Origin of the sequence: Stenotrophomonas sp. TWI700 (assembly GCF_039673645.1) — a bacterium.
In the GTDB taxonomy this organism is placed as follows: domain Bacteria; phylum Pseudomonadota; class Gammaproteobacteria; order Xanthomonadales; family Xanthomonadaceae; genus Stenotrophomonas; species Stenotrophomonas maltophilia_AA.
Map to the genome: position 1 here is coordinate 57,672 of NZ_JBDJMB010000011.1, position 55,062 is coordinate 112,733.

Annotated in this window: 58 protein-coding genes and 1 other RNA gene (2 of these 59 running past the window's edge); 26 read left to right on the forward strand and 33 right to left on the reverse strand. The window is 67.7% G+C overall.

Going from position 1 to position 55,062, the window contains the following annotated elements; genetic code table 11:
- The 9 genes from ABE473_RS10330 to ABE473_RS10370 all read right to left on the reverse strand — a co-directional run.
- Positions 1-981 carry the 5' portion of a citrate synthase gene (locus ABE473_RS10330; RefSeq protein WP_121039442.1) on the reverse strand. Its footprint begins 297 nt before the window's first position, so the window shows 981 of its 1,278 coding nt (coding positions 1-981); the start codon lies at positions 979-981; its stop codon lies beyond the left edge, outside the window.
- Between the two features lie 316 nt (positions 982-1,297).
- On the reverse strand, positions 1,298-1,558 hold the full coding sequence (locus ABE473_RS10335) for a type B 50S ribosomal protein L31 (protein WP_019183873.1): 261 nt from the start codon (positions 1,556-1,558) through the stop codon (positions 1,298-1,300).
- A 112-nt stretch (positions 1,559-1,670) separates the two neighbouring features.
- Complete coding sequence (locus ABE473_RS10340; protein ID WP_176988329.1) at positions 1,671-2,606, reverse strand: nucleoside hydrolase; 936 nt, start codon at positions 2,604-2,606, stop codon at positions 1,671-1,673.
- A gap of 88 nt (positions 2,607-2,694) precedes the next feature.
- On the reverse strand, positions 2,695-4,806 hold the full coding sequence (gene recG / locus ABE473_RS10345; RefSeq protein ID WP_346489406.1) for an ATP-dependent DNA helicase RecG: 2,112 nt from the start codon (positions 4,804-4,806) through the stop codon (positions 2,695-2,697).
- A 1-nt stretch (position 4,807) separates the two neighbouring features.
- Positions 4,808-5,200, reverse strand: a complete 393-nt coding sequence (locus tag ABE473_RS10350; RefSeq protein WP_176988327.1) for a RidA family protein — start codon at positions 5,198-5,200, stop codon at positions 4,808-4,810.
- Positions 5,201-5,350: 150 nt separating this feature from the next.
- Complete coding sequence (locus ABE473_RS10355; protein ID WP_179460178.1) at positions 5,351-7,510, reverse strand: bifunctional (p)ppGpp synthetase/guanosine-3',5'-bis(diphosphate) 3'-pyrophosphohydrolase; 2,160 nt, start codon at positions 7,508-7,510, stop codon at positions 5,351-5,353.
- A 157-nt stretch (positions 7,511-7,667) separates the two neighbouring features.
- On the reverse strand, positions 7,668-7,967 hold the full coding sequence (gene rpoZ, locus ABE473_RS10360) for a DNA-directed RNA polymerase subunit omega (RefSeq protein WP_176988325.1): 300 nt from the start codon (positions 7,965-7,967) through the stop codon (positions 7,668-7,670).
- Positions 7,968-8,079: 112 nt separating this feature from the next.
- Entirely contained in the window at positions 8,080-8,745 is a 666-nt protein-coding gene (gmk, locus tag ABE473_RS10365) for a guanylate kinase (protein WP_176988324.1), read from the reverse strand.
- Positions 8,742-9,602 (reverse strand): YicC/YloC family endoribonuclease, encoded by an 861-nt coding sequence (locus ABE473_RS10370; RefSeq protein WP_179460177.1) that lies wholly within the window; start codon positions 9,600-9,602, stop codon positions 8,742-8,744. The genes gmk and ABE473_RS10370 overlap by 4 nt, the downstream gene beginning before the upstream one ends.
- Positions 9,603-9,722: 120 nt before the next feature.
- Between ABE473_RS10370 and rph the strand changes: the two genes are divergently transcribed.
- From rph to pepQ, 7 genes are all read left to right on the forward strand, one after another.
- On the forward strand, positions 9,723-10,451 hold the full coding sequence (rph, locus tag ABE473_RS10375; RefSeq protein ID WP_176988322.1) for a ribonuclease PH: 729 nt from the start codon (positions 9,723-9,725) through the stop codon (positions 10,449-10,451).
- The gene (locus ABE473_RS10380) at positions 10,448-10,837 is read left to right on the forward strand and encodes a VOC family protein (RefSeq protein ID WP_346489407.1); all 390 of its coding nucleotides are present in this window, start codon (positions 10,448-10,450) and stop codon (positions 10,835-10,837) included. Before rph ends, ABE473_RS10380 begins: the two co-directional genes overlap by 4 nt.
- Positions 10,834-11,427: an RdgB/HAM1 family non-canonical purine NTP pyrophosphatase gene (gene rdgB / locus ABE473_RS10385; RefSeq protein WP_176988320.1), complete on the forward strand. Its 594-nt coding sequence runs from the start codon at positions 10,834-10,836 to the stop codon at positions 11,425-11,427. The genes ABE473_RS10380 and rdgB overlap by 4 nt, the downstream gene beginning before the upstream one ends.
- Positions 11,427-12,644, forward strand: coding sequence for a radical SAM family heme chaperone HemW (gene hemW / locus ABE473_RS10390; protein ID WP_346479246.1), 1,218 nt, complete (start codon positions 11,427-11,429; stop codon positions 12,642-12,644). The genes rdgB and hemW overlap by 1 nt, the downstream gene beginning before the upstream one ends.
- 203 nt (positions 12,645-12,847) lie before the next feature.
- Positions 12,848-15,346, forward strand: coding sequence for a DUF1631 domain-containing protein (locus tag ABE473_RS10395; protein WP_346489408.1), 2,499 nt, complete (start codon positions 12,848-12,850; stop codon positions 15,344-15,346).
- Positions 15,343-15,693: a PilZ domain-containing protein gene (locus ABE473_RS10400; RefSeq protein WP_346479248.1), complete on the forward strand. Its 351-nt coding sequence runs from the start codon at positions 15,343-15,345 to the stop codon at positions 15,691-15,693. The genes ABE473_RS10395 and ABE473_RS10400 overlap by 4 nt, the downstream gene beginning before the upstream one ends.
- 82 nt (positions 15,694-15,775) lie before the next feature.
- Positions 15,776-17,104: a Xaa-Pro dipeptidase gene (gene pepQ, locus ABE473_RS10405; RefSeq protein ID WP_346479249.1), complete on the forward strand. Its 1,329-nt coding sequence runs from the start codon at positions 15,776-15,778 to the stop codon at positions 17,102-17,104.
- 131 nt (positions 17,105-17,235) lie between these two features.
- Here pepQ and ABE473_RS10410 read toward each other — a convergent pair whose 3' ends face one another.
- The gene (locus tag ABE473_RS10410; protein ID WP_346489439.1) at positions 17,236-18,561 is read right to left on the reverse strand and encodes an aminopeptidase P N-terminal domain-containing protein; all 1,326 of its coding nucleotides are present in this window, start codon (positions 18,559-18,561) and stop codon (positions 17,236-17,238) included.
- A gap of 7 nt (positions 18,562-18,568) precedes the next feature.
- Complete coding sequence (locus ABE473_RS10415) at positions 18,569-19,117, reverse strand: UPF0149 family protein (protein WP_346489409.1); 549 nt, start codon at positions 19,115-19,117, stop codon at positions 18,569-18,571.
- Between the two features lie 165 nt (positions 19,118-19,282).
- Between ABE473_RS10415 and ABE473_RS10420 the strand changes: the two genes are divergently transcribed.
- From ABE473_RS10420 to ABE473_RS10455, 8 genes are all read left to right on the forward strand, one after another.
- Complete coding sequence (locus ABE473_RS10420; RefSeq protein ID WP_019183857.1) at positions 19,283-19,504, forward strand: TIGR02449 family protein; 222 nt, start codon at positions 19,283-19,285, stop codon at positions 19,502-19,504.
- On the forward strand, positions 19,501-19,800 hold the full coding sequence (locus tag ABE473_RS10425; RefSeq protein ID WP_176988315.1) for a cell division protein ZapA: 300 nt from the start codon (positions 19,501-19,503) through the stop codon (positions 19,798-19,800). The genes ABE473_RS10420 and ABE473_RS10425 overlap by 4 nt, the downstream gene beginning before the upstream one ends.
- 130 nt (positions 19,801-19,930) lie before the next feature.
- Positions 19,931-20,115: non-coding RNA, 6S RNA (gene ssrS / locus ABE473_RS10430), on the forward strand.
- A gap of 79 nt (positions 20,116-20,194) precedes the next feature.
- A complete protein-coding gene (locus ABE473_RS10435) occupies positions 20,195-20,794 on the forward strand; it encodes a 5-formyltetrahydrofolate cyclo-ligase (RefSeq protein WP_346478936.1) in 600 nt (199 codons plus the stop codon).
- 13 nt (positions 20,795-20,807) lie between these two features.
- Positions 20,808-21,284, forward strand: coding sequence for an EVE domain-containing protein (locus ABE473_RS10440; protein ID WP_346478935.1), 477 nt, complete (start codon positions 20,808-20,810; stop codon positions 21,282-21,284).
- A 28-nt stretch (positions 21,285-21,312) separates the two neighbouring features.
- A complete protein-coding gene (rpiA, locus tag ABE473_RS10445; RefSeq protein WP_346478934.1) occupies positions 21,313-21,960 on the forward strand; it encodes a ribose-5-phosphate isomerase RpiA in 648 nt (215 codons plus the stop codon).
- A gap of 45 nt (positions 21,961-22,005) precedes the next feature.
- Positions 22,006-22,458: a DUF192 domain-containing protein gene (locus ABE473_RS10450; RefSeq protein ID WP_346489410.1), complete on the forward strand. Its 453-nt coding sequence runs from the start codon at positions 22,006-22,008 to the stop codon at positions 22,456-22,458.
- A 62-nt stretch (positions 22,459-22,520) separates the two neighbouring features.
- Positions 22,521-23,366 carry a tetratricopeptide repeat protein gene (locus ABE473_RS10455; protein ID WP_176988310.1) on the forward strand — a complete coding sequence of 282 codons (846 nt, stop codon included), beginning with the start codon at positions 22,521-22,523 and terminating at the stop codon, positions 23,364-23,366.
- 42 nt (positions 23,367-23,408) lie between these two features.
- On the opposite strand, the gene ABE473_RS10460 is transcribed toward ABE473_RS10455, so the two are convergent.
- Positions 23,409-23,600, reverse strand: coding sequence for a rubredoxin (locus ABE473_RS10460; RefSeq protein WP_037553342.1), 192 nt, complete (start codon positions 23,598-23,600; stop codon positions 23,409-23,411).
- A gap of 72 nt (positions 23,601-23,672) precedes the next feature.
- Here ABE473_RS10460 and thiE point away from each other — a divergent pair, with 72 nt between their 5' ends.
- Together thiE and hemL are read left to right on the forward strand one after the other, a co-directional pair.
- On the forward strand, positions 23,673-24,305 hold the full coding sequence (gene thiE / locus ABE473_RS10465; RefSeq protein WP_319208488.1) for a thiamine phosphate synthase: 633 nt from the start codon (positions 23,673-23,675) through the stop codon (positions 24,303-24,305).
- A gap of 15 nt (positions 24,306-24,320) precedes the next feature.
- The gene (gene hemL, locus ABE473_RS10470) at positions 24,321-25,610 is read left to right on the forward strand and encodes a glutamate-1-semialdehyde 2,1-aminomutase (protein ID WP_346489411.1); all 1,290 of its coding nucleotides are present in this window, start codon (positions 24,321-24,323) and stop codon (positions 25,608-25,610) included.
- Positions 25,611-25,667: 57 nt separating this feature from the next.
- Here the strand turns inward: hemL and azu are convergent, their stop codons facing one another.
- Entirely contained in the window at positions 25,668-26,126 is a 459-nt protein-coding gene (gene azu, locus ABE473_RS10475; RefSeq protein ID WP_179460163.1) for an azurin, read from the reverse strand.
- 114 nt (positions 26,127-26,240) lie between these two features.
- On the opposite strand from azu, the gene ABE473_RS10480 reads away from it, so the two are divergent.
- Positions 26,241-26,852 (forward strand): HAD-IA family hydrolase, encoded by a 612-nt coding sequence (locus ABE473_RS10480; protein WP_346489412.1) that lies wholly within the window; start codon positions 26,241-26,243, stop codon positions 26,850-26,852.
- 48 nt (positions 26,853-26,900) lie between these two features.
- Here the strand turns inward: ABE473_RS10480 and ABE473_RS10485 are convergent, their stop codons facing one another.
- A complete protein-coding gene (locus ABE473_RS10485; protein WP_319208477.1) occupies positions 26,901-28,130 on the reverse strand; it encodes an acetylornithine transaminase in 1,230 nt (409 codons plus the stop codon).
- A 65-nt stretch (positions 28,131-28,195) separates the two neighbouring features.
- On the opposite strand from ABE473_RS10485, the gene ABE473_RS10490 reads away from it, so the two are divergent.
- Positions 28,196-29,068: an ion transporter gene (locus ABE473_RS10490; RefSeq protein ID WP_346489413.1), complete on the forward strand. Its 873-nt coding sequence runs from the start codon at positions 28,196-28,198 to the stop codon at positions 29,066-29,068.
- 42 nt (positions 29,069-29,110) lie between these two features.
- On the opposite strand, the gene ABE473_RS10495 is transcribed toward ABE473_RS10490, so the two are convergent.
- Positions 29,111-30,076: a YiiG family protein gene (locus tag ABE473_RS10495; RefSeq protein WP_346489414.1), complete on the reverse strand. Its 966-nt coding sequence runs from the start codon at positions 30,074-30,076 to the stop codon at positions 29,111-29,113.
- A gap of 88 nt (positions 30,077-30,164) precedes the next feature.
- Complete coding sequence (locus ABE473_RS10500) at positions 30,165-30,983, reverse strand: NAD(P)-dependent oxidoreductase (protein WP_346489415.1); 819 nt, start codon at positions 30,981-30,983, stop codon at positions 30,165-30,167.
- A gap of 116 nt (positions 30,984-31,099) precedes the next feature.
- On the opposite strand from ABE473_RS10500, the gene ABE473_RS10505 reads away from it, so the two are divergent.
- A complete protein-coding gene (locus ABE473_RS10505; protein WP_346489416.1) occupies positions 31,100-31,771 on the forward strand; it encodes a hypothetical protein in 672 nt (223 codons plus the stop codon).
- 69 nt (positions 31,772-31,840) lie between these two features.
- Here ABE473_RS10505 and ABE473_RS10510 read toward each other — a convergent pair whose 3' ends face one another.
- Positions 31,841-32,503: a phosphotransferase gene (locus tag ABE473_RS10510; RefSeq protein WP_346478924.1), complete on the reverse strand. Its 663-nt coding sequence runs from the start codon at positions 32,501-32,503 to the stop codon at positions 31,841-31,843.
- A 102-nt stretch (positions 32,504-32,605) separates the two neighbouring features.
- Between ABE473_RS10510 and ABE473_RS10515 the strand changes: the two genes are divergently transcribed.
- The gene (locus tag ABE473_RS10515) at positions 32,606-34,609 is read left to right on the forward strand and encodes a VTT domain-containing protein (protein ID WP_346489417.1); all 2,004 of its coding nucleotides are present in this window, start codon (positions 32,606-32,608) and stop codon (positions 34,607-34,609) included.
- Between the two features lie 51 nt (positions 34,610-34,660).
- Here ABE473_RS10515 and ABE473_RS10520 read toward each other — a convergent pair whose 3' ends face one another.
- The 3 genes from ABE473_RS10520 to ABE473_RS10530 form a co-directional block, all read right to left on the reverse strand.
- On the reverse strand, positions 34,661-35,239 hold the full coding sequence (locus tag ABE473_RS10520) for an LON peptidase substrate-binding domain-containing protein (RefSeq protein WP_346489418.1): 579 nt from the start codon (positions 35,237-35,239) through the stop codon (positions 34,661-34,663).
- A gap of 12 nt (positions 35,240-35,251) precedes the next feature.
- Positions 35,252-36,616, reverse strand: a complete 1,365-nt coding sequence (gene mpl, locus ABE473_RS10525) for a UDP-N-acetylmuramate:L-alanyl-gamma-D-glutamyl-meso-diaminopimelate ligase (protein ID WP_346489419.1) — start codon at positions 36,614-36,616, stop codon at positions 35,252-35,254.
- 334 nt (positions 36,617-36,950) lie between these two features.
- Positions 36,951-37,514, reverse strand: a complete 564-nt coding sequence (locus tag ABE473_RS10530) for an adenylate kinase (RefSeq protein WP_176988293.1) — start codon at positions 37,512-37,514, stop codon at positions 36,951-36,953.
- Between the two features lie 141 nt (positions 37,515-37,655).
- Here ABE473_RS10530 and ABE473_RS10535 point away from each other — a divergent pair, with 141 nt between their 5' ends.
- On the forward strand, positions 37,656-38,912 hold the full coding sequence (locus tag ABE473_RS10535; protein ID WP_346489420.1) for a 6-phosphofructokinase: 1,257 nt from the start codon (positions 37,656-37,658) through the stop codon (positions 38,910-38,912).
- 234 nt (positions 38,913-39,146) lie between these two features.
- Here the strand turns inward: ABE473_RS10535 and ABE473_RS10540 are convergent, their stop codons facing one another.
- Positions 39,147-39,650: a hypothetical protein gene (locus ABE473_RS10540; RefSeq protein ID WP_346489421.1), complete on the reverse strand. Its 504-nt coding sequence runs from the start codon at positions 39,648-39,650 to the stop codon at positions 39,147-39,149.
- Positions 39,651-40,010: 360 nt separating this feature from the next.
- Here ABE473_RS10540 and ABE473_RS10545 point away from each other — a divergent pair, with 360 nt between their 5' ends.
- Positions 40,011-42,038: a sodium-translocating pyrophosphatase gene (locus tag ABE473_RS10545; protein WP_346489422.1), complete on the forward strand. Its 2,028-nt coding sequence runs from the start codon at positions 40,011-40,013 to the stop codon at positions 42,036-42,038.
- Between the two features lie 63 nt (positions 42,039-42,101).
- Here the strand turns inward: ABE473_RS10545 and ABE473_RS10550 are convergent, their stop codons facing one another.
- From ABE473_RS10550 to ABE473_RS10570, 5 genes are all read right to left on the reverse strand, one after another.
- The gene (locus tag ABE473_RS10550) at positions 42,102-42,830 is read right to left on the reverse strand and encodes an energy transducer TonB (protein ID WP_346489423.1); all 729 of its coding nucleotides are present in this window, start codon (positions 42,828-42,830) and stop codon (positions 42,102-42,104) included.
- Positions 42,827-43,252, reverse strand: coding sequence for a TonB system transport protein ExbD (gene exbD / locus ABE473_RS10555; protein ID WP_346489424.1), 426 nt, complete (start codon positions 43,250-43,252; stop codon positions 42,827-42,829). The genes ABE473_RS10550 and exbD overlap by 4 nt, the downstream gene beginning before the upstream one ends.
- 9 nt (positions 43,253-43,261) lie before the next feature.
- Positions 43,262-43,993: a tonB-system energizer ExbB gene (gene exbB, locus ABE473_RS10560; protein ID WP_346489425.1), complete on the reverse strand. Its 732-nt coding sequence runs from the start codon at positions 43,991-43,993 to the stop codon at positions 43,262-43,264.
- Positions 43,994-44,117: 124 nt separating this feature from the next.
- Positions 44,118-44,510, reverse strand: a complete 393-nt coding sequence (locus ABE473_RS10565; RefSeq protein ID WP_346489426.1) for a YbaN family protein — start codon at positions 44,508-44,510, stop codon at positions 44,118-44,120.
- A gap of 49 nt (positions 44,511-44,559) precedes the next feature.
- Complete coding sequence (locus ABE473_RS10570; RefSeq protein WP_346489427.1) at positions 44,560-45,147, reverse strand: biliverdin-producing heme oxygenase; 588 nt, start codon at positions 45,145-45,147, stop codon at positions 44,560-44,562.
- A 163-nt stretch (positions 45,148-45,310) separates the two neighbouring features.
- Here ABE473_RS10570 and ABE473_RS10575 point away from each other — a divergent pair, with 163 nt between their 5' ends.
- Complete coding sequence (locus ABE473_RS10575) at positions 45,311-45,568, forward strand: DUF2789 domain-containing protein (RefSeq protein ID WP_176988283.1); 258 nt, start codon at positions 45,311-45,313, stop codon at positions 45,566-45,568.
- A 93-nt stretch (positions 45,569-45,661) separates the two neighbouring features.
- Here ABE473_RS10575 and ABE473_RS10580 read toward each other — a convergent pair whose 3' ends face one another.
- From ABE473_RS10580 to ABE473_RS10600, 5 genes are all read right to left on the reverse strand, one after another.
- A complete protein-coding gene (locus ABE473_RS10580; RefSeq protein WP_346489428.1) occupies positions 45,662-48,577 on the reverse strand; it encodes a TonB-dependent receptor in 2,916 nt (971 codons plus the stop codon).
- A gap of 190 nt (positions 48,578-48,767) precedes the next feature.
- Positions 48,768-49,724, reverse strand: a complete 957-nt coding sequence (locus tag ABE473_RS10585) for a FecR domain-containing protein (protein WP_346489429.1) — start codon at positions 49,722-49,724, stop codon at positions 48,768-48,770.
- Positions 49,725-49,858: 134 nt separating this feature from the next.
- Entirely contained in the window at positions 49,859-50,359 is a 501-nt protein-coding gene (locus ABE473_RS10590; RefSeq protein ID WP_346489430.1) for a sigma-70 family RNA polymerase sigma factor, read from the reverse strand.
- Between the two features lie 99 nt (positions 50,360-50,458).
- Positions 50,459-50,935 (reverse strand): hypothetical protein, encoded by a 477-nt coding sequence (locus ABE473_RS10595; protein WP_346489431.1) that lies wholly within the window; start codon positions 50,933-50,935, stop codon positions 50,459-50,461.
- A gap of 41 nt (positions 50,936-50,976) precedes the next feature.
- Positions 50,977-51,528, reverse strand: coding sequence for a hypothetical protein (locus ABE473_RS10600; RefSeq protein ID WP_346489432.1), 552 nt, complete (start codon positions 51,526-51,528; stop codon positions 50,977-50,979).
- Between the two features lie 168 nt (positions 51,529-51,696).
- Here ABE473_RS10600 and ppa point away from each other — a divergent pair, with 168 nt between their 5' ends.
- Together ppa and ABE473_RS10610 are read left to right on the forward strand one after the other, a co-directional pair.
- Positions 51,697-52,233 (forward strand): inorganic diphosphatase, encoded by a 537-nt coding sequence (gene ppa / locus ABE473_RS10605; protein ID WP_019183821.1) that lies wholly within the window; start codon positions 51,697-51,699, stop codon positions 52,231-52,233.
- 153 nt (positions 52,234-52,386) lie between these two features.
- Positions 52,387-53,505, forward strand: coding sequence for an HDOD domain-containing protein (locus tag ABE473_RS10610; RefSeq protein WP_346478910.1), 1,119 nt, complete (start codon positions 52,387-52,389; stop codon positions 53,503-53,505).
- Positions 53,506-53,884: 379 nt separating this feature from the next.
- On the opposite strand, the gene ABE473_RS10615 is transcribed toward ABE473_RS10610, so the two are convergent.
- Together ABE473_RS10615 and ABE473_RS10620 are read right to left on the reverse strand one after the other, a co-directional pair.
- Positions 53,885-54,190 (reverse strand): hypothetical protein, encoded by a 306-nt coding sequence (locus tag ABE473_RS10615; RefSeq protein ID WP_346489433.1) that lies wholly within the window; start codon positions 54,188-54,190, stop codon positions 53,885-53,887.
- Positions 54,191-54,269: 79 nt separating this feature from the next.
- Positions 54,270-55,062, reverse strand: partial view of an RHS repeat-associated core domain-containing protein gene (locus tag ABE473_RS10620; protein ID WP_346489440.1) — the 3' portion only. It continues 134 nt past the right edge of the window; 793 of the gene's 927 nt are visible here — the last part of the coding sequence; its start codon lies off the right edge, out of view — the gene reads right to left on this strand; the stop codon is at positions 54,270-54,272.

The window sequence follows — 55,062 nt, forward strand, 5'->3', positions numbered from 1 at the left end:
CACCTTGCCGGTCATCTCACCGATGACCTTGGCGCGCGGGTCGAAGTTCTTGTACACGCGGTGGCCGAAGCCCATCAGGCGGAAGCCGGAGGTCTTGTCCTTGGCCTTGAGCACGGCGGACTCGACGTTGTCGGCCGAACCGATCTCTTCCAGCATCTTCAGCACGGCTTCGTTGGCACCGCCGTGGGCCGGACCCCACAGCGCGGTGACGCCAGCGGCGACCGACGCATACGGGTTGGCACCGGTCGAACCGACCAGGCGCACGGTCGAGGTCGAGGCGTTCTGCTCGTGATCGGCGTGCAGGATGAACAGCAGATCCAGCGCCTTGACCACGTCCTGGTTCAGCTCGTACTGGCCATCGGCGGACTCGAAGGTCTGCTTCAGGAAGCGGCTGACGTAATCCAGCGAGGTGTCCGGCTTGTTGGCCGGCAGGCCCTTGCCGTGGCGGTAGATCAGGGCCGACAGGGTCGGCACCTTGGCGATCAGACGCACCGCGGCGTGGCGACGCTGTTCGGCGTCGGACAGGTCCAGCGAGGCGTGGTAGATACCCGACAGCTGCGCGATGGCGGCGGTCAGGATGGCCATCGGATGGGCATCCTTGGCGAAGCTGCCGATCAGCGTGTTGATCGACGGATCCACATCGGCTTCGGCCGCCAGCTCGTCGGTGAAGGCCTTCAGCTGCTCGGCGCTCGGACGCTCGCCGTTGATCAGCAGGTAGGCCACTTCGACGTAGCTCGACTTTTCCGAGAGCTGCTCGATGGGATAGCCGCGATACAGCAGCACGCCCTTGTCACCGTCGATGTAGGTGATGGCGGACTTGCAGCTGGCGGTGGCGGTGAAGCCGGAGTCGTACGTGAAGAGACCGGTTTCCTTGGTCAGCTTCGAGATATCGACGCAATCGTTGCCGAGCGTGGGTTTGATGACTGGCAGAACAACCGACGTGTCGCCGGCGTTGAGCGTGACCTGATCAAGATCGGACACTGTGTGCGCTCCTCGAGGGAAGGCGCCCGCCCAAGCGCATGGGTCAGGCACGTGAAGGAAGTCCACGATCGTTATCGTGGATCCCGCCATTATCGCACAGCAACATTTTCGACGCCCTAGGACGGAAGTCGTAGACGCAGGTTCCGGATCGCGCGGAAGGCGTCATCCCAGCGCGCACAAGGGCTGGCGCGGCGTCACGGACACAGCGTTCCGTCGGCGGGGCATGTGGGCCTCACCTGGCGTTCAGTAATCCGGAAACAACAAAAAACAACGGCCGCCAAAGCGACCGTTGTTTTCAAGCAGCTGCGTCGACAGATCAGGCTGCGGTCGGCGCCGGCTTGCCGAAACGCTTCTGGAACTTGTCGATACGGCCGCTGGTGTCGATCACCTTGTGCTTGCCCGTGTAGAACGGATGCGAAGCCGAGGAGATTTCAACCTTGACGAGCGGGTACTCGTTGCCGTCTTCCCACTTGATCGTGTCCTTGGTGGACATGGTCGAACGGGTCAGGATCTTGAAATCAGAGGTAACGTCGTGGAAAACCACGTCGCGGTAAGCAGGATGAATATCGGCCTTCATGGGCGCGCACCGTAATAAGGGCTGGTGGTCAAGAGCGGCATTATAGTCCCGGCCGCCGCAAAGGGCAAGCCGGGTCCATCAACCGTGCGAAAGGTCCGCCGCAGCGGCGTCATCAGACGCCGAGTGCCGCCCTCACCTGGGTCTCGAAGCGACCCTGGTCGTAGGCCATCAGCAGCTGGGTGTTGTCCGGCTGCCCGGTCTGGCGGTTCCAGTCGACAATGGTAGCACCCCGGCTGTGCACACCGGCCAGTTCCACGTTCAGGGGACGCGATTCGACCCGCAGCGCGCCTTCCGGCTGCAGCGCCCAGGCCATCGCCAGGGCATCGGCGGCGTACCAGCGCTCGCCCCGGCTGTCTTCGGACCACAGGCGGGTCTGGCGCGAGATCAGCTCGTAGAAACGGGCCTTGTCACTGTCCGCGGCCAGCCACTGCTCCACATCGGCATGCAGCAGGCCATGGGCCACGGTGGCTTCCCAATCCGCCACTTCGATGTGCGGGAAGCCGGTGAACACGATGTGCGCCGCCTCCGGATCGAAGGCAATGTTGAACTCGGCGGCCGGGGTGATGTTGCCGTGGCAGGTCACCGCCCCGCCCATCACCAGGAAGCGCTTCACGCGCTGCGGCAGGGTCGGGTCGAGCTTCAGGGCCAGGGCCAGGTTGGTCAGCGGACCGAGTGCGACCAGGAACAGTTCGCCGGCATATTCGTGCGACAGGCGCAGGATCGCCAGCGCGGCGTGTTCGGCCTCGGCCTGGCGCTTGGCGGCCGGCAGGTTGACGTCGCCAAAGCCATCAGCGCCGTGCACATGGGCGGCATCGACCGAGGGGTGCAGCAGCGGATCGGCGGTACCGGCGTAGACCGGCACGTCTTCGCGGCCAGCCACTTCGCACAGTTTCAGGGCATTGCGGACCGTGTGGTCCAGGCCAACGTTGCCGGCGGCGATGGTCAGGCCAACGATATCGTGGCGCTCATCGGCGAAGGCCATCAACAGGGCCAGGGCATCATCGACACCCGGGTCGGTGTCGATCAACAGCGGAATCTTCTTGCTCATCGTTGCCGTCTTGATAATCGGCAAGGGACTTTCGCACCCTGCCATCACAAATACAAGGCGGTGCCCGCCCACTCCGCTTGGCGGCGCGCTATGCCGACGCGTACCGCACGGCCGTGCCGATCCAGCGCCGCACCACCTGATCGGCCACCTCAGGCGCCTCCACCAGCAACCGCTCGGCAAGCGCGTGCACGCCCGGCAGCAGATCCGCATCGCGGGCCAGGTCGGCAATGCGGAACCCGGCCAGGCCGGTCTGCCGCGTGCCCAGCAGCTCGCCGGGGCCCCGCAGCTCCAGATCCTTCTCGGCGATCAGGAAGCCATCGTTGGTCTGCCGCATCGTTTCCAGCCGCTCACGCGCCATGTTCGACAACGGCGCCTGGTACAGCAGCACGCACCGCGACACCGCCGAGCCGCGCCCTACCCGGCCGCGCAGCTGGTGCAGCTGGGCCAGGCCGAGGCGCTCGGCGTTCTCGATGATCATCAACGACGCATTCGGCACGTCCACGCCGACCTCGATGACCGTGGTGGCCACCAGCAGATCGATCTCGCCGGCCTTGAAGGCGACCATCGTGGCCAGCTTCTCGCTCGCCTTCAGCCGCCCATGTACCAGCCCCACCCGCACGTCCGGCAACAACGCCTGCAACGACTCGAACGTGGCCTGCGCCGGGGTGGCGTCCAGCTCTTCGCTTTCCTCGATCAGCGTGCAGACCCAGTACACCTGCTGGCCTTCGCGGCAGGCCACCGCGATGCGCTCGATCAGCTCCGGACGGCGATCATTGTTGAGTGCCACGGTCTGCACCGGCGTACGCCCGGGCGGCAGCTCGTCGATCGCCGAGACATCCAGATCGGCATACTCGGACATCGCCAGCGTGCGCGGAATCGGGGTCGCGGTCATCACCAGTTGGTGCGGCACGCTGCGCCCGTCCGCGCCCTTGTCGCGCAGTGCCAGCCGCTGGTGCACGCCGAAACGGTGCTGCTCATCGACGATGGCCAGTGCCAGGTCCTTGAACACCACGCTGTCCTGCATCAGCGCATGCGTCCCGACCACCACCTGGGCCTCGCCCGAGGCGACCTCGGCCAGGACCTTGGTGCGCGCCTTGCCGGTGACCTTGCCGGCCAGCCACGCCGTGCGCACGCCCAGCGGCTCCAGCCAGGCGCGCAGATTGTTCATGTGCTGCTCGGCCAGCAGTTCGGTGGGTGCGGCCAATGCGACCTGCTTGCCCCGCTCCACCGCCAGCATCGCCGCCAACGCGGCGACCACGGTCTTGCCCGAGCCGACATCGCCCTGCACCAGCCGCAGCATCGGGTGCGCCTTGGCCAGGTCCTTGCGGATCTGCTCGAACACGCGCTGCTGCGCACCGGTCAACTGGAACGGCAGGCTGTCGCGCAGCTGCGCCACCAGCACGCCCTGCCCACGCAGCGACGGCGCGTGGTGTGCCTGCAACGCCATGCGCTGGCGGCGCAGGCTCAGGTGGTGGGCCAGTAATTCCTCGATGGCCAGCCGGCGTTGCGCCGGATGCCGGCCCGCGGCCAGCGCGGCGAGATCGGCGTCCGGCGGTGGCCGGTGCACGGTCAACAGCGCACTGCGCAGCGATGGCAGGCCCAGGCCGGACAACCAGCCGGCGGGCAACAATTCCAGCGTCGATTCTTCGGGCAACCTGTCCAGCGCCAGCCCGATGAACTTCCGCATCGTCGCCGGGCCCACGCCTTCGACCGCCGGATAGACCGGATCGAGGCTGTCGCCGAGCGCATCCTCTTCATTGCCGCCCATCACCCGGTAACTGGGATGGACGATCTCCAGCCCGTGATGGCCGGGCTTGGCGGTGCCGTAGCAGCGGATCCGCGTGCCCACGGCAAACTGCGACACCTGCTGGGCGCGGAAATGGAAGAACCGCAGCACCAGCGTGCCGTACGAATCATCCTCGATCGCCACCTTGAGCACCGGCCGATAGCGGAAGCCGCGCTCGACCGCGCTCACCCGCCCCTCCACCTGGGCCGCCACCCCCGGCTGCAGCGCCGCGATGGTGGTCAGCCGGGTACGGTCCTCATAGCGCAGCGGCAGATGCAGCCACAGGTCCTGCAGCGAAGACAGGCCACGGGCGGCCAGCTTGATCGCCACCGCCGGCCCGATACCGGAGAGCATCGACAACGATGCCTCCCCGGCCGCGGCCAGCGCCGGTGCAGGAGCCCGTGACCGCGCCACGTCAGGCCTGGTCGAGCACCATCACCGCATCGACTTCGAAGTTGGCGGCCTTCGGCAGACCCGCGACTTCGATGGTGGAGCGGGCCGGGAACGGCGCCTTGAAGTAGTCCTGCATGACCGCATTGACCTTGGCGAACTCGCCCAGATCGGTCAGGTACAGGCCCAGACGGACGATCTGATCCAGCGAACCACCGGCTTCTTCGGCCACTGCCTTCAGGTTGTCGAACGCACGGCGCGCCTGCGCCTCGATATCGCCCACACCGACGATCTCACCGGTGGCCGGATCCAGCGGAATCTGGCCCGAGAAATACACGGTATTGCCCGCACGCACGGCCTGCGAATACGGACCGATGGCGGCCGGGGCCTTGGCACTGGTGATGATCTGACGGGACATGGGAGCTCCACGGTTCAAAAGGGGGAACGCGATTGTACCGCCGGAACGGGTAGCGCCACGCCATGCGTGGCTTGGCGGTGCCGGAACGGAGCGCATCCACGCATGGCGTGATCTACCGGGATGCCGTCATCCGGCCGGTCGCCGGGGCAATTATTGCCGCCGTACCGACTGCACCACCGAAAGACGCCGCAGCCTGCGCATCACTTCCGCCAGATGGTTCCGATCACGCACCTGCACGTTGAAGCACAGCACCGCCGCATTGAAATCGCGATCCAGATAATCCACGCGCTCGATGTTCGAATGGCTCTGCGCGATCGCCGCCGCCAACTGTGCCAGCACGCCGGTCCCGTTCTCGACCTCCACGATCAGCGAGGTATCGTAATCGCCCGACACCGTCGTATCCCACCCGATCGGCACCCAGCGCTCCGGCGACTTGCGCAGCTCCGCCAGGTTCGGGCAATCCAGCCGGTGCACCACGATGCCCTTGCCGGCCGTGTGGTACCCCATGATGTCGTCGCCCGGGATCGGCTGGCAGCAGTTGGCGAAGCTCACCACCCCGCGCTCGCTGCCGTTGATCAGGATCTTTTCCTGCGAATGCTTGGAATGCGCCCCGCCCCGCAGCTCCGCATACGCCATCAGTGCCTGCGCGGCCTGGTTCGGCATCCAGTTGCCCAGTGCCACCTCGGCCAGCAGCGCCTCCAGGCGCGGGTACCGGTGTTCGGCCAGGAAGGCATCCAGGCGCCCCTTCGGCAGGCGCTCCAGCGAGCTGTCCATCGCCTCCAGCGCGCGGTCCAGCATCCGGTGGCCCAGCTGCACGGCGTCCTCGTGTTCCAGCTGCTTGAGCTGGTGACGGATCGCGGTACGCGCCTTCGAACTGACCACGAACTCCAGCCACTGCGGCTTCGGCGTGGCCGAACGGGCGGTGATCACTTCCACCGTCTGCCCGCTGACCAGTTTCGTGCGCAGCGGGACCAGCTTCTTGTCGACCCGCGAGGCCACCGCCATGTTGCCCACGTCGGTATGCACCGCATACGCGAAATCGAGCGCGGTGGAATTGCGCGGCAAGGCCAGGATCTTGCCCTTGGGCGTGAACAGATAGACCTCGTCCGGGAACAGGTCCACCTTGACGTTGTCCAGGAACTCCAGCGACGAGCCCGCGGCCCGCTGCGAATCGATCAATTCCACGATCCACGCATGTGCGCGGCTCTGCGCGCTGTTGGGCGAATCGCCACCGAACTTGTACGTCCAGTGCGCCGCCACGCCGCGCTCGGCGATCAGGTCCATCTCTTCGGTGCGGATCTGCACCTCGATCGGCGAACCGTACGGCCCGAACAACACCGTATGCAGCGACTGGTAGCCGTTGGCCTTGGGGATCGCGATGAAATCGCGGAAGCGCCCATCCAGCGGTTTGAACGTGGCGTGCACCGAACCCAGCGCGTGATAGCAGTTGGGCACGTTGCGCACCACCAACCGGAACCCGAACACATCCATCACCTGATCGAAGGATTTGTTCTCGTCGCACATCTTGTTGTAGATGCTCCACGGGGTCTTGATGCGGCTGACCAGGCGGTGTTCCAGCCCTTCCTTGGCCAGGCGCTGGCTCAGCTGCACCTCCACCTGCGCCATCGCCTCGCGGCGGACCACCGGCTGGCTGCGGATGTGTTTTTCCAGGATCGCGTGGCGCCACGGGTACAGCGCCTTGAAGCCCAGGTTCTGCAGCTCGCTCTTGACCAGGCTCATGCCCAGCCGCTGCGCGATCGGGGCATAGATCTCCAGCGTCTCGCGCGCGATCCGGCCGCGGGCCTCGCGGCTCTGCGCGCCCAGCGTGCGCATGTTGTGCAGGCGGTCGGCGAGCTTGATCATGATCACGCGCAGGTCGCGCGACATCGCCAGCAGCATCTTGCGGAAGCTCTCCGCCGCCGCTTCCTGGCGATCGCGGAACTTCAGCTTGTCCAGCTTGGTGACGCCATCGACCAGCTCGGCCACGGCTTCGCCGAACTCGGCGGCCAGCTCCTCGCGGGTCAGCGGCGTGTCTTCGATGGTGTCGTGCAGGATCGCGGCGATCAACGCCTCCACGTCCAGGCCGAGCTCGGCCAGCACCTGGGCCACGGCGACCGGGTGGGTGATGTAGGGCTCGCCCGACTTGCGGGTCTGGCCGGCATGCGCGGCAGCGCCTACTTCCCAGGCGCGGCGCAGCAGCGGCAGTTGATCGGGCGGCAGATAGTGCGCTGCGCGCTCAAGCTGGAGGACATAGTCGGGTACGGCCGCGCCGGCGGGCGTGGCGACCTTGGCAGTGGGGCCTGGGTTCATGCTCAAAGACTATGCCAGCGGCGTGATATCGGCAAATCCCTGAACAGGGAGTTTCACCTGCAACAACACGCCCCGACCGCAGCCACTGGCGGCACAAACGAAACAGCCCGCCAAAAGGCGGGCTGTTCGCAGCAACAACAACGTACGCGCGAGGCGATCAGTCGTCGTTCTTGGACATGTCTTCGTCGGCGACGACTTCGGCAGCGGCCCACTCCAGTGCTTCACGCTCGGCACGCTCGCGCTCGGACTTCTCGACTTCGTCGATCAGGGCGTTGTCGATCTTGCGGGCGGCAATTTCGCGCAGCGCCAGCACGGTCGGCTTGTCTTCGGTTTCGCTGTTGTCCAGGGTGGCCTGGACGCCATTGGCCAGCTGACGGGCGCGCTTGGACGCCATCATGACCAGTTCGAAACGGTTGTTCACGACTTCCAGACAATCTTCTACGGTGATGCGGGCCATGCGGGCTCCCGGCAGCCGGTGAGGGCTGCTCAATCGAATGAGGGAAAGGGGACGGAGTGTACCCGCCAGGGCTGGACAAAATCAAGCCAACCGGCTAGCACCCCGTTTGGAATCAGTCGTTTGTGGGCGGGTCCTGGGTCAGCAGGGCCTGGATGAGGCCCGCGTGGCGGACCTTCTGGGCCTCCCGGCGCAGGCGGCTGGCCGTGAAGATGGCGCACAGTTCATCCACCGCGGTCTCGAAGACTTCGTTGACGATCACGTAGTCGAAGTCGTTGAAGTGCAGCATTTCTTCACGCGCGGCGGCCAGGCGCTGGGCGATCACCGCCTCGCTGTCCTGCCCGCGCTTGCGCATCCGGTCCTGCAGCGCCTGCTTGGACGGCGGCAGGATGAACACGGTGACCGTGCCCGGCACCAGCTGGCGGACCTGCTGGGCGCCCTGCCAGTCGATCTCCAGCAGTACGTCCTGGCCGGCCGACAGCTGCGGCTCGACCGACTGCCGCGCGGTGCCCTTCCAGTCGCCGTGCACCCAGGCATGCTCGAAGAAGTCGCCGGCGGCGATCATCGATTCGAATTCCTCGGCGCTGACAAAGTGGTAGTGCTCGCCGTTGATTTCACCCGGGCGGGTGGCGCGCGAGGTGAACGAGATCGACAGGGCGATCTGCGGGTCGCGGGCCAGGGTGGCGTTGACGATGCTGCTCTTGCCGGCGCCGGAGGGCGCGGCCACGATGTACAGGGTGCCGCGTGCAGGCGCACCGACGGGCGGGGTCTGGCTGCTCATTCGATGTTCTGCACCTGTTCGCGGATCTGGTCGATCAGCACCTTCAGCTCGACGGCGGCATTGGAGGTACGGCTGTCCACCGACTTGGAGCCCAGCGTGTTGGCCTCGCGGTTGAACTCCTGCAGCAGGAAGTCCAGGCGGCGGCCGACCGGCTCGCGCTGCGTGAAGACGCGGCGGATCTCGGCGATGTGGCTGCCCAAGCGGTCCAGCTCTTCATCCACGTCCAGCTTCTGCAGCCACATCACCAACTCCTGCTCGGCACGGCCGGGATCGACCGGGTGCGGCAGGTCGGCCAGGCGGGCGGCCAGCTTGGTGCGCTGGCCTTCGCGGATCAGCGGGATCAGGGTGGTGACCTCGGCGGCGATGCGCTCGATGCTGTCCACGCGCTCCTGGATCGCGGTGGCGAGTTTGTCGCCTTCACGCTCACGCGCGGCGACAAAGCCGTCCAGCGCGGTATCCAGCAGGGCCAAGGCTTCGGCATGCAGCGCGGCGGCATCGACCGCCTCACCCTGCATCACGCCCGGCATCTGCAGCAGCTCGGTGAAACTCACCTGCAGGCTCGGGAATCCCGAGGACAACCGGGTCGCCAGCTCGCCGAGCTGGCCGAGCAGCGCATCGTTGACCACCAGGGCACCGGTGACCTCCGGCGCGCGCAGGCGCATGACCAGATCGATCTTGCCGCGGCTGCAGCGCGAAGCGACGCGCTCGCGCAGGTGCGGCTCCAACGCACGCAGTTCTTCGGGCAGGCGCACGCCGACCTCCAGGAACCGGTGGTTGACCGAGCGCAGCTCGCAGGCCAGCGTGCCCCAGCGGGTGGCGCGCTCGCCGTTGGCATAGGCGGTCATGCTTCGAATCATGCGGGTTTCCGGTGCTCTCAAAGTGCAAATGGTACCCTAGCGGTCTCCTCAGAGCCTCCTCGCCCGCCGGTCCCCGGCCCGGGCGTGGCCCCGCATCCCCCGTCTTACCGGAACTTGAGCATGACTGATTCCCGTCCCAGCGGCCGCCAGGCCGACCAGCTGCGCGAAGTGCGCATCGAGCGCGCCTTCACCCGTCACGCCGAGGGCTCGGTCCTGGTCAGCTTCGGTGAGACCCGCGTGCTGTGCACGGCCAGCGTGGAAAACCGCGTGCCGGGCTTCCTGCGTGGCAAGGGCGAAGGCTGGGTGACCGCCGAGTACGGCATGCTGCCGCGTTCGACCCACACCCGTAACGATCGCGAAGCCGCCCGCGGCAAGCAGGGGGGCCGCACGCTGGAGATCCAGCGCCTGATCGGCCGCACCCTGCGCGCCTGCATCGATCGCGGCGCGCTCGGCGAGCGCACCATCACGCTCGACTGCGATGTGCTGCAGGCCGATGGCGGCACGCGTACCGCCGCGATCACCGGCGCTTACGTGGCGCTGGTCGACGCGGTGAACTTCCTGATCAAGCGCGGCGACATCAAGCGCAACCCGATCTTCGGTGCGGTTGCCGCCGTCTCGGTCGGTATCTACCGCGGCACCCCGGTGCTGGATCTGGATTACGCCGAAGACAGCGATTGCGATACCGACATGAATGTCGTGATGAACGACGGCGGCGGCTTCATCGAGCTGCAGGGCACCGCCGAAGGCCATGCCTTCCGCCGCGACGAGCTGGATGCGCTGCTGGCACTGGCCGAGAAGGGCATCAAGGATCTGTTCGCCGCGCAGCAGGCGGCCCTGGCCCAGGCATGAACCGTCGCATCGCCCTGACCACCCTGGTGGTGGCCGACTACGACGAAGCGATCGCCTGGTACACCGGCGCGCTGGGCTTCAGCCTGATCGATGACATCGACCAGGGCGACAAGCGCTGGGTGGTGGTCGGGCCGACCGACGGCAGCGCGGCCGCCTTGTTGCTGGCGCGCGCCCGCACCGACGAACAGCGCGCGCGGATCGGCAACCAGACCGGCGGCCGGGTCGGCTTCTTCCTGAACACCGATGATTTCTGGCGCGACCACGCGGCGATGACCGCGCGTGGCGTGACCTTCCTCGAAACCCCACGCGAGGAGGTCTACGCAACGGTCGCGGTGTTCCGCGACCTGTACGGCAATACGTGGGATCTGTTGGAGCCCAAGCAATGAAACTGGTCCTGGCCAGCGGCAACGCCGGCAAACTGAAGGAACTGCAGGCCATGCTCAGCGGCCTGCCGCTGGAGATCGTGGCGCAGGGCGAACTCGGCGTCAGCGACGTGCCGGAAACCGGCCTGACCTTCGTCGAAAATGCGCTGATCAAGGCACGCCATGCCTGCCAGAGCACCGGCCTGCCCGCGCTGGCCGACGATTCGGGCCTGATCGTGGATGCGCTCGACGGCGCGCCCGGCCTGTACAGCGCGCGCTATGCCGGCAGCCCCACCAACGATGCGGCCAACAACGCCAAGCTGCTCGAGGCGATGCGCGACGTACCGGCCGAGCGCCGCAGCGCCCGCTTCTACGCGGTGATCGTGCTGCTGCGCCATGCCAATGACCCGCAGCCGCTGATCTGCGAAGGCAGCTGGGAAGGCGTGATCGTCGATGAACTGCGCGGCAGCCACGGCTTCGGTTACAACCCGCTGTTCCTGGACCCGGTGCTGGCACAGACCGCCGCGGAAATGGCGCCGGACCTGAAGAACGCGATGAGCCACCGCGCCAAGGCGCTGCAGCTGCTCAAGCAGAAGCTGCCCGAGCTGCTGTGATGCCCCACGCCTCCTGCGCCCACCTGCCCGGCGAAGCCTGTTCGGGGGACCACGACCACGCCCCGCGGCTGGTGCCACCGCCGCTGGCGCTGTACGTGCACCTGCCCTGGTGCGTGCGCAAATGCCCGTACTGCGATTTCAACTCGCATGCGGCCAAGGGCGAGCTGCCGTTCGAGGCCTACATCGACGCGCTGATCCGCGACCTCGACCAGGACCTGCCGCTGGTCTGGGGCCGGGTGGTGAGCAGCGTGTTCTTCGGTGGCGGCACGCCCAGCCTGTTCCCGCCGGAGGCGATCGACCGCTTCCTGCAGGCCGCCTCGGCCCGGCTGCGCTTCGCGCCGAACCTGGAAGTGACCCTGGAGACCAACCCGGGCACCGCCGAGCACGGGCGTTTCGACCGTTACCGCGCGGCCGGGGTGAACCGGATCAGCTTCGGCATCCAGACCTTCAACGACGAGGCGCTCAAGCGCCTGGGCCGCATCCACGACAGCAACGAGGCCGAGCGTGCGGTGAAACTGGCGCAGGACGCCGGCTACGACAACTTCAACATCGACCTGATGTACGCGCTGCCGCAGCAGACGCTGGCGCAGGCCGAGCATGACCTGGAGCGCGCCTTCGCGCTGCAGCCCACGCACATGTCGCACTACCAGCTCACGCTGGAACCGAACACCGTGTTCTTCGCGCGGCCGCCGCAGGGCATCCCCGACGAGGATTCGGCGTGGGACATCCAGGAGCACTGCCAGCAGATGCTGGCCGACGCCGGCTACGCGCAGTACGAGGTCAGTGCCTACGCCAGGCCCGGCCGGCAGAGCCAGCACAACCTCAATTACTGGCGCTTCGGCGACTACCTGGGCATCGGCGCCGGCGCGCACGGCAAGATCAGCAGCGGTGCCGAACAGCACGTGCTGCGCCGCTGGAAGCACAAGCACCCGCAGACCTTCATGGACACCGCCGGAACCGCGGCCTCGATCGGCGGTGACGATGTGATCAGTGCCGATCGCCTGCCGTTCGAGTACATGCTCAACCTGCTGCGCCTGCATGAGGGGTTCGGCCTGAAGGATTTCGAATCGCGCACCGGACTGGACCGGGCGCAGATCGCCGCGCCGCTGGGCGTGGCCGTGGCCAACGGCTGGATGACCGTCAGCGGCGACCGCGCCACGCCGACCGAACTGGGCCGCCGCTTCACCAACGACGTGGTCGAGCTGTTCCTGCCCTGAAGGCACGGCGCCTGCCTCAACGGTAGTGCCGGCCGCTGGCCGGCTCCCAGCCTATGCGCTGGCCGGCTCCCCGCCCATGCGCCGGCCGGCTCCCCGCCCATGCGCCGGCCGGCTCCCCACAGGCCCCGGTAGTGCCGGCCGCTGGCCGGCTCCCCGCGAAACCGTTAGATTCCGTGTTCTCAGGGGAGCTGGAAGAACATCGGATGTCTGCGCCCGCACCTTCGTCGTCCCAGCCCGACATGACCCGCTTCGCGGACGTGGCCGCACCGCCGCGCGTGCGCCGCCTGCTGGCCGCGCTGCACGGGCTGGCGGTGCAGACCCTCACCGCCCCGCTCAAGCTGACCATCGTGGAGCTCGAACGCGAACTGTTCCGCGACGCCGAACGCGCGCGCAACAGCCAGATCCAGGCCGACATTTTTGCCCAGGCCCGCCAGCTGCACGAGGTCAACGCGCAGTTCGGCCCGCGCTTCCTGGACGCGCTGGCCGACAGCCTGGCCACGCTGCGCGGTCCGCGCCATACCCAGCGCGTCGTGCCAACTGACGTCTCGGTCCCGGCGACCGCGCTGACCCTGGTCAACGACACCGACGTGGACCGCGACATCGTGCTGGTGGACATCATCCGCCGCGAAGCCCAGCGTTCGGCCAGTGCCCTGCAGCTGCTTGGCCAGCGCTTCGGCGTGCTCGCCGCCGGGCCCGCCTTCGATGCCGATGACCTGCCGTTCGGCCCGCAGGCGCTGTGCCGGATCGTGCGCGAGCTGGGCCAACAGTTCGCGCTGGGGCTGGAAACGCAGCTGGCGCTGTACCGCGTATTCGACCGGCAACTGCTGGAGCGGCTCGGCGAACTGCTGGAACGCGCCAACATCCTGCTCGCGCACGAGGGCGTGCTGCCCGGGCTGGTGTACACCCCGTACCTGGCGCGCTCGGCGACCACGCGCCGGATCATCACCGGGCCCGAGCGCGGCCTGCCCGGCGCACGCGGAGGTGCCGCCGCGCGGCCGCTGACCGGCTGGAACGGCGGCGCGCCCAGCGCCGGCTGGGCGGCGATGACCCAGGAGGCCATGGCGATGACGGCGCCGGCCACCGGCCCGGGCTGGAGCGCGCCCAGCGGAGACGCTGGCGCTGCACCTTCACCTGCACCTGCACCGTCGTCCGCCTCTGCGCCGGCCAGCAACGCGCCTGCGCCGGCGGACCTCGGTGCCCCGGCGATGTCGGCCCTGCACCAGTTGCTCGGCGCCGCCCGCCAGGCGCATGCCGCCGGCACGGTGCCGGGCGGAGACGCGATGGCCGCGCAGGCTGTCGCGGCGACCAACGAGCTGCCCGGACCGTCCGGGCAGTCCTGGCACCCCACCGACAGTGCGTTTCTCGCCCCCGAATCCCCCGCCGCACTGGCCGTGCCCGCCGAAGCCGTGCACGCCACGCTGGCCCGGCTGCAGAGCCAGGCCGTCGCTCCGGGGGGTGCCCGCCGCAGCATGGCCGACCTGCACAACGCCCTGCTCGCCCAGGTCCGCGCCGACCATGGCGCGCACGCGGCCCTGACGGTCAAGGACAGCGACACCTTCGACCTGCTCGACATGCTGTACGGGCAGATCCAGCGCGAGGTCCGGCCCGAGGCCGTGGCCGCCGACCTGCTGACCCGTCTGCAGGTCCCCGTGGCCCGCGCGGCCCTGTCCGACCCGGCCTTCTTCGTGCGCGACCAGCACCCTGCGCGCGAACTGCTCAATGCGGTGGCCGAGGCCGGCGCCAACTGGCTGGGCGAGGAGGACGTGGATCCGCAGCTGGTGCAGAAGCTGGGACATGCCGTGGATCAGGTGGTCAACGAATACGACGGCGACGTGGCCGTGTTCGACACCGCCAACGAAGAGATCCAGCAGCACTTCCGCGCCCTCGCCCACAAGGCCGAACTGGCCGAGCGCCGTCATGTCGAAGCGGCCCGCGGCAAGGAGCGGCTGGAAGCGGCCAAGCAGCAGGCCAGCGCCAGCATCGAGCAGCTCTGCACGCAGGCCGCGCCGCCCCGCTTCGTACAGGCGCTGCTGAAACAGGCGTGGTCGGACGTACTCACGCTCACCCTGCTGCGCAACGGCGAGACCTCGCCACAGTGGCAGCAGCGCCAGCAGGAAACCACCCGGATCGCCGAGGTCACCTGCCTGGCGCCGGGAACGGCCGAACGCGACGAGCCGCTGGGCACCCAGGTCGAGTCCGCGTTGCTGCAGGTCGGCTACCACCAGGACGAAGCGGCCGCGATCGCGCGCCGGCTGTCCACGCCCGGCGGTGCGGACGACAGCAGCTCGCGCACCGAACTCACCGCCCGCCTGCGCGCACGCACACGCCTGGGCGAACAGGCCGAGGCCAGCGATCCACGCAGGGTCGCCCCCCTGGCCCGCAGCACGGCCGAGGACGACTGCTATCGCCAGCTGCGCACGCTGCCGTTCGGCACCTGGTTCGAGTTCACCACCAACCAACAGGGGGATATCCGCCGGCAGCGGCTGTCCTGGTACAGCCTGATCACCGACAACGCCCTGTTCGTCAATCAGCGCGGACAGAAAGTCGGCGAACACTCCCTGGACGCACTGGCACGGCTGATGGCGCACGGCCAGGTGCGGATCGTCACTGAAGACAAGGGTCGGCTGATCGACCGCGCCTGGCAGGCCACGCTGCGCACGCTGCGTTCGCTGGCCGGCACCCCTGCGGAGAACGCCGAATGACCTCGCCCGATACCCGACGCGCACCCCGCCGCCAGGTGGCCGAGCTGGTGCCGGTGACCGACCGGATGGCCGAGACCGTGATCGGTCGGCTGGGCAATGTCTCCGAAACCGGCATGCTGATGCTGGCCTCGGTGCCGATGCAGGACGACGCGCTGTACCAGCTGCAGTTCACCATCACCGGCCCGCAGGGGCAGCCCCTGCTGATCGATGTCGGCGTGCACCTGCTGTGGAGCGAGCAGACCCATGCACCCGGCCAGGCCTGGGTGGGCTTCCGCTTCCTGACCCTGGCGCGCGAATCACGCGAGCAGCTGCGGCAGTGGATCGCCGAGGAAACTTCGGCAGTCTGAGCGCCGGTTCCGGCACAGCGCCGAAGGCCCGATTGCGGCAGAATCTAGGGCTGCATTCCGCACTGTCAGCGAGCCTCATGCCATGAACCAGCCAGACCTCGGCGCCCTGTATTCCCACCATGCCAGCGTGATGCGCCAACGCGCCGACGAAGCGCTGGCCCGTGGCGGCTTCGATCATCTGGTGATTCCCAGCGGCACCCAGCATTACCAGGCATTCGATGATCGCGATTACCCGTATGCGGTGAACCCGAACTTCAAGGCCTGGCTGCCGCTGACCAAGCTGCCCAACAGCTGGCTGGTGTACACCCCGGGCCAGCGGCCCACGCTGATCTTCTACCAGCCCTTCGATTACTGGCACGTGGTGCCGGATGCGCCGAACGGCTGGTGGGTCGAGCATGTCGACATCGAGATCATCCGCACGCCGGACGCTGCGCTGGCACTGCTGCCCAAGGATCCCGCCCGCTGCGCCATCCTCGGCGAACCGCAGAGCGCGCTGGGCGCGTTCGTGCCGAACAATCCGGCACCGGTCATCGACTACCTGGACTGGCAGCGCGGCTACAAGACCCCGTATGAAATCGCCTTGATGCGCGAAGCGCAGCGGCTGGGCGTGCGCGGCCACCGCGCTGCCGAAGCCGCGTTCCGCGCCGGTGCCAGCGAATTCGAGATCCACATGGCGTATTGCCGCGCGGTCGGCCAGGACGCCAATGAACTGCCGTACGGCAACATCATCGGCCTCAACGAACATGCCGCCGTGCTGCACTACACCGACCTGGGCCGCAGCGCGCCGACCCCGCTGCGCAGTTTCCTGATCGACGCCGGCGCCAGCGCCCATGGCTATGCCAGCGACATCACCCGCACCTATGCCGCCAGCGGCCATGACGAATTCCAGGCGTTGATCGACGCGGTCGACGCGGCGCAGCAGCAGATGGGCGCCGGCGTGCGCGCCGGGGTGGACTACAAGCAGCTGCACATCGACGCGCACCTGTCGCTGATGGGCATCCTCAAGGACTTCGGCGTGCTCACCGTCTCGCCGGAGGCCGCGCTGGCCACCGGCGTGAGCGCGGCGTTCTTCCCGCACGGCCTCGGCCATCTGATCGGGCTGCAGGTGCACGATGTGGCCGGCTTTGCCGCCAGCGACCGCGGTGGCCGCATCGAGCGTCCGCAGGGGCACCCGTACCTGCGCATGACCCGCGCGCTGGAGCCGGGCATGGTGGTCACCATCGAGCCGGGCGTGTACTTCATCGACATGCTGCTGGACGAAGTGAAGCAGGCCGGCAACGGCACCAGCATCAACTGGGACCGCGTGGACTTCTTCCGTCCGTATGGCGGCGTGCGCATCGAGGATGAAGTGCTGTGCACCGAAGGCGATGCCGACAACCTGACCCGGCCGGTGTTCGCGGCCGCCAGCTGAGGGGCCACCTCAAGGTAGTGCCGGCCGCTGGCCGGCTCCCCGGGGTGCTGGTAGGGCCACCCCATGGGTGGCTGCAGACGACCTCGACGTGGAGCGCAGCCACCCATGGGGTGGCTCTACCGTGAAGCGGATCAGCGCTTCGCCATGTCTTCTTCGATCTCATCGGCACTGCGTGCCAACGCAGCGGTCAGCACCTGATGGCCGTCCTCGGTGATCAGCACGTCGTCTTCGGTGCGGATGCCGATGCCACGCCAGCGCGCTTCCACGCTGCGGTCGTCCGGTGAGACATAGAGGCCCGGCTCGATGGTGAACACCATGCCGGGCTCCAGCATCCGCGAATCCCCGGCCAGCCGGTAATCGCCGACGTCGTGCACGTCCAGGCCGAGCCAGTGCCCGGTCTTGTGCCGGTAGAACCGCTGGTAATGCGCTTCGGCGATGTTCTCTTCCAGCGTGCCCTTGAGCAGGCCCAGCCGCAGCAGGCCTTCGGTCAGGGTCTCCACCGCGGCCAGGTGGCCGGCTTCATAGGCGTTGCCCGGGCGGGCCTGGGCCAGCGCCGCCGCCTGCGCCGCACCGACCAGGTCATGCAGCGCGCGTTGCTCGGCGGTGAAGCGGCCGTTGACCGGGAAGGTACGGGTAATGTCACTGGCGTAGCCGCGGTACTCGGCACCGGCATCGATCAGGACCAGATCGCCATCGTGCGAGCGCGCATTGTTGTCGCGGTAATGCAGGATGCAGCCGTTGGCACCGGCACCGACGATGCTGCTGTAGGCCGCGCACGCATCATTGGCACGGAACACACGCTCCAGATCGGCCTGCAGTTCGTACTCGTGGATGCCCGGCCGCGCCACGTGCATCGCGGCACGGTGGGCCTGCACGCTGATGTCGGCGGCGCGCTGCATCACCGCGATTTCCGCGGTCGATTTGAACAGCCGCTGCTCGTGCAGCAGGTGGCCCAGCTCGAGGAATTCATGCGGCGGCTGCGCGCCATGGCGCACCTGCGAGCGCACCCGGTTGACCCAGCCGATCAGCTTGAGATCGAACTCGGCATCGCGACCGAAGTGGTAGTACACCCGCGAGCGCCCTTCCAGCAGGCCGGGCAGGATGTCGTCCAGGTCGTCGATCGGGTAGGCGTCGTCCATGCCGTACTGCGACACCGCACCTTCCTGGCCGGCGCGCGCGCCATCCCAGGCTTCGCGGTCGGCGTCGCGCTCGCGGCAGAACAGGATCACCTCGCCATGGCGGCGGCCCGGAATCAGGACCAGCACGGCCTCCGGTTCCGGGAAGCCGCTCAGGTACCAGAAGTCCGAGTCCTGGCGGAACGGATAATGCGTATCCAGGCTGCGCACCCGCTCGGACGCGGCCGGCAGCACCAGGATCGCGTCATCGCCGGCCATTTCCATCAACTGCTGGCGACGACGCGTGTATTCGGCGGCGGAGATGCCGGTCAGCTGCCGGATATCCATCTCAGTTCAGGCGCTGCCGATGGCGCGCGGCCATGACGCAGTCACCGTGCAGCAGCAGCACCGCCACGCGGATGAACTCCTCGATCTCGGCCAGTGCGTCTTCGTCATCGTCGTTGCCGCTTTCGAAGTCTTCGCTGGAGGCCTGGGCCAGCTTGGCCAGATCGGTCAGGGCCTCGTCGCCCTCTTCCGACAGCGCCGGGCGGTTCTGGCCCGAGCCGAGCCCGAAGCCCCCGAGGAACGCGCGCGCCCAGGTGAACAGCGCATCGGCCTGCTGAGCGGTGTCGCTGGCATCGCTCAGCAGCAGCTCGAACGCGAAGTCACGGTCTTCCAGCTGCGCCACGCTGGCATCGAGCAGCCGCGCCAGCGCGTCGCCTTCGGCCGGGGTCGGCAGGTTGTCATCGGCCAGCACGCGGGCCGGCCATTCACGCACCGGCGCACCGCCGGCGGACAGCCAGCCGCACAGGCCGCCGTGCAGTTCAGCGGCGCTGGCGCCCAGGCCCAGGGCCTGGCTGGCCTGGTTTACGTCGTCGACACTCGGGAGTTCGGTCATCTTGGGGCTACGGTTTGTGAGCGCCACAGTGTAGCAATCCACCCGTGTCGACCGGGTTGCGATGGCTGCCACCGGGCCCCGCCCCGGTGCCCCGGGGTCGACCGCCCGCAGGCCCCGTCAATATTCGCTTGACCGCCCCATCCGCCCTTGCCTATCGTGCCGGACATGGAACCCGCCGATGCCATCGCCCAATTGCAGGCCTTCGCCGCCCGGGTGGAGGCGTTGCTGGAGCGCAACCAGCGCCTGGCCGACGAGAACCGCAGCCTGCGCCACCAGCAGGAACAGCTGGTCGCCGAACGCTCCCAGCTGCTGGCCAAGAACGAGCAGGCCCGCTCCCGGGTCGAAGCGATGATCACCCGCCTCAAATCCCTGGAGCAGCACACATGAGCCAGACCGAACCGGTCAGTGTCCGCATCCTGGATCGTGAATACACGGTGGGCGTGGGCGCGGAGGAACGCGAGAGCCTGACCGCCGCCGCCCGGCTGCTGGACGCCAAGATGCGCGAGATCCGCGGCAGCAACCGGATGGCCGCGGTCGACCGGGTCGCGGTGCTGGCCGCGCTGAACCTGGCCCACGAACTTCAGCAGCTGCGCGATGAGCACGCCCGCCAGGCGATCGCGCTGCAGCAGACCCTGGGCGATCTGAACCGCCGCCTGGATCGCGCCTTCGACGGCGCAGGGTGATCCACGACGGGTTCCACGCGATGGCCGATTGCACAAGTACATCGCATGGCCTTCATCGATCTGAATTGACGTGCAATCCGACCGACGAACGGACTGGTCGAATCGCACAAGAGGGCTATAATCCTCGTCGCGTTCTCTGCTGTGAACGACGGCGTGTGCAAACATTCGCCTTGTCCCTTAATTACGACCACGGGTGCGCGACGGCGCCGGGAGTGCAAGTCCGCCTTGTAGCGGGAAGCCCGATGGAACCCCAGCGTACCCACTTGAACCCCGGGTTCAAGGTCGTTTCGCATGCATCGTCACGGCGGAGAATGCAATATTCCAGCAAGAGCGGCGTTCCCTTGGGACGTCGCTCTTGTTTTATCCGCTTCCTCCGCACGCTCCGGACCCAGGCATGACCGACCCGCGCTCCGCACTGCGCCAGCAGCTGCGCCAACGCCGCCGTGATCTCCCCGCCGCCGTGCGCCTGGCCGCCGCCGAACACTTGGCTGATGGCCTGCTCTCCCTTCCTTTCGCGCCCACGCAGGGCCACGTCGCCGGCTACTGGGCGATGGATGGCGAGATCGCGCTGCACCGTTGGCAGATGCAGTTGCCCGCCGGGCTCACCTACTGCCTGCCGGTGCTGCATGAGAAAACGCTGCGCTTCGCGCCGTGGCGCCCGGGGCAGGCGCTGACCGCCAACCGCTTCGGCATCCCCGAACCCGAGGTTGCGCTGGAGGACACGCTCGCGCCGGAACAGATGGCCCTGGTCGTGGCGCCGCTGGTCGGTTTCGATGCACAGGGCCGCCGGCTCGGCATGGGAGGCGGCTGGTATGATCGCAGCTTCGCATTCCGCCACCAGCGCCCGGCGCCGCCGTGGCTGGTCGGGGTCGGCTTCTCGGTCCAGCAGGTCGATGACCTGCCGGTGCAACCGTGGGACGTCGCGGTGGATGCGATCTGCACCGACGTCTCCACCCTTGTCTGCGTACCGACCAATGGTCGGCACCTACAGTAATCAAAGACTCCGCATGACCGCACGCAAGCGCTACTGGCTGATGAAGTCCGAACCGGACGCCTTTTCCATCGATGATCTGCAGCGCGTAGGCCGCGAGCCCTGGAACGGCGTGCGCAACTACCAGGCGCGCAACTTCATGCGCGACGGCATGAAGGTCGGCGACGGGGTGATGTTCTACCACTCCAACACCAAGGTGCCGGGCATCGTCGGGCTGGCCACGGTGGCCAGCGAGGCCTACCCGGACGACACCCAGTTCGATCCCAAATCCGATTACTACGATCCCAAGGCGACCCGCGAAGAACCGCGCTGGATGCTGGTGGACGTCGCCTTCGAGCGCAAACTGCGCGACACCATTTCGCTGGACGAGATCAAGCTGCACGCCGATGCGCTGGGCGAAGGGTTCCCGTTGACCGCGCGCGGCAACCGCCTCTCCATCCTCCCGGTGACCGCCGCGCAGTGGAAGCTGCTGCTGTCGCTGGAAAAGCACTGACCCCCCTTTCCTCCAAGAGTTGCCCGCCATGTCCGAAGCCAAGCGCCTGGCCGCTGAAAAAGCCATTGAATACGTCGAAGACGGCATGATCGTCGGGGTCGGTACCGGCTCCACCGTCGCCTACTTCATCGACGCCCTGGCCAGGATCCAGCACCGCATCAAGGGCGCCGTGTCCAGCTCGGACCAGAGCACCGCACGCCTGAAGCAGCACGGCATCGAGGTGTTCGAGCTCAACCACACCGGCACCCTGTCGCTGTACGTGGATGGCGCCGACGAGTGTGACGGCAACAAGAACCTGATCAAGGGCGGCGGCGCCGCGCTGACTCGCGAGAAGATCATCGCCGAGGCCAGCGAGCGCTTCGTGTGCATCATCGACCCGAGCAAGCAGGTGAAGGTGCTGGGCAGATTCCCGCTGCCGGTGGAAGTGATCCCGATGGCACGCAGCCTGGTCGCCCGCCGCATCATGGACATGACCGGCGGCCAGCCGGCGTGGCGTGAGGGCGTGGTCACCGACAACGGCAACGTGATCCTGGACATCCACCATCTGGAAATCACCGATCCGGTGAAGCTGGAGCGCGAGCTCAACCAGCTGCCGGGCGTGGTCAGCGTCGGCCTGTTCGCACGCCGTCCGGCCGATGTGGTGATCGTGGGCGGTGAACCGCCGATCGTGATCTGATCCCGTGGCCGTCGCCCGCGACGGCCGCCCCAACGAGGCACTCCCATGTCCCTGCTGCGCCTGCTGCCCCTGTTCCTGTTGCTGACCCTCGCCGGCTGCGCCAGCACCAACGCCCGTCACTGGGTGGAACTGGACGGCAACCGTTACCACGTTGAACTGGCCACCAACGATGACACCCGCGCCCGCGGCCTGATGTTCCGCGACCAGATGCCGGACGACCACGGCATGCTGTTCATCCACGAACGCGAAGAGCTGCAGGCGTACTGGATGAAGAACACCAAGATCGCCCTGGACATCCTGTACTTCGACGCGCAGCGCCGCCTGGTCAGCCAGCAGCGCGACGTGCCGCCGTGCTCGGCCGGCGATCGTTGCCCGCCCTACCCCAGCAGCGAACCGGCCCGTTATGTGCTGGAACTCAACGCCGGGCAGGCCGAGAAGATGGCGCTGAAAGACGGTACCGAACTGAAGTTCGGCCCCGGCATCGCCGACGACAAGTAAAACGGCCCCGATAAACGCGCCGCGCCCTTGAATCGCGGCGCGTTTGTCGCCAGTCTTGTCCCATGCAGGGGCAGATCACATTGCCGACGTGGGAATCACTGGCCGAGCTGGACGACGAGGCGCTGCCTCTGTTGCCGACCGCCCTGCTGATCGCCCGGGACGAATACCCGGACCTGGATCCTGCCGTCTACGACGCGGTCCTGCAGAGCCACGCCGACCACCTGCGCACCGAGATCGCCACGATCGACATGTGGCCGCTGAAAATCGCCGCGGTCAATCGCCACCTGTTCGACGAGCTGGGCTACAGCGGCGACCACGGTGAGTACTACGACCCGCGCAACAGCTATCTGAACCAGGTCTTCGAACGCCGCCTGGGCAACCCGATCTCGCTGGCACTGGTGCAGATGGAAGTCTCGCGCCGGCTCGGCATCCCGCTGGACGGGGTGTCCTTCCCCGGCCACTTCCTGGTGCGCCTGCCGCTCAACGACGGCGTGCTGGTGATGGACCCGTTCAACGGGGGCCGCCCGCTGGGGGTGGAGGAACTGCGCGAACGCGCGCGCTCGCACCTGGGCGGTGAAGTGCCCGACGACGACGTGCTGGCGCAGATCCTGGACCCGGCCCCGGCGCGCGCGATCCTGATGCGGATGCTGCGCAACCTGCATGGCGTGTACGTCGAACGGGGGGAATGGGACCGCGCCGCGCGCAGTGCCGACCGCCTGCTGAAGCTGGCGCCCGAGCAGGACGACGCCCTGCGCGATCGCGGCATGGCCTACCTGCAGCTGGACTACGAGGCCGGCGCGCGCAGCGACCTGGGGCTGTACCTCAAGCGCAATGCCAAGGCCAGCGACGCCCAGTTCGTGCGCGAGAAGCTGGTCGGGCTCGGTGGCGCGGTGCCGCGCCTGCACTGAGGGCGCCGTGATGCTCGCCAGGCGCTGACGCCCGGTCGTGCCTCAGTCGACTTCGACCATCTCGAAATCATCCTTGGTCACGCCGCAGTCCGGACAGGTCCAGGTATCGGGAATGTCCTCCCAGCGCGTGCCGGGGGCGATGCCCTCTTCCGGCAGCCCGTCTTCTTCCCGGTACAGGAAGCCGCAGACAACGCACATCCAGGTGCGGAAGGTGGTGGCGGTAGCGTCGGTCATCGGATAATCATGGCGGGACAGGAGCTGACAGTGGTCATTGTCCCACTCCCGTTGCGCTACCGGTAGCCATTGATGAATCACGCTTCAGCCCCCACGCCGCCCCGCGGCGTCTACCTCATCACCCCCGACGAGCCCGATACCGCGCGGCTGCTGGCGCGCACCGCGCCGCTGCTGGCGGCCGGCGCGACCTGGCTGCAGTACCGCAACAAGACTGCCGATGCCGCCCTGCGCCTGCAGCAGGCGACCGCGCTGCAGGCGCTGTGCGGGCAGCACGGCGTGCCATTGATCATCAATGACGACCCGGCGCTGGCCCATGCCGTGGGCGCCGCTGGCGTGCACCTGGGCGGCACCGACGGCGACATCGGCGCGGCGCGTGCCCTGCTGGGGTCCGACGCCATCATCGGCGCGTCCTGCTACGACCAGCTGGCCAATGCCGCGCGTGCCGTGGCCGAAGGCGCCAGTTATGTGGCCTTCGGCGCGTTCTTCCCCACCACCACCAAGGTCACCGCCAGCCGTGCCACGCCGGACCTGCTGCGGCAAAGCGCCGCACTGGGCGTGCCGCGGGTGGCGATCGGCGGGCTCAGCCCGGACAATGTGGGTCCCATCATCGCGGCCGGTGCCGACCTGGTGGCCGTGGTCAGCGGCATTTTCGCCGCCCCCGACCCGGTTGCCGCCCAGCGCGCCTTCCTCGCCCAGTTTCCGTAAGACCCAGGACACTCCATGAACCACGACCAGTCCCACGCCCTGTTCACCCGCGCCCAGAAGCTGCTGCCGGGTGGCGTCAACTCGCCGGTGCGCGCGTTCAAGTCGGTCGGGGGCGAGCCGTTCTTCGTGCAGCGCGCCGATGGCCCGTACCTGTATGACGTGGACGGCAACCGCTACATCGATTACGTCGGCTCCTGGGGCCCGATGATCGTCGGCCACAACCACACGGCCGTGCGCCAGGCGGTCAAGCAGGCGATCGGCAACGGTCTGTCGTTCGGCGCACCCTGCGAAGCCGAAGTGACCATGGCCGAGACCCTGACCCGGCTGGTGCCGTCCTGCGAGATGGTGCGCATGGTCAACTCCGGCACCGAGGCCACGCTGTCGGCGATCCGGCTGGCACGCGGTGCCACCGGCCGCAGCCGCATCGTCAAGTTCGAAGGCTGCTACCACGGCCACGGCGACTCGTTCCTGGTCAAGGCCGGCAGCGGCATGCTGACCCTGGGCGTACCCACCTCGCCGGGCGTTCCCGCGGGCCTGAGCGAACTCACCCTGACCCTGCCCTACAACGATTTCGATGCGGCCACGGCGCTGTTCGCCGAACAGGGCGAGCACATCGCCGGCCTGATCATCGAACCGGTGGTCGGCAACGCCAACTGCATTCCGCCGCGCGAGGGCTACCTGCAGCACCTGCGCGCGCTGTGCACGCAGTACCGCACGGTGCTGATCTTCGATGAAGTGATGACCGGCTTCCGCGTGGCCCTCGGTGGCGCGCAGGCGCATTACGGCGTGACCCCGGACCTGACCACCTTCGGCAAGATCATCGGCGGCGGCATGCCGGTGGGCGCGTACGGCGGTCGCCGCGAGCTGATGTCGCAGATTTCCCCGGCGGGCCCGATCTATCAGGCCGGCACCCTGAGTGGCAATCCGGTGGCGATGGCCGCCGGCCTGGCGATGCTGGAGCTGGTGCAGGAACCGGGCTTCCATGATCGCCTGAGCGCCGCGGCGGCACGCCTGTGCACCGGGCTGGAAGCCGCCGCCGCCGAGGCCGGGGTTGCGGTGACCACGACCCAGGTCGGCGCGATGTTCGGCCTGTTCTTCACCGATCAGAAGGTGGAGACCTACGCCCAGGCGACCGCCTGCGACATCGCCGCGTTCAACACCTTCTTCCACGCGATGCTGGAGCGCGGCGTGTTCCTGGCGCCGTCGGCCTATGAGGCCGGCTTCCTGTCCAGCGCCCACGACGACGCCATCATCGATGCGACGCTGGAGGCAGCGCGCGAGGCCTTCAAGGTCGTCAAAGGCTGACAAAAACGGGGACGGAGGTAATTAATAACCACCTCCGTCCCTGTTATTCACTGTTATTCAACCGAACACGAAGCGGCCCTTCATCATCGCGAAGTGGCCCGGGAACGAGCAGAAGAACGTGTAGTCGCCGCCCTTGGTCAGCTTGGCGGTGGAGAAGGTGACGCTGGTGGTCTGCCCACCGCCGATCACCGGCGTATGCGCCAGCACGCGTGCATCGCCCTTGGGCAGGTAGCTGTCGGCCAACGTCGCGCGCATGCCGGCCATCGCCACCGGCTGGTAATCGGCCGTGCGGGTCAGCACCCAGTTGTGGCCCATCGCGGTCGCGGCGAGCTTGCCGGTGTGGCGCAGCGTCAGCTTCACCTGGGTGCAGTCCGCCGCAACCTTGAGCTCCTTCTGGCTGAAGCTCATCTGGTCGGTGCTGTCGAGGGCGATCGCGCAGACACGCGCATGGGCGGCCGGGGCCAGCATCAGGCCGGCGAGCAACACGGGGGCAAGCAGTTTCAAGGCGATCTCCATCGAACAGTCCCCGCGATTCTAGTGACCGCCCGTGCAGGCGACGTGCGACGCGATGTCGCAGCGCAGCCCCCGGCTGGGTTACGGTCAGCCTTGGACCTGGACGAGACTTCTCCGATGCCCCCTGCGATCGAGTGCCTGCTGCTGGATTTCGATGGCGTGCTGGTGCGCTATGCCCGGCATCTGCGCGTGCGCCATCTCGCCGCGGGCATCGGCTGCAGTGCGGCGCAGGTGCAGGCGGCGCTGTTCGACAGTGGACTGGAGCGCGCCTACGACAGCGGCATGGCGACGGACGCGTACCTTGAGCAACTGGGTGAAGCGCTGCGGACCACGATCAGCATCGTGCAGTGGCAGGCGGCGCGCATCGCGGCGTGCGCACCGGAAGCAGGGGTCATCGAACGCGTGGCACGGATCGCCCGGACGTTGCCGATCGCGATCCTGACCAACAACGGCGAACTGATGGCACGGACGATTCCGCTGCTGCTGCCGACCCTGGCCGATGCCCTGCACGGCCGCATCCTGTGCAGCGGTGCACTGGGCGGGCGCAAGCCGGACCCGGCGATATTCACCCAGGCAGTGGAACGGCTGGGCGCGCGCGCCGAGCGCACGCTGTTCGTCGATGACCTGTTCGTCAACGTGCGCGGTGCGCGGCAGGCAGGCCTGCAGGCCGAGACCGCGACGGACAGCCGCGCGTTCGGCAAGGTCATGAAACGGTACCGATTGGAATGAGCGTGCCGCAGGTACCCACCAACGGTGGGCACCTGCCGGCTACCTCGATCAGCGCGATGCGATGAACGAAGCGACCGCTGCGCGAAGCCGCTTCAGGCCTTCGGCGATTTCTTCATCGGTGATGTTCAGCGACGGCACGAAGCGCAGCACGTCCGGGCCGGCCTGCAGGGTCAGCAGGCCGTGGTCGGCGGCGTGGTCGAGGATGGGCCCGGCCTGGCCGGCGAAGTCCTTGTCCAGCACCGCGCCCAGCATCAGGCCGCGGCCGCGGACCTGGCTGAACACCTTGAACTCGTCGTTGATCCTGCCCAGGCCATCGCGCAGCGCCTGCGACTGGCGGCTGACGTTGTGCGCGATCTCGGGCGAGGACAGCTTGCGCAGCGCCACGCGGGCCACCGCAGCCGCCAGCGGGTTGCCACCGAAGGTGGTGCCGTGCGCGCCGAACTGCATCACCTCGGCGACCTTCGGGCCGGCCAGCATCGCGCCGATCGGGAAGCCGCCGCCCAGCGCCTTGGCCAGGGTGACGATGTCGGGGGTGATGTTGTCCTGCCAGTGCGCGAACAGGGTGCCGGTGCGGCCCATGCCGACCTGGATCTCATCGAGCACGACCAGGGCATTGTGCTGGTCGCACAGCTCGCGCACGCGCTTCAGGAAGCCCGGCTTGGCCGGCATCACGCCGCCCTCGCCCTGGATCGGCTCGAGCATCACCGCGGCGACATCGCCGGCCGCCATCGCGGTTTCCAGCTGCACCTCATCGTTGAAATCGACATAGCGGAAGCCACCGGGCAGCGGCTCGTAGCCTTCCTGGTACTTCGGCTGGGCGGTGGCGGTGACCGCGGCCAGGGTGCGCCCGTGGAAGCTGCCGCGGAAGGTCACGATCACGCGCTGGTGCGCCGGGCGGCCCAGCGAGGAGGCCCACTTGCGGACCAGCTTGATCGCCACTTCGTTCGCTTCGGCGCCGGAATTGCACAGGAACACGCGCTCGGCGAAGCGCGAGGCGGTGACCAGCTCTTCGGCCAGGCGCAGCGGCGGTTCGCTGTAGAACACGTTGCTGGTGTGCCACAGCTTGCCGGCCTGCTCGATCAGCGCCGCGGTCAGGTCCGGATCGTGGTGGCCCAGGCCGCACACGGCGATGCCGGCGGCCAGGTCGATGAACTCGCGGCCCTGGGTGTCCCAGACGCGGGCGCCCTGGCCGCGCTCGAGCACCACCTGGCGCGGTTTGTAGACCGGCAGGTAGTAATGCGACAGGGACAACAGCGGATCGGTGGCAGCGGCGGTCATGGCGGTCAGGGGCTCGGGAAAGATCCCATTCTCGCGCCTTGGGCCGGTGGGGCACAATGCGGGCCATGCGACCGTTCACCGCCCCCCAGCTCAACCCCGCCACCGAGTCCGGCTGGCGCCGCCAGTGGTTCGACATCATCTACCGCCACGACACCCGGCCCTCGCGCAATTTCGACCTGCTGCTGGTCTACGCGATCATCGCCAGCGTGGTGGTGGTCATGTTCGACAGCGTGCAGCGCTTCCACGCGGCCTATGCCGACTGGCTGTACGTGCTCGAATGGGGCTTCACGCTCCTGTTCACCGCCGAATACCTGCTGCGGCTGGTGGTGGTCAAGCGCCCGCTGCGCTACGCATTCAGCATCTGGGGCATCATCGATCTGGCCTCGATCCTGCCGACCTACCTGTCGCTGTTCATCCCCGGCGCGCAGAGCCTGCTGGTGGTGCGCGCGCTGCGCATCCTGCGGGTGTTCCGCATCCTCAAGCTGACCCGCTACATCGAAGAAAGCGGCGTGCTGATGGAGTCGCTGTGGCGCAGCCGCCGCAAAGTGCTGCTGTTCCTGTTCACGGTGATCACCATCACCATCATCGCCGGCACGATGATGTACGTGATCGAAGGCCCCAACCACGGCTTCACCAGCATCCCCAGCAGCATGTACTGGGCGGTGGTGACCATGGCCACGGTGGGCTTCGGCGACATCGTGCCGCAGACCGTGCTCGGCCGCTTCGTCACCTCGGTGCTGATCCTGATCGGCTACAGCATCATCGCGGTGCCGACCGGCATCTACACCGCCGAACTGGCCAACACCATGCGCGATGCCGAGCATGCCGCGCGCCGGGATGCACGCGGCTGCCCGCACTGTGGCCTGGAAGGCCACGAACCGGATGCCGTGCACTGCCGCCATTGCGGCGACAAACTGCCCCCGGTGTTCAACGTCTGATCAGCGCGCGGCGGGCCGCCAGGCAGCCCGCCGCGTGACCGCTCAGCGTGCGCCGCTGGTCTGGGCCAGGCGGTTGCTCATGTCGACCAGGTCGTTGTAGCTGGCCAGCAAGGCTTCGGCCGAGCCCTGCGGATTGCTGATCCGCCCACTGCTCTCCATCAGCATCTGCTCGCTGCGGGTGTACGGCTTCCTGGATTCCACGCGCTCGATGCGGCGACCGGCATCGCGGGCCAGCGCATCGGCCGCACGCTCCACGTGCCCCCACATCGCATCGCCCTTGCCGACCTTGTCATCCTGCGCCTGCTGCAACAGGGCCTGGAACGCAGCGAGCTGGGTGCGCGCGACCGCCAGATCCGGGGTCTCGCTGTTGAGCAGCTGGGTCAGCTGCTTGCCATCGCCGAGGATCTTGATCTGGTAGTACGCCAGCGAGCGGCCTTCGGAGGCTTCAATCTCCTTGAGCTGTTCCGCGCGACGTTCGTCTTCGCGCTTTTCCAGCGCGGCATCCAGTGCAGTGCCTGCGTCGAAGAAGGCCATATAGGCTTTCATCAGCGGCGCATGCTGGCTGCGCATCCCGGCATGATCGTCGCGCAGATAGTCTTCACGGCTGTAGTAACGGTCGGCCTGCTCGATCAACGCATACAGGTCGACGAAGGTCTTCTGGTAGTTGCGCGCCGCCGGATCCAGTGCCGGTTCCGCCGGCGTCATCGCGAGCGCAGCGACCATCGGTGCGTTGCACGCGTCCACACGATGCGACAGCACCGTACCCGGCCCACGCACCTTCTTCTCGTTGCCGGTCGGGCCGGCTTCCGGATCCTGCATCCAGCCGATGTACTGCTGGAAGCCTTCATGGATCGGCTGTTCGACGGCGTTGAAGCAGGCGATGTAGGCATTCACCTTTTCCACGCCCTGGGTATCGGCGACGCTGCCCGGGCCCTTGCTGCAGGCGCCGAGCAGGCTGATCAAGGCGATGGCGGCGGCAAGCGGCGCGGTCCGTGTGCGGAATGACATGCGAGTGTCCATACAAAATGGGGCACGCACCATAGCAGCCTGCCGTGTGCAGCGCATGTCATCGCACCCGCGCAGTGCACGCCGCGCGTCAATCCAGGAACAGATCAGGCAGCAGCGGCTGCGATGGATCGACGGCGTAGCCGCTCAGATCGGTGATGCCCGCCTGGGCCAGCACCTCGTCATCAAGCAGGAACTGGCCACTGAAACCGGCGGCCTCCCGGGTCAGCACCGCGTGCGCGGCATCGGCCAGGATCTGCGGCGTGCGGCAGCCGGCGGGATCGACGCCGGGAATCATGTTTATCGCGTCGGTAGCGATGATGGTGCGCGGCCACAGCGCATTGACCGCGACGCCCTGCGGACCGAACTCGGCGGCCAGCCCGAGGGTGACGAAGCTCATGCCCATCTTCGCCAGCGTGTAACCGGTGTGCGGGCCCCACCACTTCGGGTCCAGGCAGGGCGGCGGCGCGAGGGTCAGGATGTGCGGGTTGGGCGCCTGCAGCAGGTGCGGCAGGCACGCCTGCGCGCACAGGAAGCTGCCGCGCGCGTTGACCTGCTGCATCAGGTCGAAGCGTTTCATCGGGGTATCCAGCGTGCCGCGCAGCCAGATCGCACTGGCGTTGTTGACCAGGATGTCGATGCCGCCAAACGTATCCACCGTGGCGGCCACCGCCGCGCGCACCTGGTCCTCTTCGCGGATGTCGCACTTCAGCGCCAGCCCCTGCCCGCCCGCGGCGGTCACCGCTTCTGCAGCGCTGTGGATGGTGCCCGGCAGCTTGGGATTGGGCACCGAGGACTTGGCCGCGATCGCGACGTTGGCGCCGTCGCGCGCCGCACGCAGCGCGATGGCCAGGCCGATCCCGCGCGAGCCGCCGGTGATGAACAGGGTTTTGCCTTGCAGACTGGCCATGTGCGGATTCCTTCAGTGCGATTGCAATGGACCCGCATTATGCCGCCCCGGCGCATACGCCGGATTCATGCGCGGCGTCGATACTGGGCGTCCACGTTCTGCATGGAATGAGCGACATGACGGCGATCCGCCTTCCCCTGACTGCGCTGGCCCTGGTGCTCGGCGTTGCCGCCTGCCAGCCGGCGGGCGCTCCGACAAGCGCCGAGGCGCAAGCGGCCGCCACCGTTCCCGGCACCGCGGGCGGCGCGTCCCCCTTCAGCGAAGCCGCGATCTGGGACGGCGAGGTCGATGCCTGCCGTGGCCAGGCACCGGTCGCCGATGATTGCCTGGCCCGCGCGATGCAGGCCGCCAAGGCCAGCCCGCAGGCGATCGCCGCCGCCCATCAACTGGGCGCGCAGGGCAATCCCGGCTATGTGAGTGCATGGCGCGAACAGGAGGGCGTGGGCGTCGCCACCATCGAGTACCCGTTCCGCGCCAATACCAATGAAGGCACGCTGCTGGTCGACAGCGCCGGTCACACGGTGGATGTGGATGCGGACGTGCTGCCGGAAATGTCGCGTGCCGATGCCACGGTCAAGCCGTTCCTGGATGCACACCCGGAGGCCACGCCCTTCGCACCGGCCGAGGCCAGCGGCAGTGAAGCGCGGCCCGACGGGGGCGTGCGCCTGATCTACAGCACGCCGATGCGTACCTGTCATGCCTGCGCGGATGTCGGGAAGCTGCGGGTCGCCTACGATTTCGATGGGCAGCGCCGGTTCGCCGGCAAGCAGATTCTCGATCTGCGCTGACCACCATCGCCTGGTCCCGGTCAGCCGGGCACGCGCCCGGTCATTGCGGCGCGTGCGTGCTGCGCGCGCTCAGGGCTTCGGCCCCTGCCCTTCGTTGTCTTCCCAGTGCAGGATCCTGCGGGTGACGAAGCGGTAGACCGGCTTGCCGGTGCGGAACCAGAGATCGCGCACCCACGAGGTGCGCTTGAGCAGCCGCTTCTCCACCGGCGTCAGGTACTGCCGGCAGTACATGCGCTTGTGCTTGAGCAGATGGCGCAGGTCTTCGCGGGCCAGCAAGCGCATCCAGCGCGAGCGCGGGTTGCCGATCACCGCCAGCTGGAAATCGATCAGCGCCGGCGAGCCGTCGTCGCGTACCAGCCAGTTGGCTTCCTTGGCCAGGTCGTTGTGCGCGATGCCATGGCGATGCACCTGCTGCAGCAATCGGCGGGCGGCACGGAAGTACGCCAGGTCGCCCTGCGGCGGACGCTGGTACATGGCATCACCGGCCATGAAGCTGCGGTCCAGCCAGCGCCCGTTCCAGTCCAGCAGGCGCGGGGTGTCGGGCATGCCATCCAGATGCGCCAGCGCGCGTGCCTCGCGCCGGGCCAGCCACCATGCCGGCAGCCGCAGCCACCACGGGGTGGCTTCCAGATCACGGCGCACGAAGCGCTGGCCGTCCTGCTCCATCAGCAGGATGCGGCCGAAGCTGTCGGCTTTGAGGGCGGTCGGGGCGGCGTCGGCGGGGCGTGTCATGCCGCCATTCTAGGCGGGTGATCGCGTTCATTCACTGCAGATGCCGCATATTCCCGGCGCCTGGCGGGCAGTCAGTCACTTTGCCGCCTCTATAATCCCCCGATGGACTCGTCATGGATCGATGCCACGCTTGCGTGGATCTCAGCTCACCCCGTGCTTGCCGGCGCGGTCATCTTCCTCATCGCGTTCTGCGATGCGGTCATCGTGCTGGGCGCGATCGTGCCCGCGTTGCCGCTGTTGTTCGCCGTCGGTGTGTTCATCGGCCTGGGCCAGATCTCCGGACCCTATGCGGTGGCCTGTGCAGCCCTCGGCGCATTTGCGGGGGATGGCATCAGCTACTGGATCGGTCGGCGCTGGGGCGATCGCCTGCGGGGTTTCTGGCCCTTCAGCAAATACCCGCAGCTGCTCGACCGTGGCGAGACGATGTTCCGCCGCAATGCGTTCAAGAGCATCCTGGTGGCGCGCTATGTCGGCGCGATCCGCCCGTTCGTGCCCGCCATCGCCGGCATGATGAAGATGCCGCTGTCGCGCTACATCCAGGCCAGCGGCATCGCCAGTCTGTCCTGGGCGGTACTGTTCCTTGCGCCCGGCTGGGTGCTCGGCGAGGCGTATGACGCAGTGGCTGCGGTCGCCGGCCGGCTGGTGATGGTGCTGGCCCTGCTCGGCGTGATCATGGGCCTGGTCTGGGCGATCGTGCTGTATGGCTACCGCTGGTCGGCCTCGCGCATGGACAGCTGGCTCGCCAGCCTGCTGGCCTGGTCGCAGCGGCACCCGACCCTGGGCCGCTATTCGGTGGCGGTGTTCGATCCGCAACGGCGGGAGTCGGTGCCGTTGGCGATGCTGGCGGTGATGCTGCTGCTGCTCGGCTGGGGTTGGTTCGCGTTGTTGATGGCCGTGGTCGCCCACGGCGAGCCGCTGATGGTCGATCTGGCCGTGCACCACGCGATGCTGGCGCTGCGCAATCCGCTGGCCGATTACCCGATGGCCGCCCTGGCCTCGCTGGGCGCGTGGCAGGTCCTGCTGCCGGCCACCGCCGCCGGCATGGGCTACCTGGTCTGGCGCCGGCGCTGGATGGCGGCGGCCCACTGGCTGGCCGCGCTCGCCTTCGGCCTTGCACTGTGCAAGCTGCTCGGCGCGACGGTGGACGTCGTCCGCCCGCCGGATGCAAGCAGCGGCTTTGGTTTCCCGTCGGTCTCGGTGACGATGGCCACGATCACGTTCGGCTTCTTCGCCGTGCTGATCGCGCGCGAGCTGCCGGGCCGCACGCGCGTCTGGCCTTACCTGCTCTCGGGCATCATCGTCAGCCTGATCGGCTTCGCGCGCATCTACCTCGGCGCGCATTGGCTGAGCGATGTGATCGGCGGCATGCTGTTCGGTCTGTTCTGGCTGCTGGTGCTGGGCATCGCCTACCGTCGCCGCTTCAACCGCTCGTTCTGGGTCAAGCCGGTGGCGTGGCTGTTCTACGGCACCTTCGCCATCGCCGCGCTCTGGTATGCCCCGCGCAACATCCCGGTCAAGCTGGCGCGTTTCGAACCGGCCCAGCCGATCCCCGCGCCGCTGGATGCCCAGGCCTGGTGGACAACCGGATGGCAGCACCTGCCCTCACGCCGCAATGAGTTCGACGACGATCAGCGCTGGCCGCTGGATGTGCAGGTGGCCGGTCCGCTGGACCCGCTGCAGCGTCGGCTGGAAAGCCAGGGTTGGCGCGTGCAGCCGCAGGCCGGTTGGGAACAGGCGCTGTTGATGCTCGACACGTCCGGCGACAAGGACACCGTGCCGGTACTGCCGGCCACTCTGGACACCCAGGTCGAGTCGCTGCTGATGCTGCGCGCGGGCAATGCGCCCAACGAGATCTTCGCGCTGCGCCTGTGGCCGGCACCGGCACGTCTGGCGGCGCCGGACAACGAACCGCTGTGGCTGGGCAGTGCGCAGACGCTGCATTACCAGCAGCACTTCAAGCTGATCGGGATGTGGCGGCCGATGCGTGGCATCGACCCGTCGCTCAATGCGGTCCGCCAGGCCCTGGAGGGCCTGCCGCAGCAGGTCGATACCCATCCGGACACGGAGATGCCGGTACTGCGCGTGCGCATGCCCCCGGCGGAATGAGGCCGCGCCGGGGCATCCCCGGCCGATCGTGCAGCGGGGCCACGCCCCGCGTTACGGCATCCAGTCCAGCAGCGCCTGCAGGCGCTGGTGCGGATCATCGCGCTGCAGCAACTGCAGGCGCTGAGCATCCTGGAGCGGCAGCAGTTCGGCCAGGCGCCAGCCGACCCAGCTGGCCTGCTCCATCTGCGCCGGGCTGACCGGGGCGAACGCGGCGCCCGCCTGCTCGATGATGTGCTCGAGCACGGTCGCCATCAGCGCGTGCTCGGGCTGCAGCTCGTCGTCGCTGTCGGGCGCGCACCAGGTCACCTCGGCGATGATCAGGCCGTTGTCGCGCACCCGGGTCCGTTCGACATGGAAGCGGCGCTGGCCGCGCAGGCGCAGCACCAGCACGCCATCGGCACCGACGTCGAAATCCTCGATCCGCGCCTCGACCCCGTAGGCGGCGGGCAACGCCGGCGCGCCGACCTCCGCGCCCTCCAGGATCAGGCAGACACCGAACGCGGTGCCCGCCCGGCTGCATTCGCGCAGCATGTCCAGATAGCGGCGCTCGAACACCCGCAGGCCCAGCGCCGCACCGGGCAGCAGCACGGTGTGCAGCGGGAACAGGGGCAGCGAAGCGGTCTCGGTCATGGCCAGCGGCACTCAGGGCTGCTGAAGCTGCGCCAGGAAACGACGCGGGGCACCGTCGAACCCGCCGTTGGACATGAACACCACATGGTCGCCCGGCGCGGCGATCGCGCCCAGCTGGGCCAGCAGCGCATCGGTGTCGGCCACCGCATGCGCCTCACCCCGCACGGCGGCGATCACGGCGGCGGCATCCCAGGCCAGCTCGGGGCGATGCAGGAACACCACCGCGTCGGCCCCGTCCAGCGACGGCGCCAAGGCCTGCGCGTGTGCGCCCAGCCGCATCGAATTGCTGCGCGGCTCCATCGCCACCACGATGCGGGCATCACCGACCTTGGCACGCAGGCCGTCCAGCGTGGTGCGGATCGCGGTCGGGTGGTGCGCGAAATCGTCGTAGATAGTGATGTCGCGCGCCTGGCCGATCACTTCCAGCCGGCGCTTGACGCTGCGGAACGCGGCCAGCGCCGGGATCACCGTGGCCAGCTCGACGCCCACTGCATGCGCGGCAGCCAGGGCGGCCAGCCCGTTGAGGACATTGTGGCGGCCGAGCAGCGACCAGCGCACTTCACCGACCCGTGCGCCGCGATGGTGCACGACGAACACGCTGCCATCGGCTTCGACCAGTTCGGCGTGCCATTCCAGCGAAGGATCGAAGCCGAAGCGCTCCACCGGGGTCCAGCAGCCCATCGCCAGCACCTCGGCAAGATAGGCATCTTCGCCGTTGACGATCAGGCGCCCGCGCGCGGGCACGGTACGGATCAGGTGGTGGAACTGGCGCTGGATCGCGGCCACGTCCGGGAAGATGTCGGCGTGGTCGTATTCGAGATTGTTGAGGATCGCCACCAGCGGGCGGTAGTGCACGAACTTGCTGCGCTTGTCGAAGAACGCGGTGTCGTACTCGTCGGCCTCGACCACGAACTCGCGGCCGCTGCCCACGCGCGCGGACACGCCGAAATCCTCGGCCACGCCGCCGATCAGAAAGCCCGGTTCGCGCCCGGCGCTGTGCAGCAGCCAGGTCAGGATGGTGGTGGTGGTGGTCTTGCCGTGGGTGCCGGCCACGGCCAGCGTGTCGCGGCCCGGCAGCACCTGCTCGGACAGCCACTGAGCGCCGGAGATGTAGCGCTGCCCGGCGTCGAGCACCGCTTCCACGGCGGGATTGCCACGCGACAGGGCATTGCCGATCACCACCTCGTCGCAGTCGGGCGCCACGCTGTCGGCGCGGTAGCCGGGATCCAGCGCGATGCCCAGGCGTTCGAGCTGGGTGGACATCGGCGGATAGATCGCCTGGTCGCTGCCGCGGACCGTATGGCCCTTCTCGCGTGCCAGCGCGGCGACGCCGCCCATGAAAGTGCCTGCAATGCCAAGAATATGGATCGTGCTCATGCGTACGATTGTCGCCGATCACCAGCGTCGATGGAGATCGCCGTCAGACAACTCCTAGTCGACTATCAGAAAAGTCCAGCCGGGTGTCGGGGAATTCCCGATAGCGCCGTACTGTGAAGACGGACACAATTCGCGTGGCCAGCCGCAGTACCCCATTGGTCCTACTCCCCAAGAGGCCATCCCCAGGGGGGCTCATGCTGCGGGGCTCTGAGCAAGCCCGCTCGCTGGCACCTTCACACCACGCGCCTGGTCCCTTCGGGGGCCGGGCGCGTGTGTTTTACGGATCCTGCACACGCTGCGCGGGTGCGGTGCCGCCGCAGCGGCACCGACCGGCTCAGGCCTGGATCGCGGCGCGGATGCGCGCTTCCACATCGTTCAGTTCGCCCACGCCATCCACGCGTGCGAGCGTCCCGCGGCCGGCATAGAAATCCACCACCGGCGCGGTCTGGTCGTTGTAGACCTGCAGGCGCTGGCGCACGGATTCGGGGTTGTCATCGGCGCGGCCCTGTTCGGCGGCGCGGCCGGCGATGCGCTCGACCAGCAGTTCGGTCGGCACGTCCAGCTGCACGACGGCATCCAGCGGCTGGCCGATCTTGGCCAGCAGGGCGTCCAGCGCGTTGGCCTGGGCCACGTTGCGCGGGTAACCGTCGAGGATGAAGCCCTTGGCCACGTCGTCCTGGCCCAGGCGCGACTCGAGCATGCCCAGCAGGATGTCATCGGACACCAGGTTGCCGGCATCCATCACGGCCTTGGCCTGCTTGCCCAGCTCGGTGCCGGCGGCCACTTCGGCACGCAGCAGGTCGCCGGTGGAAATGTGCGCAATCGACAGGTGTTCCTTCAGGCGCGTCGCCTGTGTCCCCTTGCCCGAACCGGGCGGTCCCAACAGAACCAATCGCATCAACCTGACTCCAACTTGGTAAGAAAATGGAAGGGCGCGCGCCCCGGGATTGTCCACAATCACGCTGCACCGCAATACGCGCACTTTACCCCATACCGGTAATGTCTCTGCAATGTCCTTCCCCCAGACCAAGGTCGCACCATGCCCAACGGTACCCTGCTCTACGCCCAGTCAGGCGGCGTCACCGCCGTCATCAATGCCACCGCCTCGGCGGTCATCAGTACGGCCAGGGCCAAAGGAATCAAGGTCTTGGCCGCGCGCAACGGCATCCTCGGTGCGCTCCGCGAAGACCTGATCGACACCTCCCGGGAGACCGCCGCCGCCATCGCCGCCCTCGCCCACACCCCGGGCGGTGCGTTCGGCTCGTGCCGCTACAAGCTCAAGTCGCTGGAGGCCGACCGCGGCAAGTACGAGCGCCTGCTCGAGGTGCTGCGCGCCCATGACGTGCGCTGGTTCCTCTACAACGGTGGCAACGATTCGGCCGATACCGCCTGGAAGGTCTCCCAGCTGGCCAAGGCCTTCGACTACGACCTGACCTGCATCGGCGTGCCCAAGACGATCGACAACGATCTGGCCGTGACCGACACCTGCCCGGGCTTCGGCTCGGCGGCCAAATACACCGCGGTCTCCGTGCGCGAAGCCGCGCTGGACGTCGCCGCGATGGCCGAGACCTCGACCAAGGTGTTCGTCTACGAGGCCATGGGCCGCCACGCCGGCTGGCTCGCCGCCGCCGCAGGCCTGGCCGGCCAGGGCGCCGACGACGCCCCGCACATCATCCTGCTGCCCGAGCGTGCCTATGACGAGGCCGCGTTCCTGGCCAAGGTGAAACAGGTGGTCGAGCGCGTGGGCTACTGCGTGGTGGTGGCTTCCGAAGGCATCCAGACCGCCGATGGGCGCTTCGTCGCCGATGCGGGCGGCGGCACCGATTCGTTCGGGCATACCCAGCTGGGCGGCGTTGCTTCGCAGCTGGCGGCGCGGGTTAAGGATGCGCTGGGCTACAAGGTCCACTGGACCCTGCCCGACTACCTGCAGCGCTCGGCGCGGCACATCGCCTCGAAGACCGACTGGGAGCAGGCGCAGGCGGTCGGCAAGGCCGCGGTGCAGTTCGCGCTGAAGGGCCAGAACGCGGTGATGCCGGTGATCGTGCGCACCAGCGATAAACCGTATCGCTGGAAGATCGAGGCCGCGCCGCTGCACAAGGTGGCCAATCACGAGAAGAAGATGCCGGCCGGCTTCATCCGGCGCGATGGCTTCGGCATCACCGAGAAGGCCCGCGCCTACCTCGCCCCGCTGATCAAGGGAGAAGCCCCGTTGCCGTACGGGCCCGATGGACTGCCGAAGTACGTGACGCTGAAGAACGTCGCAGTCAAGAAGAAGCTGCCTGCTTTCGAGGCATGAGCGACCCCGGTGGTGCCGGCCGCTGGCCGGAACCTTCGGGCAGTCCGATAGTCGGGTAGTGCCGGCCGCTGGCCGGCATCGCGGTGTCCGCCACGACTCCGGGGAGCCGGCCAGCAGCCGGTCTCACCGGGCATCTGACGGTCCGCGTGGAGCCGGCCAGCGGCCGGTCTCACCGGGCATCTGACGGTCCGCGTGGAGCCGGCCAGCGGCCGGCACTACCGGGGTGTGGTCAATTCAGTTGCAGGCCTTGCCTTCGACCTTCATCTGCGCGGCGAACATCGGCACCTGGGCGATCTTGCCGGCCGCGGCCTGCTTCTTGGCATCTTCCAGGTAGATGCGCGACTGGCCCTGGCCATCCAGCTCGGGCTTGGTGGTGACCGGCATGCGCCACACACGGACGACGGCCTGCTGCGCCGGGCACGACGCATTCGGCACGCGGATCACGTCATTGAGTTTCCAGCCCTTGGCTTCGCTGGGCTGCGCCTTGTCGTAGTCGACGAAACGGGCCCGCGGCTGGCACTGCTCGCTGGTGCGCACCACGGCGAATGTGTACGGCTGGGCCGCTTCACCGGTGAACACGCCTTCCAGCCGCGCGCAGGCTTCGGGAATCTGGCGCAGGGTGTGGGCCGCGCCTACCGCCTGCGGGGTGCCCGCGGCGCGCTGCAGTTCGGGGGTCTCGGCGGCGAAGGAGGACACGGCGGGCAACAGGGCCAGCCACAACAGATGACGGGGGGACATGGCAGGACTCCAACGGCTGGGGATGGGCCGAGGCTGCCAGTGGGTGGCTGAACGGCGTGGCAAAGGCGGCCGGTCGTCCGGATCTGCCTGGTTGCCGGCCAGCGGCCGGCACTACCCATGCCTGGCCGGCACTACCTCCGTCGTTGGCGATCCGGGCACGCGCATGCGGTTTGTAATCCTTGCTGGCATGCATCGAGGATTTGCCCGCATACTCAGGTCACCAGGGATTGCTGAACACCGCCACACGCTTGAAGACCGGGCACGGTCTGAACGGGTTGGTTCATGGTTGCAGCCCGTTGTGCCCCCGCGTGGAGAAGTTCATCCGTTCACTGGATGTCATTCCATCACCCGGGAGGGGACATGCTGGAACGTTACGGGCTTTCTCTGGCGCTGTTCTGCGCCATTCTCGCGATTCTCTACGGCATCGTGTCGGCACGCTGGATTCTCCGGCAACCGGCCGGCAATGCCCGCATGCAGGAAATCGCCGCCGCCATCCAGGAAGGCGCGCGCGCCTATCTCAACCGTCAATACCTGACCATCGCCATCGCCGGTGCCGTGCTGTTCGTGCTGGTCGGCGTCTTCCTCAGCTGGTACACCGCGATCGGCTTCGCGATCGGGGCCGTGCTCTCCGGCGCGGCCGGCTACATCGGCATGAACGTGTCCGTGCGCGCCAACGTGCGCACGGCCGAAGCCGCCCGCAACGGCCTGAGCGCGGCCATGGACGTCGCCTTCCGCGGCGGTGCGATCACCGGCATGCTGGTGGTCGGCCTGGGCCTGCTGGGTGTGGCCGGGTATTACGCGCTGCTGCTGAAACTGGGCCTGGATGTCGCGCAGACGCTGCATGCGCTGGTCGGGCTGGCGTTCGGCTCATCGCTGATTTCCATCTTCGCGCGACTGGGCGGCGGCATCTTCACCAAGGGCGCCGACGTCGGCGCGGACCTGGTGGGCAAGGTCGAGGCCGGCATTCCCGAGGATGATCCGCGCAACCCGGCGGTGATCGCCGACAACGTGGGCGACAACGTCGGCGACTGCGCCGGCATGGCCGCCGACCTGTTCGAAACCTATGCGGTCACGGTGATCGCGACGATGCTGCTCGGCAACCTGATGATCGCCGAGGCCGGTGCCAACGCAGTGCTGTATCCGCTGGTGCTGGGCGGGGTGTCGATCATCGCCTCGATCATCGGCGCGCTGTTCGTCAAGGTGAAGCCCGGCGGCTCGATCATGGGCGCGCTGTACAAGGGCGTGATCGTGTCCGGTGTGCTGGCGGCGATCGCGTTCTACCCGATCACCACGCAGCTGATGCCGGACAACGCGCACGGTGCGCTGAACCTGTATTTCTGCGCCTTGATCGGGCTGGTGCTGACCGGGCTGATCGTGTGGATCACCGAGTACTACACCGGCACCCAGTACAAGCCGGTGCAGCACGTGGCGCAGGCCTCCACCACCGGGCACGGCACCAACATCATCGCCGGCCTCGGTGTCTCGATGAAGTCCACTGCCCTGCCGGTGATCGCGGTGTGCGTGGCGATCTGGCTGGCGCACTACTTCGGTGGCCTGTACGGCATCGCCATCGCCGCGACCGCGATGCTCTCGATGGCCGGCATGATCGTGGCGCTGGATGCCTACGGCCCGATCACCGACAACGCCGGCGGCATCGCCGAGATGGCCGAACTGCCGCCGGAAATCCGCGACATCACCGATCCGCTGGATGCGGTCGGCAACACCACCAAGGCGGTGACCAAGGGCTATGCGATCGGCTCGGCCGCCCTGGCCGCCCTGGTGCTGTTCGCCGATTACACGCACAACCTGCAGGCCGCCAATCCCGGCGAGGTCTTCGCCTTCGACCTGTCCAACCATGAGGTGATCATCGGCCTGCTGATCGGCGGCCTGATTCCCTATCTGTTCGGCGCGATGGCGATGGAAGCGGTGGGTCGCGCGGCCGGTGCGGTGGTGGAGGAAGTACGCCGCCAGTTCCGCGAGATTCCCGGGATCATGGATGGCACCGGCAAGCCGCAGTACGACCGTGCGGTGGACCTGCTGACCCGCTCGGCGATCCGCGAAATGATCATCCCGTCGTTGTTGCCGGTCGCGGTACCGGTGGTGGTCGGCCTGCTGCTCGGGCCGCGTGCGCTCGGCGGCCTGCTGATCGGCACCATCGTCACCGGCCTGTTCGTGGCGATCTCGATGACCACCGGCGGCGGCGCGTGGGACAACGCCAAGAAGTACATCGAGGATGGCCACTTCGGCGGCAAGGGCAGCGAGGCGCACAAGGCCGCGGTGACCGGCGATACCGTCGGCGATCCCTACAAGGACACCGCCGGCCCGGCGATCAATCCGCTGATCAAGATCATCAACATCGTGGCCCTGCTGCTGGTGCCGCTGCTCTGAGGAATGACGGACGCGCTGGCCTCATGCCAGCGCGTCCGTGCAGCGCGTGCGGGTCGCCATGCCTCAACGACGCCGAAGGAAGAACGTCACCGGCACCATCACCTCCACCGGGTCGCCGGTGATCTCCGCGGGCGGCGGGGGCAACGGGCTGCCGCGGCGCACCGTGGCCAGGGTCTCCTCATCCAGCAGCGCATGGCCGCTGCTCTGTCCCAGCCGGATGTTGGAGGCGTTGCCCTGCCGGTCCACCGAGAAGCGCACATAGGCCACGCCCTGCTGGCGCAGGCGCTCGGCCTGGCGCGGGTAGCGGCGGTACTGTTCCAGATGGCCCAGCAGCAGGCCCTGCCAGGTGACGGCCGTAGGACCCTGGCGGCCGGCAACGGTCTGCGTGGCGGCGTAGCGCTCGGACGGGCGCGCCGACACATCCGGTGGTGCGAGCGTCTGCGCCACGTTGTTTTGGTCGGTCGGTTCTTCTTCGCGGGGTGTCTCGCGACGCAGGACGTCCTGCGCGTCCGGCGTGTCGTCCGGCGGGAGATCGACCTTGGGCACCGGCGTGGGCTCCGGCCGATGCTGCTCCTGCTGCAACGGCCCGGGCGGCATCTCCTTCGGTGGCGCGGTCGGCGCCTCCGGTACCGGCGCCAGCTCCACCATCACTGCTTCCACCGGCATATCACTGACCAGCACTGGCGCACGCTGCTGCCACCACACCGCGCCGCCGATCAGCAGCGCATGCGCGGCCAGCACCAGGGCCAGGCTGCCCGCCCAGCGCAGCGATACAGGGGTGTCGCGGCTCATTCGCTGCGCTGCTCCACGCCAACCAGTGCGATCCGGCGATACCCGGCGGCGCGCAGCGCGTTCATGGTCTGCATCAGCTCGCCGTAGGGCACGGTCTGGTCGGCGCGCAGGTAGATGCGCTGCTCGTGATCACCGGCGGTCAGCCGTTCCAGCGTGGCTTTGAGCCCGTCCGTGCCAACCGGCACGTCATTGATGCTCAGCGACAGATCGGCCTGCACCGAGAGGAACACCGGTTCCCCATCGCGCGGCTGCGGTTGTGCGGTGCTGGCCGGCAGGTCCACCGGCGTATCCACCGTGGCCAGCGGCGCGGCGACCATGAAGATGATCAGCAGCACCAGCATCACATCGATGAAGGGGGTGACGTTGATCTCGTGGCTTTCTTCCAGCGCGTCGTCGTCGTGGCGGGCGGTCTTGATGGCCATGGCCGCTCCTCAGCGCGCGTCGCGCACGGCAGAGGCGTTGCCGCGCCGGTCCAGATCGCGCGAGACCAGTTGCTGCACCCCGGCGGACAGATCGCCCAGCAGCCCGCGGAGGCCGGCCAGCACGCGGGTGAAGTGGTTGTAGATCACCACGGCGGGAATCGCCGCGACCAGGCCCAGGGCGGTCGCGAGCAACGCCTCGGCGATGCCCGGGGCGACCACGGCCAGGTTGGTGGTGTTGGCGTGGGCGATGCCGATGAAACTGTTCATGATCCCCCACACCGTGCCGAACAGGCCGACGAACGGCGCGATCGCGCCGATGCTGGCGAGCAGGCCGACCCCGGTGCGCAGCTGCCGCGCGTGCGCCAGTTCGATGCGTTCCAGCCGCGAGGCGACGCGCTCCTTGATGCCGACCGGATCATGCGCGTCCTGCGACAGGCGCAGCTCGGTGCGGGCCGCGTCGATCAGCGTGTGAGCCACGCCCTCGTCGAGCAGCGCATGCGTCCGGGGCGCCGGCAGGTGCGCCGACTGCAGCAGCAGCGCGCGGGCCTGGCGCAGCCGCGTGCGTTGCCGGCCCAGCTCCCAGGTCTTGGCGACCAGCACCGTCCAGGTGGCGATCGAGGCGAGTGCCAGCCCGATCATCACGGTCTGCACCACGCCATCGGCGGCCTGGTACATGCCCCACGGGGTCAGGTCATGCGGCAATGCCGCCACGGCGGCAGGAACATCGATCGGGAGCGTCATCAGCAGGGTCGTCTGTCAGGGGCGTCGTGGCGCGGGGCAGCGCCGGAGGCAAGAGGGAGGCAATAGGGAGGCGGAGAAGTATCGGGGTGATGCGGTGCGGATCCGCGCAGGCGAGGCACCGCGTTCAGCGCTCCGACGGGCGAATCGGCACGCCGGGCGGCTGTGGCGCGGGCCGCGACAGCACATACGCCGCGCTGGCCGCGAAGAACACCCCGACGCCGAGCAGCAGCGGCCAGGACGGATGCGCCCCCCAGCAGAACGTGACGAAGCCGAACGCCATGCCGGCCCCGGCGAAGGCCTTGCCTTTGCGGCTGATCGCGCCCTGCTCGCGCCACAGCCGCAGCGGGGGCCCGTAACGGGGATGCTCGAGCAGCCGGCGTTCGAACTTCGGCGAGCTGCGCGCGAAACAGCCGACGGCCAGGATCAGGAAGATCGTGGTCGGCATCACCGGCAGCAGGGCGCCGATGACGCCCAGCGCCACCATGATCCAGCCCAGGCCGAACCAGAGCCAGCGCATCACGGGCGGCCGTGGGGGTCCGGCACCGCAGGCGTGGCGCGGGCGGCGATCATGCGAATTCTTCCTCGACATGACCGTGCACGCTGCGGAAGGCTGCATCGGCCGCATCGATCACCTGCTGCTCCTGCGCGGCGGTCAGCGCCACACCATCCAGTGCGGCGGTGAACTCGCGCCAGTGGCGGGCCGCGCCATCCGGATGCGCGGCCAGATGGCGCGCGCCAAAATCGCTGTCCAGACCAAGCCTGGCCGCCATCTTGTACAGCACGGTGCCACCGAGGTTGGAGCCTTCGGCCACGTACAGCCAGCCAAGCGCGGCCGGCAGCGGCAGATCGCCATCCAGGCGCATCGACGCCGGCAGCGGCAGGGTCTGTTCGAGGTCGGCCAGATCGCGGGCGATCAGCGGCAGACGGCGGCGCTCATCCAGATCGGGCAGCAGCGCGTCCAGCGCGGGGTTGCCGTAGAGCGCATCGATATCGCGGTGGAAGCGGTACTGCACGCGCAGGAATTTTGCGAACAGGTCGCGGCTGGCGAAGATGTCGCCGGCCATGATGCGCTTGTCCAGCGCGCCATGGCTGTCGCGGGTGGCGGCCTTGAGGCGTTGGCTGCGGGGGGCTTCGGGAGTATCGATGACGATCATGGCAGTGCTTGCAGGGAAAGTGGGCGCGGTTCTGTGTTGAAGACGTCTGGCACGGGTGCAACCCCAAGCCCGTGTCGCGTGGACCCGTGTTGCGTCCGTCACATGCCACCGTCACGGCGTTGCCCCGATAATACGGACCACGCCCTGCCACTGGAATGACACGATGATCACGACCGAACCGCGCATGACCAACCTGTTCCTGCAGCTCGGGCTGGACGCCAGCGAGGCGGCGATCGCGGCCTTCATCCGCGACCACCAGCTCTCCAACGACATCCGCCTGATCGAAGCGCCGTACTGGAACGACGGACAGCGCCAGTTCCTCACCGAGCAGCTGCGCTCGGATGCGGAATGGGCGATCGTGGTCGATGAGCTCAGCGAAGCCCTGCACGCCGATGCGACCCAGCAGGCCAACGCCGGCTGATCGGTCGCGCGATGCTGACAGCGGCCGGGCACGGTGTGTGCCGGCCGGATGCACGCAGGGGCCGGCAATGCCGGCCCCTGTCGTGTCCGGGCATCAGTAGCGGTAGGTCAGCGCCAGCCGCACGGTCCGGCCCGGTGCGGGCATCACACCCAGCGCCAGCGGATCGAGATAGTAGCGATCGGTCAGGTTGTCCACGTTGAGGTCCACCGCGAACTGCTCGCTGGCCTGCCAGCTGGCGAACAGGTCGACGATGGTCGCCGGGCGGTACAGCTGCTGGATCGCCGAGAGACCGACGTTCCATTCCTTGTCCAGCCTGCTGATCGGGCCGGCGTTGTGGATCACCCGGGTGCCAACGCTCAGGCGCTGGTCGAACAGCCGCGAACCCAGGGTCAGGTTGACGTTGTAGCGCGGCGGGTTCTGGGTGTTGCTGTAGGACCCTTCGAAGCCACCATCGACGCAGTCCGGCGTGTTCTGCAGTTCCTCGATCTTCCGCTGGATGCCGTAGGCGCGGCGCTCGGCGGCGATGTCCGGCGCACAGGTCTTGGCCTCGATGTAGTAATGCGCGGACAGATCGGCGAACACCGTGCCGCTGTCATAGCTGGACTGGAACTCCACGCCGGAGACCTTGAAGCGGTCCACGTTGCGGATCAGGCCGGCCGACAGGGTGCGGTAGTCGCGGGTGATCAGATCATCGATGCGCGTGTTGAAGTAGGCCAGCTTGAACCCGGCCTGGTCGCCCTCGGTGAACAGGCCGTGCCGCACCGTGCTCGCGCCGATTTCCCAGGTCCCTGCCCGCTCCGGCTTGAGCTCACCGGTCGGCTTGGCCGCAGTGAACAGGCCCAGCGTGGTCTCGAACAGGCTCGGCAGCTTCACGCCTTCGGCGTACTTCACATACACCATCGTGTCTTCGTCGAAGCGGTAGGCAACACTCGCGCTGGGCATGAAGGCACTGTCGCGGCGACGGATCGGCTGCGACCAGGTCCAGCTGACCGGCACGCGCAGATCCTCGGCGTCATCCGCATCGTAGAAGTTCCAGCCGGTGATGTCGCCGACCGTGCCCTTCTCGTATGGCGAGGCCAGCAGCGAGGCCTCGGTGAACTGGCCATTGGCGTCCGGATACCAGTTCAGCATGGCGATGCGTTTGGCACGCCATGCCGGCAGGTTCGGGTTGCCCTCCAGCAGCTGGGTGTAGCGGTACTGACCGATCACGCCGTAGCTATCCGGCGTGGCCAGGCGGTTGCGGTCATGCACGTTGACGCGGTTGTAGCGCCCGCCGAGCACCACTTCCCAATGCTCGTCCGGCTGCCATTTGAACGAGGCCACCGCGCTGTATTCCCTGCGCTCGGCATTGCGCAGGAAGCGGTTGTTGACCAGGTCGTCGTGCATCGCCGGCGAGTGCGGGCCGGGGCCGACGTCCTCGTCGCTGAAGGACAGGCCGTAGTCCAGCGTGAACAGGCCGGCACCGGAATCCAGGTGCGTGGTGTTGCCCACGTCGAAGCCGAGCCGGGTCTGGGTCAGCTCGTTGCGGTAAGCATCCTTGTAACCCGGATCGGTGTTGAACGACGGACCGTCGTACCACTCGGTGCGGCGATCGAAGTACCACGGCGTGATCCCGGTCAGGCCGTTGTACATCAGGCTGTCGGCGTCGGTGTACCAGAGGTTGGCCTTCAGATCGATCAGCTCGTTGTCCGGGTTGAAGCGGTAGCGCAGGTTGTAGGCATCCATGTCGACATGGCCCGGATCCCACTGCGGCACGCGGTCGCGGTCCACGCGGATGATCTGCGAGGCCATGATCTCGCCGGCGGTGCCTTCATAGCGGCGATAGCCGGCTTCCAGCGTCTGGTTGTCGTCGATGCGCCAGGTGCCCTTCAGCAGGAACGACTCCGAGCGCGAGGAGGTGTTGAACACCTCGGTGTCCGGCGGATTCAGCGGCGCCAGGGTGCGGCGGGTCTGCGGGAAATCATCGTAGCCGTGCTTGCCCGAGAAATAGTTGCCGTTCTCGCGCCATGCGTAGGCCGCCACGAGGTCGAAACGATCCCAGTGCCTGGCCGTGGCGATGTTGAAGAACTGGCTGCCCAGCGCGCTGCGGTCGGTACGCGGTGCGGCGTCGTAGGCGGGCACGTTGTTGGCGCTGGCATTGGCCATGCCGGTGCGCACGCGCAGCCCGGCATCGCGCCCCTCGCGGAGCACGTCCTCGATCTTCAGCGTTTCCATCTCGACCACGCCACCGATGCCGCCGGAGGCGTTGACGCCCAGGCTCGGGCCCTTGGTGATGGTGATGTTGGAGATCAGGTCCGGATCGAGATACGTGCGCTGCGACTGGCCCGCGTAACCGCGGTAGGTGTCCATGGTCGACTGCCCGCCATCGATGATCACCGGGATGCGGCTCTGGCCCTGGATGCCGCGGATGTTCACGTCCAGCGCGTTGGCGGTACGCGGGTCACCCGCGGTGACGCCGGCGACGCCCTTGACGATGTCCGCAGTGGAGGTACCGCGGAAGCGTTCGATGGTGGCGCGCGCGATGTAGGCGCTGGAGCCGGCGGTGCGGTACACATCCAGCGCGCGTTCGGCATCGCTGCCGCCGTCGATGCGGTCACCGGCCACGCTCAGCGCGTCGGTGACGATCAGGCCATCGTCACCAGCCGCCACCGCCGCGCGCTCCAGGGTCACCGCGTCGGGGCCTACCGGGCGCATGCTCAGCCCACTGCCCTGCAGCAGGCGCAGCAACGCCGCCGGCGCGTCCATCTGCCCGGTCACCGGGCTGGAGATCACCCCCTCGGCCAGCGCGGCCGGATAGGCGACCTGCACCCCGGACTGGCGCATGTAGGCGCGCAGCGCATCGGAAAGCGGCTGGGCGGGAATGTCGAAACGCAGGGTCGCCGCAGCGGACGTCGGGCCGGACTGGGCCAGTGCCGGCAGTGCGGGCGCGGCCGCCAGGCCGGCAGTGAGCAGGGCGATGCAGAGACGTGACGGGCGCGGACGATGGCCCGCGCGGGTGGAAATGCGCATGGAAAAACCTGTCAGAGGATCAGTGCCGCAGAGGCGGGTCACCCGCACGCAGGTGCGGATGCAGCGGACGTACGTGGCGGCGGCGGGTACGTTATGCCGATAAGACGAACGAACGGGGCGCAGCCCCAAGACCAATGCGCGTGCGTGACCTGCCTGGCGCGCGGATGCCATGACGGCACCGCGTGCGGTATTACTCCGTCGTAGTCGTGGTCGTGGCCGGTGCGACGATCGCCACGCCCATCGGCAGCCGGGTGACGGTCAGTCCAGCGCTCACCGCCAGCGCGTCCAGGGCCTGCTCTGGCCGGTCGATGCGGAAGGCCGCATTGACCGACGGCAGGGTCGACAGATCCCCGCGCACGAACGTAGCGCCGGGCCGATAGCGCGCGATGCGCCGGACCGCATCCTCGACACCGGCCGCCTCGATCAGCAGTTCACCCTCACGCCAGGCCGCGATCCGGTCCAGCGCCACGTCCTCCTGCCGCGTGACCCGCTCGCCCGCTGCGAAACGCGCGCGCTGGCCCGCATCCAGGTAGGTCCAGCCCGTGCGGTCGGCCGCCGCGACGCGAACCCGTCCCTGCTCGACGATCGTCTCCACGTGATCGTCTTCGCGCGCAACCGCGAACGCCGTGGAGATGTCTTCGATCACGCCGCCCTGCGCATCCACCTGGAACGGACGCGCCGGATCAGGCGTCACCTGGAACCAGGCCTGCCCGCGCAGCAGCGCGATGCGGCGCACCTGGCCGTCGTAGCGGACCGCGATCGCGCTGTCGGCATCGAGCACGGCGCGGCTGCCATCGGGCAGCGCCACGGACTGGATGCCCGTCCCGCTTCGGTGATCCGCCTGCAGCCGCAGCCACGCCTCCGGTGCCACCCAGGTCAGTGCGAGCAGCGCCGCGGTGGCCACCGCCGCGACGGGCCAGCGCGCACGACGCCGCGACCGTGTCCCGGCCGGGGCCGATGCCGGGCGCGGCCCGAGGCTGCGCCACAGCTGGCGCTCGTATTCGAAGGTGCGGCGATTGTCCGGCTCGGCCAGCCACTGCTCGAACGCCTGCATCTGCGTCGGTTCGACCGCCCCGGAGGCCAGCCAGGCAATCCAGGCACGGGCCTGGACGGCAGCAGGATCGGACGGCGGCAAGGGTCGGGACATCGGAGGTGGTTCTTGCGGGCTCATGGCTGGCGGGGGTCGCGCGGTCGCGCGCGGACGACGAAGATGCCGGAAGGGACGGCATTATGATCAAGACGGATGGGAAACGGGCTTCCCCAAGCCCGCGTGCATGACGCTCAGCGCCCGCTGCGTGCCCAGGCCAGCCGCTGCAGCGCGCTGCGCACATGGTTTTCGACGGTTGTCACCGACACGCCCTGGCGTCTGGCGACCTCGACCTGGGTCATGCCCTGCAACCGGTTGAGACGGAAGATGGTACGGGTGGGCTCGGGAAGATGCCCGGCCGCTTCCAGCACGCGCTGCAGCTCGTCCTGCGCCATCGCCTGCTCTTCGGTCGAGAGCACTTCGTCCGGCCCCCACAGATAATGGTCGGCCAGCAGCCGCGAGCGCCGGGTGCGTTCACGGCCATGATCGGTCGCCAGGTTGGCCGCCAACCGATACAGGTAGGCCCGGGGATTGCTGATCGACTGGCCGCCGTCCACGCTGCGGGCCTTGAACCAGATCGACTGGATCACATCCTCTGCGCCGCCGTCACTGCCCAGGATGCGCTGGACCAGACGCAGCAGCGCCGGGCGCTCGCGGATCAACAGCTCGGTGAGGGTGGTGGCGTTGGAGGACATGGGGCCGATGCACGAAGCGGGACCGCCGGAGGGCGGCCATCCGTAAGGCGCGGCATGTTACTCCCCAAATGAGAATGAGTCACGTTTGAGCGCGTGGCACTACAGGCACTCGGTCAGCCCGTCATAGATGCTGTCCGAGGTTCCCGGCAACGCGACATGCAGTGCGTCGCCCGCCTCCAGGGTCTGCAGCAGAACCGGGAGCAGCGTGTCGTCCTGCAGCGGTGCCCGGCAGGCCCAGGTCCGTGCGTCCACCGCGATCCGGCCGGTGGCGGTGTCCACGCGTGCGGTGCTGCCGGTAAACGTCCACAGGCATTCCCCCACCCGCCCCGTGGCGGCCTCCACCGAACAGCGGAAACGCAGCGCCTGCAGGTTGTGGTAGTCGCCTTCGCAGAAGGTGTCGCCACAGATGTCATCGAAGCCGCGCACCAGCCGCGCTTCCACCGCACGGAAGCGTTCCCAGCCTTCGGACTGGGTGGGGTACACCCGGGCATCGACGTAGGGCCCGGCAGCATGGCCGGTGGCGACGGCAGTACAGCTGGCAAGCATCAGCAGCACGCGCGGAATGAAGCTCTTCATCGGCAGTCTTCCTGTACGAAGTGAGAGGGACGCCCAACCGGTCAGTTGAGGCAGTCGATCAGGGCGTCGTGCATGGATCGGCCCGACCCGGGCAACGGTCTGCGCAACGGGTCGCTCAGCGCCAGGACCGCATGCAGTGCCTCCACCGGCGTGTTGGCCCCCAATGGCGTGGCGCAGGCCCAGGTCCGGCTGTCGGGGACCACCTGGCCGGTGCCGCCGTCCACCTCAAGGTTGCCCGCGCCGATCACCAGGCTGCAGGCATGGACCGTGCCGCTGGGCGCATGGACCGAGCAGCGGAACTGCAGCGCGATGTGGTTGCTGTACGCGCCCTCGCAGTAGGTGTCGCCACAGATATCGTGGAAGGCGCGGATCAGGTGGTCTTCGAGGGCGTAGAAGCGATCCCAGTTGGCCTCCTGGTGCGGGAAGTCGACCAGGTCGACATAGGCGTCCTGCCGGCCGGAGGCGCCACTGGCGCCGGTTGTCAGCAGCAGTCCCAAGGCCAGCGATACGGTCGCCAGCGGGTTCATCAGCATCATCACCAGGCTCCAGACGGGTTGGCTGCCATGATCGGCGGCCGCGCCGGGCGGGGACATCGGCGCCAACCGCGCCGCTGCGTGGGGATTTCCGGCAGCCGTGCCGGCTCTCCCGCCCGCGGCAGGGTCGGTCAAACACCCTTTGCGCCCCCGGCCGCTGCACGGCGGCCGGCAAAGGCATAAAATGGCGGACTTTGCGCCCTACCCCCTCTCAGCTGGAGCACACCCATGGGTCTGGAACTCGTTTCGCCGGGCAAGAACCCGCCGGAAGAAATCAACGTCATCATCGAGATCCCGAAGGATTCCGAGCCGGTGAAGTACGAAGTGGACAAGGAAACCGGCGCGATCTTCGTCGACCGCATCCTCTCCACCCCGATGCGCTACCCGTGCAACTACGGCTACGTGCCGAGCACCCTGTGTGGCGACGGCGATCCGGCCGACGTGCTGGTGGTGCTGCCGCTGCCGCTGGTCCCGGGCTCGGTGGTGCGTTGCCGTCCGGTCGGCGTGCTCAAGATGAGCGATGAAGCCGGCAGCGACGAGAAGATCCTGGCCGTGCCGATCTCCAAGGTGTTCAGTGGCTATGCCCACGTCGAGGACATCGAGCAGGTGTCCAGCCACTGGCTGGAGCGCATCGGCCACTTCTTCGAGCACTACAAGGACCTGGAAAAGGGCAAGTGGGTCAAGCTCGACGGCTGGGGCGGCGCCGCCGAAGCCAAGAAGATCCTGGTCGAAGCGCACCAGCGCTACCTCGGCAACATCGCCTGAGAATGACCCCATCGCTCCGGCACAGCGCTGCCGGAGCGATGCGCATCACGTTTTTTCAATGCGGCACATCACTATTCGTGCCGGATTGGGTACATTGCGTCTCTTCACACCGTCCACGGTGCGTTTCACCGTGGTCAGCCAGGGGACCGTGTCGTGCGCATTCTGCTTGTTGGGGACGAAGCCAGCCTGTCGGCTGAGCTGTTGGAATTCATTGCCGATCTTGGGGAAGAGTGGCAACCACTGACCGCTACCGATGGCCAGAGCGCCATGGGCATCGTCGCCGGTTCGCCGGTGGATGCGGTGATCGTGTGCCCGCAGTTGCCCGATCTCAACGCCACCACGCTGCTCGGCCAGATCCGTACGCTGCGCCCTGAGACCATCCGCATCGCGCTGGTGGATGCCGAGCACGGCAACCGCCCGCCGCCGGCACGCCTGATCGGCGTGGCCCATCGCTTCCTGCCGATGCCGCTGGCCCCGGAAGTACTGCTCGAGGCCCTGACCAGCCTGGAAGAGCTGCGCGAGCTGCTCGACAGCGCGCGCCTGCGCAGCGCCATCGGCCGGATCGAGAAGCTGCCCTCCCCGCCGCATCTGTACCTGACCCTCACCCAGGCGCTGGAACACGACGACGACACCAATACCGCCGACGTGGCCAAGCTGGTCGCGGCCGACCCGGCCATCGCGGCCAAGGTGCTGCAGTTGTCCAACTCCGCCTTCTTCAACAACGGCCGGATCATCTCCGACCTGCGCACGGCGGTGACCCGCCTGGGGCTGTCGACGCTGCGCGACCTGGTACTGGCCAGCGAAGTGTTTTCCGCCCAGCCGCTGTCCGGAGCCGAGCGCAACTCACTGCAGCAGCGCGCGCTGCTGGCTTCGCGCCTGGCCGCCAAGCTGTTGCCCGACTCCAGCGCGGAACTCGGCGCCACCGCCGCCCTGCTGGCGGACATTGGCCTGCTGCTGCCGGGCGTGCGCAACGAGCGCACGCCGGACGACGCGGCCGACGATCGCCCGGGCCACGCCGAGGCGGGTGCCTATCTGCTGGGACTGTGGGGCCTGCCGATGCCGATCATCGAGGCCGTCGCCTTCCACCTGCAGCCGCAGCGCTCGAACACCCGCAGTTTCTGGGTGACCGGCGCGGTGCACGTGGCGCTGGCGCTGATCAATGGCGACCCGGTCGACGAGGAGTACCTGCAGCGCGCCGGCGTGCTCAACAAGCTGCCGCAGTGGCGCGATCACGCCAATGGGCTGATGGGATTGGTGGCTGCGGAGTCGTAAGCCGGCGGGTGCGGCGCGGCGATGCAGTGATGAGAGGCGGGCCCGGTGGGGGGCTCGCCTTTTTTGTTGCCGGGAGAGGGAACGCTTGTTTGCCATCGTCTCTTCCATTGCACTGCTGAAGAACGTCTCTACACACGTGCCGTCCGTCACACGCCGATGGCATTGCCTGAAGCAGTTGATGGAGACAACCCTGGCCAAGTCACTCGCATGGGCAGCCTCCGGACTCCCGTCCTGGGGGATAACAATCTGATCGAAGACCATGAAACCGCCTTCCCTTTGTGACCGAGGGCTAGGTAGCCGCCTCCTCCCAGCCACACCCAAGCCCCATTTCCTTATGGTCCGACGGATGTCGCTAACCCATTGCGCACAGACGAGCCATTCACACGGAGCGCCTCCCAATTGCCCAGAAGATGACTGAGAAGGCCAGCATTGCCGCAATGAAAATCGCGGCAAACACACTGACATCCATCCAACTCAGATCAAATCCTTGGAAAAAATGGACGCGCCAACCTTCTACGTCGTCCCATCCAAGCCAGTACGGATAGGGCGGGACCGCAATCATGATCGCGGCAAAGGCCGCCCCTACCCACTTTAGCTTAGGCAGTACAACGGATAGAAGAATGCTACCAAGGATTACTGCCACCGCGACGACCAAGCCAATGTCCGACCACCTGGAAGAAATCATCGAAAGTCCTGGAAGAATCAGGACTCCGATAGCCAGAGTTAGGGCAAGAACCCGAAATAGTAGCCCTACCACTCTGCACTTAGTGCGCGTCATCTACATTCCTCTGGTTATGGTCAATCCAAACGTTGTTGATGTATCCAGACAGTACCGGAATAGCTTGGGGAATTGCCCAGCCTTCGCCAATAGAGATTGCCTGTCCACCGACAGACCCACGAAGGACGTAACCGAAATGCAGGCCATGTCCAGGCTGCGTTACGTTGATGACCCAAGTGTTTCCGTTTTGGTCAGTTGCACTGTAGCTATTCACTGGACTATCACCACTTCCCCCTGGAAGTAAACTTCCGAATTTTGCAAGTAACGCCCGGCCACCCTCAGTCGGAGTGGCATTATTTGGCGTTCCCGTTGGCGTTGCGGGTTTGTCATTGCCCGGCGTTGGATCATTGACTATCGACTGCTGTACGGAGCGATCTGACTTTTGATGTGAAGTACGTACGTCATATACGTGACTCGTAGAGCTTCCACTCTTTTGGATGCCTGAAACGCCTGAGGGTGTAGGAAATGAAACTACGACGGGGATGCGGCTGCCAGTCACCGGGACTCGGCACCTCGTGACTCCATCAACTGACACACAATCGCGCCCATCTGGATCCGTGAAGCGATAGGGATTATTGGCTGCGTAGCTGTAACGATTGAAATTCAACCCTGGACCGGCTGCAACTGGATCGATTGAAAGGAACCTTCCTATCTGAGAATCGTAGTAACGCTGCTGCATATAGACCAAGCCAGTAGCCGCATCCTGCACATGCCCGGTATAGCCAGGGCCGTCCTGCACGTCCGGGAGCAACTGCGTCCCGTACGGTTCATACGTGCGG

Coding starts and splice junctions, on each gene's coding strand:
- ABE473_RS10425 (WP_176988315.1), top strand. CDS start 19,501: ATGAGCCAGACCGAACCGGTCAGTGTCCGCATCCTGGATCGTGAATAC.
- rpiA (WP_346478934.1), top strand. CDS start 21,313: ATGTCCGAAGCCAAGCGCCTGGCCGCTGAAAAAGCCATTGAATACGTC.
- ABE473_RS10515 (WP_346489417.1), top strand. CDS start 32,606: ATGGACTCGTCATGGATCGATGCCACGCTTGCGTGGATCTCAGCTCAC.
- mpl (WP_346489419.1), bottom strand. CDS start 36,616: ATGAGCACGATCCATATTCTTGGCATTGCAGGCACTTTCATGGGCGGC.
- ABE473_RS10565 (WP_346489426.1), bottom strand. CDS start 44,510: ATGCGCTGGCTCTGGTTCGGCCTGGGCTGGATCATGGTGGCGCTGGGC.
- ABE473_RS10550 (WP_346489423.1), bottom strand. CDS start 42,830: ATGAGCCGCGACACCCCTGTATCGCTGCGCTGGGCGGGCAGCCTGGCC.
- ABE473_RS10335 (WP_019183873.1), bottom strand. CDS start 1,558: ATGAAGGCCGATATTCATCCTGCTTACCGCGACGTGGTTTTCCACGAC.
- hemL (WP_346489411.1), top strand. CDS start 24,321: ATGAACCACGACCAGTCCCACGCCCTGTTCACCCGCGCCCAGAAGCTG.
- ABE473_RS10505 (WP_346489416.1), top strand. CDS start 31,100: ATGACGGCGATCCGCCTTCCCCTGACTGCGCTGGCCCTGGTGCTCGGC.
- ABE473_RS10490 (WP_346489413.1), top strand. CDS start 28,196: ATGCGACCGTTCACCGCCCCCCAGCTCAACCCCGCCACCGAGTCCGGC.
- ABE473_RS10510 (WP_346478924.1), bottom strand. CDS start 32,503: ATGACACGCCCCGCCGACGCCGCCCCGACCGCCCTCAAAGCCGACAGC.
- ABE473_RS10350 (WP_176988327.1), bottom strand. CDS start 5,200: ATGTCCCGTCAGATCATCACCAGTGCCAAGGCCCCGGCCGCCATCGGT.
- ABE473_RS10615 (WP_346489433.1), bottom strand. CDS start 54,190: ATGATTTCTTCCAGGTGGTCGGACATTGGCTTGGTCGTCGCGGTGGCA.
- ABE473_RS10480 (WP_346489412.1), top strand. CDS start 26,241: ATGCCCCCTGCGATCGAGTGCCTGCTGCTGGATTTCGATGGCGTGCTG.
- exbB (WP_346489425.1), bottom strand. CDS start 43,993: ATGACGCTCCCGATCGATGTTCCTGCCGCCGTGGCGGCATTGCCGCAT.
- ABE473_RS10440 (WP_346478935.1), top strand. CDS start 20,808: ATGACCGCACGCAAGCGCTACTGGCTGATGAAGTCCGAACCGGACGCC.
- ABE473_RS10415 (WP_346489409.1), bottom strand. CDS start 19,117: ATGACCGAACTCCCGAGTGTCGACGACGTAAACCAGGCCAGCCAGGCC.
- ABE473_RS10435 (WP_346478936.1), top strand. CDS start 20,195: ATGACCGACCCGCGCTCCGCACTGCGCCAGCAGCTGCGCCAACGCCGC.
- ABE473_RS10590 (WP_346489430.1), bottom strand. CDS start 50,359: ATGTCCTCCAACGCCACCACCCTCACCGAGCTGTTGATCCGCGAGCGC.
- ABE473_RS10570 (WP_346489427.1), bottom strand. CDS start 45,147: ATGATCGTCATCGATACTCCCGAAGCCCCCCGCAGCCAACGCCTCAAG.
- ppa (WP_019183821.1), top strand. CDS start 51,697: ATGGGTCTGGAACTCGTTTCGCCGGGCAAGAACCCGCCGGAAGAAATC.
- ABE473_RS10395 (WP_346489408.1), top strand. CDS start 12,848: ATGTCTGCGCCCGCACCTTCGTCGTCCCAGCCCGACATGACCCGCTTC.
- ABE473_RS10380 (WP_346489407.1), top strand. CDS start 10,448: ATGAACCGTCGCATCGCCCTGACCACCCTGGTGGTGGCCGACTACGAC.
- ABE473_RS10530 (WP_176988293.1), bottom strand. CDS start 37,514: ATGCGATTGGTTCTGTTGGGACCGCCCGGTTCGGGCAAGGGGACACAG.
- ABE473_RS10540 (WP_346489421.1), bottom strand. CDS start 39,650: ATGTCCCCCCGTCATCTGTTGTGGCTGGCCCTGTTGCCCGCCGTGTCC.
- ABE473_RS10495 (WP_346489414.1), bottom strand. CDS start 30,076: ATGTCATTCCGCACACGGACCGCGCCGCTTGCCGCCGCCATCGCCTTG.
- ABE473_RS10340 (WP_176988329.1), bottom strand. CDS start 2,606: ATGAGCAAGAAGATTCCGCTGTTGATCGACACCGACCCGGGTGTCGAT.
- ABE473_RS10545 (WP_346489422.1), top strand. CDS start 40,011: ATGCTGGAACGTTACGGGCTTTCTCTGGCGCTGTTCTGCGCCATTCTC.
- rpoZ (WP_176988325.1), bottom strand. CDS start 7,967: ATGGCCCGCATCACCGTAGAAGATTGTCTGGAAGTCGTGAACAACCGT.
- hemW (WP_346479246.1), top strand. CDS start 11,427: ATGCCCCACGCCTCCTGCGCCCACCTGCCCGGCGAAGCCTGTTCGGGG.
- ABE473_RS10520 (WP_346489418.1), bottom strand. CDS start 35,239: ATGACCGAGACCGCTTCGCTGCCCCTGTTCCCGCTGCACACCGTGCTG.
- ABE473_RS10595 (WP_346489431.1), bottom strand. CDS start 50,935: ATGAAGAGCTTCATTCCGCGCGTGCTGCTGATGCTTGCCAGCTGTACT.
- ABE473_RS10585 (WP_346489429.1), bottom strand. CDS start 49,724: ATGTCCCGACCCTTGCCGCCGTCCGATCCTGCTGCCGTCCAGGCCCGT.
- ABE473_RS10455 (WP_176988310.1), top strand. CDS start 22,521: ATGCAGGGGCAGATCACATTGCCGACGTGGGAATCACTGGCCGAGCTG.
- ABE473_RS10600 (WP_346489432.1), bottom strand. CDS start 51,528: ATGTCCCCGCCCGGCGCGGCCGCCGATCATGGCAGCCAACCCGTCTGG.
- ABE473_RS10580 (WP_346489428.1), bottom strand. CDS start 48,577: ATGCGCATTTCCACCCGCGCGGGCCATCGTCCGCGCCCGTCACGTCTC.
- ABE473_RS10575 (WP_176988283.1), top strand. CDS start 45,311: ATGATCACGACCGAACCGCGCATGACCAACCTGTTCCTGCAGCTCGGG.
- ABE473_RS10500 (WP_346489415.1), bottom strand. CDS start 30,983: ATGGCCAGTCTGCAAGGCAAAACCCTGTTCATCACCGGCGGCTCGCGC.
- ABE473_RS10535 (WP_346489420.1), top strand. CDS start 37,656: ATGCCCAACGGTACCCTGCTCTACGCCCAGTCAGGCGGCGTCACCGCC.
- ABE473_RS10485 (WP_319208477.1), bottom strand. CDS start 28,130: ATGACCGCCGCTGCCACCGATCCGCTGTTGTCCCTGTCGCATTACTAC.
- gmk (WP_176988324.1), bottom strand. CDS start 8,745: ATGAGCAGCCAGACCCCGCCCGTCGGTGCGCCTGCACGCGGCACCCTG.
- ABE473_RS10450 (WP_346489410.1), top strand. CDS start 22,006: ATGTCCCTGCTGCGCCTGCTGCCCCTGTTCCTGTTGCTGACCCTCGCC.
- thiE (WP_319208488.1), top strand. CDS start 23,673: ATGAATCACGCTTCAGCCCCCACGCCGCCCCGCGGCGTCTACCTCATC.
- ABE473_RS10355 (WP_179460178.1), bottom strand. CDS start 7,510: ATGAACCCAGGCCCCACTGCCAAGGTCGCCACGCCCGCCGGCGCGGCC.
- pepQ (WP_346479249.1), top strand. CDS start 15,776: ATGAACCAGCCAGACCTCGGCGCCCTGTATTCCCACCATGCCAGCGTG.
- azu (WP_179460163.1), bottom strand. CDS start 26,126: ATGGAGATCGCCTTGAAACTGCTTGCCCCCGTGTTGCTCGCCGGCCTG.
- rdgB (WP_176988320.1), top strand. CDS start 10,834: ATGAAACTGGTCCTGGCCAGCGGCAACGCCGGCAAACTGAAGGAACTG.
- exbD (WP_346489424.1), bottom strand. CDS start 43,252: ATGGCCATCAAGACCGCCCGCCACGACGACGACGCGCTGGAAGAAAGC.
- ABE473_RS10400 (WP_346479248.1), top strand. CDS start 15,343: ATGACCTCGCCCGATACCCGACGCGCACCCCGCCGCCAGGTGGCCGAG.
- rph (WP_176988322.1), top strand. CDS start 9,723: ATGACTGATTCCCGTCCCAGCGGCCGCCAGGCCGACCAGCTGCGCGAA.
- ABE473_RS10370 (WP_179460177.1), bottom strand. CDS start 9,602: ATGATTCGAAGCATGACCGCCTATGCCAACGGCGAGCGCGCCACCCGC.
- ABE473_RS10460 (WP_037553342.1), bottom strand. CDS start 23,600: ATGACCGACGCTACCGCCACCACCTTCCGCACCTGGATGTGCGTTGTC.
- ABE473_RS10420 (WP_019183857.1), top strand. CDS start 19,283: ATGGAACCCGCCGATGCCATCGCCCAATTGCAGGCCTTCGCCGCCCGG.